Genomic DNA, 51,842 nt, shown 5'->3' on the forward strand with positions numbered 1-51,842 from the left:
CATGACCTGATTGTAGTAGTACGTGATGAGTGTGGTAACTTGAGTGTACCAACCCGGATTCCATTCACAGTTGAAGACTGCAAAGGTCCAGCCCCAATCTGTATCAACGGCTTGAGCACTGAACTGATGCCTGATGGCAACGGCGGTGGCATGATGGCGGTATGGGCTTCTGATTTCGTTGCTTCGAAGATTTACGATTGCAACGGTCAAGGACCAGAAACCAAGAATGGCTTGAAACTGGTGACCAAGTACTCACTGAACCGCGTAGGTGAGCCAGTAGTAGCTACTCAAACAGGTTTGAACCTGACTTGTGCCGACAAAGGCAAAGTAGTTCTGGTGGAATTGCACGCATGGGATGAAGCTGGTAACCACGACTTTTGCGTAACCTACATTGAGGTACAGGACAACAACACTGTTTGTCCAGCCCCAGCGGATAAGGTGAAGATCGCGGGTACCATCGCAACCGAAGGATCAGGCAATATGCAAGGGGTATCGGTGACTTTGAGTGGCAGTGGCACGCAGAATGACATGACGGGCACGGATGGGAACTACGAGTTTGTGAACATCACGAAAGGAGGTGACTTCACGGTGACACCACAACTGGACAAAAACCACCTGAACGGGGTATCGACCTTCGACCTGGTGTTGATCCAAAAACACATTTTGGGCGTACAGGCTTTGAACAGCCCCTACAAGCTGATTGCGGCGGATGCGAACAACTCCAAATCGATCTCGACCCTGGATCTGATTCAGATCCGGAAGTTGATTTTGAACATCGACACCCGTTTTGGAAACAACACTTCCTGGCGCTTTGTGGATGCCTCATACCGCTTCCCGAATGCCACGAACCCTTGGTCGACGAGCTTCCCCGAGGTAGTGAGTGTGAATGACCTGGTGGGGAACGTCAAAGCGAACTTTGTAGCGATCAAAATCGGGGATGTGAATGCGAGTGCGAGTGTGAATGGAGCGACGAGTGCAGAAATCCGCACGAGTGAGGACTTCAAATTGAAGACTCAGGAGCAAAACCTGAAGCCAGGCAATGAATACAAAGTGAGCTTCACAGCAGAAGACCTGCAACGCATCCAGGGTTACCAGTTTGCGCTGAACCTGGATCAAAGCGTGGTGGAGCTTGTGGACATCGAATACGGCGTAGCCAAGGCGGAGAACTTCGGGGTGTTCAAAAACGAAGGCATCATCACCACCTCGTGGAACAGCAAATACGAGCCAGGGGCATTGTTTACGCTGGTTCTCCGTGCAAAAGCAGACAGCAAGTTGAGCCAAAGTATGAGCCTCAACCGCATGGTATCTCCAGAGGCTTACAGCCAGAACAACGAGCACCTGGGTATCGCCTTGAACTTTGAGGGCATCCAGGCCACAGCAGCCTACGAACTGAAACAGAACATGCCCAACCCATTCAATGATGAAACGGTGATTGGGTTTACGCTGCCCAAGGCTACAAAAGGAACCTTGACGGTGAGAGATGTGAAGGGAGCTGTAGTGTACAAAGTAGAGGGCAATTATGCCAAGGGCAACAACCAAGTCACGCTCAAGAAGGAGCACTTGGGGGCAAGTGGGGTGTTGTACTATACTTTGGAAACAACCGACTTTACGGCTACGAAGAAGATGATTATTTTGGAGTAAATCAAATAATCAAATACAAAGGTCATAAAGGGCGATTTAGTCTTTTGTGACCTTTTTTTATTTACAGAAAGAGATAGTAGAATACCGCTATTTAAGTATTGTGCCGTACCGTTTTTTACATTTATTTTGTTAAATATTTATTAAACACCGATTTAAAATCAATTCCCATGCAAATTTTTATCCCAAGAACTGATTTAGTCAAATCTATGCTGTTTTCTTGTGTGTTATTTGTTGTGTTTTTCCAAGTTCCACGATGGACTTCAATAACACCAACGGAATCCTTTCCTCCCTCCGAACCCGAAATTGTGTTTCATTGTACCGATTGGGTCACAGATACTTTGCCTAGTTACGATTTGGATTTTGCCCTAAACAATCCCAAAACCATCGGCAATCCAGATATGTTGGCTTCACCCCAAGCTTCCTCACAATTTCCCCAAACCATTCCAAATGCCGATTGGAGCATTAAAGATGGAGCAGAACCTTGCAACTTGGAAATTAAAAATTTAACCACAGACAGCATTCGCAATTTGGGTTTTCTGTATGCTAGCGTGAAGGGGGGAGCAGACATTTGCCAAATGAGCCTAACCTGGCGGGATAGTGTAGTGTATTCTAGCTGCCAAGAAATGCAAAATGGAGAGATTTATGCGCGGATTTATCGAAGGTGGAGTGCGATTTGTCAGGGTATAAAAAAGGATACAGTTCAAGTGATCGCATTTGAACGACCTCATTTGCAGAATTTTCGTTTTAATGGAGATGGCCGTGATATTTTTGATCGAGTAGCGACTTATGAAGCATGTGCACCCGATAAAAGTTTGATCAAAAAAGAAGATGTCACTCCTTTTGTACCTAGTTTTCTTTACCCACGAAATATTTTTATTGAACAAATTGGAGGGAAATATGCAGTTCAAATAAAAGATAAGGAGTTCCCAATCTGTGGTGGTAAAGGCGTAAAAATTGCCAGGGAATTATACGTACTTGATTCTTGCAGCGGAGTCTATATCGACACTTTCCAAATATTAATTCAGGTCGGCGCTTTCAATGGTCCTTCGATTATCGTTTCTACAACGATTCCAGAACTTAACCTAGATTCGTTGAATTGTAGTGCTTCTTTTTTTGCTACCGTTGAAGGATTAAAAAGCACATTTGGAGTGGAAGTTACAGGCTGCCATTTAGGCAATGTTAGCTTATCCATCAAAACTAAAAAGGAGTCAGGGGATGAGTGGCCGACTGTAAACTACCCTGTCAAGAATAAACGCGTAACTGGATTACCTCCTGGACTTCATCGGGTATTTGTTAACGCATTTGATGGGTGTTTTGGCGCAAACCAGGATTCATTTGATTTTGTAGTCAAAGACAAAGCCGGCCCCAAACCCATCTGCGTCAACGGCTTACCCATTACCTTGCAACCTGATGGCCAAGGCTGGGGGAAATACACTCTCCAAGCAACTGATTTAATCGCTGCGGGCATCTACGATTGTTATGGTCAAGGTCCAGATACGAACTCGAATGGACAACAATTGATTACCCATTATTCCATCAATAGACTGGGGGAAAAGGTTGATTCCAGTCAAAAAAGCATAGAATTGAATTGTGATCAAGCAGGGAAGGTGGTCCTGGTGGAATTGCATGCCTGGGACATTAGAGGTAAGCAAGATTACTGTATTACCTATGCAGAGGTGATGAACAAAGACCCCAGGACATGTACAGTGATCACTGAACCACTAACTATTGGAGGAACAATAAGCACCGAAGGAAATTACAATATACAAGGTGTAATGGTCAGCATCAGCGGCAGTCTTTCTCAAACATTTACCACCAATACAAATGGTAGTTATTCTTTTATCATTTTCCAAAGTGGAGGCGAGTACACCATTACCCCCAAACTCGATAAAAACCCGCTGAATGGAGTTTCCACTTTTGACCTGCTATTGATTCAAAAGCACATTCTGGGGATTCAGGCCCTGAACAGCCCATATAAAATGATAGCTGCAGATGTCAACAACTCTAAATCCATCACAACCCTGGATTTGATTCAACTTAGAAAATTAATCCTGGGTCTGGACTTGCAATTTTTGAACAATACTTCCTGGCGCTTTGTGGATGCAGCCTATATTTTTCCCAATCCAACGAACCCTTGGGCTGGAAAATTTCCAGAGGAAGTTTACATCAATAAAACGACAAGTAGGAACGGCAATTTCGTAGCCATCAAAATCGGCGACATCAATGCCAGTGCCAAAGTCAATGCTTTAGAATATAAGGACTAACCCACCACGAAAAAGGGAGACACTGGTACACCAGCATCTCCCTTTTTTATCTTTCAAAAGAAAAATTTATTTCTTCTTTTTCGGAGCAATCATTACAATCATCCGGCGACCTTCCAATTTGGGCAGGGATTCCGGCGATCCAAACTCTTCCAGTTCTTTCAAAAACTTCAGCAGCAACAATTCCCCGCGATCCTTAAACACGATCGTACGACCCCGGAAGTTAACGTAAGCTTTCACTTTGGCGTTTTCTTCGAGGAAGGTTTTGGCGTGACGTACTTTAAATTCAAAGTCGTGATCATCCGTGTTCGGGCCAAAACGGATTTCTTTGATCACCGTTTTAGCTGCTTTGGCCTTGATTTCTTTCTCCTTCTTCTTCTTCTCGTACAGGAATTTGTTGTAGTCGATGATCCGAACTACTGGTGGGACTGCATTTGGAGAAATTTCAACCAGATCCAACTCTGATTTTTCTGCCCAAAGCAATGCGTCGCGGGTGTTGTACACTTCCCCTGATTTGATTTCTGTTCCAACCAATTCGCTGATTTGTTCCATGTTGTCACCAACCAAACGAATTTGTGGCACCCGAATTTGATCATTAAGTCGGAATTGACCCTTGTCATCTTCGCTGGGGTACCTGGAGTCTCTGCGATTGTTGCGGTTACCACCACCACCACCGAAGGGAGGTCTGCTTCCACCTCCGGGACGATTACCGCCAAATTGATTCTTTGCCAAATGAAATTTAATTTTGTTAAAAAATGAATGCCTAAATAGGCAAATTAGTTCCACAAACTTAAAAAAAATAGAGACGCATAGTAATACGTCTCTATGAATTGAAACAAAAATACGAATATTTTTTTATTCTTGAGAATCTGCGTTCAATTTTGGCACGTCTGGATTGGGCTCCTCCGTTCCTGTACCTATTTCAGCAGGGGTAGCCAGTACCACACGCAGATTGTCTTTTTCCTCGGTCAAAATGGCCTCAAGGAGGGCTCCTTCCTGTGGTTGGTCATTCAAAATGAACTCTGCAAGTGGGTCTTCCAGGTACTTTTGAATGGCACGATTCAGGGGGCGGGCACCAAATTGAGGGTCAAAACCTTTTTCAGCTACAAAATTCTTCGCCTCATCACTGATCACCAATTTGAAGTTCATGGTCGCCAAACGACGGTGCAAGTCCTTTAGGGTAATGTCGATGATTTTGAAGATTTCCTCTTTGCCCAGGCTATTGAACACCACCACGTCGTCGATCCGGTTGAGGAATTCAGGCGAGAAGGTCCGCTTCAACGCATTTTGAATCACCGCTTTGGTATTGTCTTCGGCAGCTTCCTGGCGCGACTTGGTCGCAAACCCAACGCCCTGGCCGAAGTCTTTCAACTGACGAACCCCAATATTGGAGGTCATGATGATCAGGGTATTTTTGAAGTCAACTTTGCGACCCAAACCATCGGTCAATTGGCCATCATCCAATACCTGGAGCAGGATGTTGTACACATCAGGGTGGGCTTTTTCAATTTCGTCAAGCAACACCACTGAATAAGGCTTGCGCCGAACTTTTTCAGTCAATTGGCCACCTTCTTCATAACCCACGTATCCTGGAGGCGCACCAATCAGGCGGCTCACCGAGAATTTTTCCATGTATTCACTCATGTCGATGCGGATCAAGGCATCCTCTGAGTCGAAGAGGTAACGCGCCAAGGCTTTAGCCAACTCCGTTTTACCCACCCCGGTTGGCCCGAGGAAAATGAAAGAGCCGATTGGTTTGGTGGGATCTTTCAAACCCACCCGGTTGCGCTGGATGGCTTTGGTGATCTTTTTGAGGGCTTCGTCCTGGCCAATGATGGATCCTTGCATGTCTTTTTCCATGCTCACCAATTTTTTGCTCTCACTTTGAGCTACCCGCATTACCGGGATATTGGTCATCATGGATACCACTTCAGCGATGTCTTCTTCGCCAACAGGATAGCGTTTGGTTTTGGAGTCCTCTTCCCACTGTACTTTTGCAAATTCTAACTGGCGGACCAGTTTGGACTCGCGGTCGCGCAAATCGGCAGCTCTTTCGTACTGCTGATTCTTAACGGCCTGGTTTTTGTGTTCCTTCAGCTCCTCGATTTGTTTTTCCAAATCTTCGATGTGCTTGGGAACATGAATGTTTTTGAGGTGAACACGAGCACCCACTTCATCCAGTACGTCGATGGCCTTGTCGGGCAGGAAGCGGTCGGTGATGTAACGATCGCTCAGGCGTACACAGGCTTTGATCGCATCATCGTCGTAAATGACGTTGTGGAATTCCTCGTATTTAGACTTGATGTTGTGCAGAATGTTGATGGCTTCTTCGGCAGAAGGTGGATCAACCATCACTTTTTGGAAGCGGCGATCCAATGCACCATCTTTTTCGATGTGTTGGCGGTATTCGTCCAGGGTAGAAGCACCAATACATTGAAGTTCACCACGCGCCAGGGCGGGTTTGAAGATATTGGAAGCATCCAGTGAACCCGTTGCGCCACCAGCGCCTACGATGGTGTGGATTTCGTCGATGAACAAGATGACATCGCGCGATTTTTCCAGCTCATTCATGATGGCTTTCATACGCTCTTCAAACTGACCACGGTACTTGGTACCGGCCACCAGAGCGGCAAGATCAAGCATCACGATGCGTTTGTTGAAGAGGGTACGGGATACTTTGCGCTGCATGATCCGCAGGGCCAAACCTTCCACAATCGCAGTTTTACCAACCCCTGGCTCCCCAATGAGGATGGGATTGTTCTTCTTGCGACGGCTCAGGATTTGTGAAACCCTTTCGATTTCATTTTCCCGACCAATGATTGGATCCAATTTGCCTTCTTCAGCCAATTTGGTTACATCACGGCCAAAGTTATCAAGCACCGGAGTGCGGGATTTGGCATTGCCTTTGCGTTGCTGGAAACCACCCTGACGGTCGTCGTCGTCATAAGGGTCGTCGCTATCTTGCGGTGCCTGATTATAAGGCGGCTCGATGCTGGAGAAATCTTGCTCCTGCTTGACGTACTCGAGCTCAGCTTTGTAAATTTCGTAATCCACGTCGAATTGGTTAAGAATTTTGGAAGCAGGATTCTCCTTGTGCTTTAGGATGGAGAGCACCAGGTGTTCTGGACTGATCTCTTCACTTTTGAGCATTTTGGCTTCCAAAAAGGTGACTTTGAGTACTTTTTCAGCCTGTTTGTTCAATGGTAAAGTACCTACACTCAAGCTGGTGTTGCTGGCAGGAATCTTTTGCACTGAATCTTCCAGGGTTTGTTTTAATTCAGCGAAATCAACATCCAAGGATTCAAGGACGCGAACTGCCAAACTGTCTTTTTCGGATACAATCCCCAAAAGGAGGTGCTCTGTACCGATAAAGTCATGTCCTAAGCGGAAAGCTTCTTCCCGACTCTTTTTGATGACTTCCTTTACCTTGGGTGAAAATCTTCGGTTATTCATAGTGTAGAGAAATTCTAAAGTGCTGTCAGAACTACCATTTTTGCTGCAAGAATCGAGCCATCTTTTGACGCTGTCTGCTGTAGAAAGTCATCGCTGATCGTTCGTTTAATCCATTTGAGCAATAATAAGCCTTCTGTTCAAAGTGTCCAAATCAAAAATTTGGCAAAATTTAACCCTATTTGAACTAAAAAACAAATTCTCTTTTGGACAAAATGTAAAATCCAAAAACATTAACATAGCAACAGCAAATCAGGTAATCTAGTTTAAACACTTGTACCCGGCAGGCGAAACTTTTATTTATGGCCCTGCTTTTGGATAAATTCCAAATAACGGCTGATGCTTTCAGAGGTAATGCTTATATTTGCCCGGAAAATAGATCAACTACCCTTAGCACATGAAATATTCAGTTGATAAACAAGACCGTTATACGGTTTTTCAGTTGGAGGAGGAGAACCTGAATTCAGTTGTTGCTCCTGATCTAAAGTCAGAAATTGTTATCCTGCACAATGAAGGTGTAAATAATTTAATTTTTGACCTCTCTAAAGTCAAGTATGTCGATTCTTCAGGTTTGAGTGCCATTCTGACAGCCGACCGACTGATGAAGACCAATGGCAGCTTCGTTTTGACAGGTATCGAACAGGCAGCAGTGAAAAAATTATTCGAAATTTCTCGCCTTGACTCTGTTTTGTCCATGGCACCTACTAAGGCAGAGGCGGTGGAATACGTTTTTATGGAAGAGTTGCAACGAGAACTCGAAGCAGAGGGCGATGATGGAGACGATGGAGATGAGGATGAGTAAAGTTGAGAAAGGTTGATTATCAAGCAATTGATGATTTTCTTTTTTTGAGTTACGATTTCCGAGTACATGGGTTTTGAGTTTTGGAGTGAGCTGCCGCAGCGATTTTGGCTCAGTCCTGGTCTAGTCGCTGCGGTAACTCACTCCAAAACTCAAAACTCATGTACTCGAAACTCGCCACTCAAAAAACCTTTACCCCAAACGCTCCAAATCCCGAATCAGGATACTTCTGCGATTGAAGTAAATGAGGTTGGACTTGCGCAATTCATTCAAAACGGAGGTAACTGTTTGTCGGGAGGTCCCAGTGTAGTTTGCTATGTCTTGTTGGGTCATGCTGTGTTTGATCAGAAATTCAAACCCAATTTTCTTTCCTTGTTGTTCGGCCGAATCTTTCAAAAAATCAATAATCCTTTCGCGGGCATCTTTGAACATCAGCGCTTCCAGGCGTGCTTCGGTACGCCGTAGTCGGCTGCCTAACCAGTCTACAATATCCATCGATAATGCGGTATGTTTACGGATCAATTTGCGGAAAGCCTCGTTAGGAATCCGCAGCAGCTGAACATCATCCTGCATCGTAAAAGCATTTTCCTGACGTTCCTTCTCACCTACTATCCCTAGATCGCCGAATAAGGTGACGGGCCCCAGCATTTCTTTAATAATTTCCCGACCATCGTCAGAAAAAGAGCAAATTTTAACCGAACCGCGCAACAACAAAAACAAATGGCTTGATACATCCCCTTTGTGGTAAATGGGGCTATTGCGTTGAACCTGCTCAGACTGGCAAAGCATCGCCAATTCAGTCAGGTCGGAATTAGGAAGTGTTCCCAAAAAGGGAATTTGCCTTAAAAAAGCCAGCGCTGATGTTTCCCGCGTCGTTGTCATTGGCTTGAATTGGTTTTATTGCTAGCTAAAATACTTAGGCCCTAAATGAACTGTAACTAACAATTAAATAATGCAAGCAAATAAATTGTTCGCTTCTCCAAAGCACTGAATGCCAGACTACGGAACTTCGACGTTATACGCCGTTTTTTTGATGCCAAATGTTGTTAGAATTCCACCCTATAGCTAAGTATCGGGATGATTCCTAACTGTTTTTTCTCCAAAATCTGTTTTTGAAGGTGATCATAATAGAAAAAGCCCGCATTTTCCTGATTGCTAGCATTCTGGATGTCCAGAGCAAAGGTGTTGTTTCGACCGGCTGTGTTCCATTTGAAATACAGACGAGTATCCAAACGGAAGTAAGTACTGCTCTTCAAAGAAAATGCAGCATCAATTCGCTCATTGCCATCCACAGTGAAGAAGATTGGAACGGTGATGCCTTCTTTTTGGGACAGGGTTGCATCAATTGGAGTTTGGCGCAAATTGCCCATAACGACTACCCGGCCATTCAATCCCCAAAGTTTGACCTTGCCAGCTTTGCGCTCCTTACGCCATTCTTTACCTGCAGTTGTGTTGAATACATATTTGCCGTTGAAATGGCTATCGCGCCAATCGTTGTTCCCAAATAATTGCGAATAGTTAATGCTATTGTTGCGGTATTCCGATTGATAAATGGAGCTATTGGCCAGTAGATAAAATCCTTTTTCCAGGTAGCGGCGCAGGTTGAGTTCCAAGCCGTAATTTCGGGCTTCTCCGTCCGCATTGAGGTATTCTTCTGAATTTAGATTACTAAGCAAAACAGGAACCCTTTCATTGCTGAAGTTGCTGGACAAAGTTTGGAAAGAGTTGGGGAGTACAGCTATATTTGTTTGTTTTTGGTAGTAGGCTTGTACTTCTACACTGGTTGATGGGCTGGTCTGGATTTGCAAGCCAATGCTGCTTTGTACACTTTTGACGAGGGAAATAGGTGACCCGCTACCATAAGGTGGAAGAATTGGTTTCTGGCTAAATGCCCCCAAGGCCAAAGTGAGTTTTTTATTGGCATCCAGGCGGTAGGCCAGATTCAGGCGAGGCTCCAGGTTGTTGATTGCACCCTCCTTGAGGCTGTTGGCATTGATCAATTTGATGTAATGTAAACCAAGCTCCCATTCCAGATTGCCAAAATCCAGTTTGGTGGAAGTATAGGGTTGGATCAATTCTCCGCCGTTGTAAATGACCCCGGCTTTGATGGTTTGGCGAGGATTGGGCTTGATGTACCAATAAGTGTTTAAACTACGCCGAGACTGGCTGATTTGGTCTCCCAAAGTAGGGCCCCCTCCCGTGAAATAAGTCGAAAGACGGGTACTTTTGTAGCTGGAATAAGCAAAGGAAGTATGCCACATGCCTTTTTTACCCGTAGGCAAGCGGAAAGTACCCCCCAAAACCTGGGTGGAAGATTCAAAATCAATATCCTGCCGATCTTTGTCAAACTCCCAGGTGGTAGAATCGCGGTCGCCGGTAAATACGTTGGAACTATTGCCCGCCATGCCGAATAAGGTGAACTTTCCTCCTTTGGCAAATGGAAAAACCAGATTGAGGGCCAAATCCTTAAAACCAATTACTTCCCCACCTACATCAACACCCAAATCACTCAACAAGCCAAGGGTAGAGTAGCGGGCATTGACCAGATAAGATGCGCCCCCAGCTTTGCCGATGGGGCCTTCTGCAGCAACGTCTAAGCCTAATAAGCTTGCCTGCAAGGTGTATTCTTGTTGCTCATTGTTTCCAGTGCGCAAACGCATGTCAAAAATCCCTCCCAGGGCATTGCCATAGCCAGCACCATAATCACCCGACAAAAATGCCGAATTACCCAACATCTGAGTACTCAACATATTGACTCCCCCGCCAGTAAAGGTGGGCAAATCACTTTGTGAGCCTGCGTTGGGGGTATGGTTGGGGTTCAGAATATCGACTCCTTCCAAACGCCAGAGGTTGGCATTGGGCGTATTGCCACGTACAGACAGAAAATTGGCCTGGTCATTGGTGTTGACTACTCCTGGAAAGGCACTTGCCGTACGGGCAGGATCGAAAAACACCCCGGGAAAACGCAGGGTTGTTTCATTGCTGATGCTGCGCACCGAGGGATTAAGGGATTCAATTTCCAGTGGTGCAGCGGTGATGTTGAGCTCGCTCAGCGTAGTGTAGGCAATACTGAGCGGCAATTGCAAAACTGTTTCACGTCCAGCCTCAAGGAGCACTTCAGGCACAACCAAGGTATCATAGCCAACATAGGAAATCCGCAAACGGTATCTTCCTACTGGTAGGTTTTCAAAACGGAACTTCCCCTGCTCATCTGTACTGGTGCCGTTTGTACTTCCTTCCAAAAGCACAGTTGCTCCCGAAAGGGCTTTTTGTGCCACCGCATCAAATACCTGACCCCGCAGGGTTTGTTGGGGGTTTTGAGCTTGAACAAAATTAAAACTTGATAAAAAACAGCTGAAAAAAAATAAGATTTTAAAGGTAGTATCGCTTCTCATGTAGCTTCTGATTTTGGCGGAGAACAACTCCGCGGGCCAAATATACAGGACTACAACGAAAAAAAAAGAAGATGCTGCAAGTGCCCTTCAAGAGACGGTAAAACTTATGAATAGATGCTCTAGGTGTGCATTTTATTTCAAAATTAACTTGTACGTACAAGTTAATTTTGTAGCTTTGCCTTGCGAACATTTGAATCGTATGGAAAGCAGTACACAATATCAACTTTTGTACCTTCGACTCAAAAAGGAAATCCTGGCGGATGTATACCCAATTGGGAGCATATTACCGTCTGAAAACGACCTTTGTGCTGCTGCAAGCTTGTCAAGATCAACAGTTAGGCAAGCATTAAGCCAGTTAGAAAAAGAAGGGTACATCACCAAACAAAAAGGCAAGGGCAGCATTGTTAAATCCAAAAGCAGATCTTTGAACTTGCTTTCCTTTCAGGGTTTTTCCGCAATGGTTGACAGAACCAAAATATCTACCTTGTCCGTACAAGTTCCAAGTTATTTCGCCTGGCCTGAAGATTTTCCCTTTGAGTTGAGTGAGCTTGAAAAAGCGGCTGCTTGTATTCACTTCGCCCGGGTACGCGCGCTTGAAGGCCGTCCGGTGATGTATGAACAAACCTTTGTGCCCAATCTTAATTTACCTCAATTTGTCCGCAGATTTAAACTCAATCAGTCTTTTTTCGAATTTTTAGCCAAAGAATACCAGCTCGAAATCTCAGGGATGGAACAAGAAATCTGGGCAGTAGCGGCTCCCAATTTTGTAGCCCAACACCTGCAAGTTGAACTCGATAGTCCAGTCCTTAAAATCAACCGAAAATACCACAGCAACCGCAGCCACCTCAATTTGTACAGCATTCTTTACTGCAATACAGAGAAGTATGCCTTAGGCAATTCAAGTGGTGTACTAAATCAGTCCATATGAGCAGCAAAACCAATCCTGTACCCCAAATTCGAGGGCATTACACCGCTGGGCATGAATGGATTCCGGCCGGGGAGCCTACCCTTGAAGTACATTCTCCACTGGATGGTTTCCATTTGGGAGGTGTGCCTATAGCTACCTCTTCAACCATTAATCAGGTGGTGGAAAATGCCAAAACTGCATTTGAAATTTGGTCAACGACGCCTTTAAAAGAAAGGGTTCAGGTACTTTTTCGTTTTAAAACCCTGCTTGAAAGACATCTTGTGGAATTGGCGGATTTGATCCAGGTTGAAAATGGCAAAACCTGGACAGAAGCCAAAGCCGAAATAGATAAGGGAATCGAAGTATTGGAGTTCGCCACGTCCTTGCCCCAAATCTGGAATCAAGGGCTCCTGGAAGTCAGCACCGGAGTGAGCTGCCAATACGAACGTTATCCCCTGGGAGTAGTTTTATCCATCGTACCCTTCAACTTCCCGGCCATGGTCCCCATGTGGACAATTCCCATTGCCATTGGCTGTGGCAACACCTTTATCCTCAAACCCTCCGAGTTGGTTCCGCTTACCGCAGTCCGTTTGGCCGAATTGTTTACTGAAGCGGGCCTGCCGCCGGGCGTTTTTAATGTGGTTCACGGCACCCGTGAAACTACCGAGTACCTCATTGATCACCCTGGGATCACTGCCCTGAGTTTTGTAGGTTCTACCAAAGTGGCTCGGATGGTGTATCAGCGTGCGGCCCATCTGGGCAAAAGAGCACTAGCTTTAGGTGGTGCCAAAAACCATCTCGTAGTTGTTCCCGACGCCGATCCCGAAATCACCGCTAAAAACGTGGTGGCTTCGGCCATGGGCTGCGCTGGTCAACGTTGTATGGCTGCTAGCGTACTCATCTTAGTAGGTGATACCGGAACCATCCTGAATCAAATTGTAGAAGAGGCTAAAAAAATTAGGGTAGGAGAGGACTTAGGGGCGGTGATTAGTGCTACCGCCAAAGAACGGATTGAAGGGTACATCAACCGTGCAGAAGCTGCCGGGTATAAAATATTGTTGGATGGCCGAGGCGCAATTGTAAAAGGAAAGGAAGCAGGAACCTACGTAGGCCCAACCCTAATCGAAGGGGTTCCTCCCGGTGCCGAGTGTGCCTGCGATGAAATTTTCGGCCCGGTTCTATCCATCATTCAAGTCCAAACCCTGGATGAAGCCATCGCCATTGAAAACAGCAATCCTTATGGCAATGCGGCCTCCATTTACACCAGTTCTGGCGCAGTAGCCCGCTATTTTAGCGAGAGGGCAAATGCGGGTATGGTTGGCATCAACATCGGAGTCCCGGTTCCCCGTGAACCCTTCTCCTTCGGTGGCTGGAACGATTCCAAATTTGGACATGGCGACATCACCGGCATGGACGGCGTCCGCTTTTGGACCAAACTCAAAAAAATCACCACCAAATGGACCGCCTCCGCCTCCCAAAACTGGATGAGCTAAATAGGGTGTGAGTGTGAATGTGTGAAAGTGTGAGTGTGATGTCGCCAGTGCGCAAAACTTTACTTAAGCTTAAACAATAAATCCTGCGTTACCGCCAACCCACGGATTTATCCGTGGGAGGCCACCCCACAAGCCCAACCCACGAATTTATTCGTGGGAAGTATCGGTGGGAAGTATCCGTGGGAAGTATCCCTTGGAGGGCATCAGTGGGAGGTATATCGTGGAAGAAAAACAAACCAGATGAAAGCAGCCACCTACCACGGCAAAGAAGACCTCCGCGTCGAAAACATCCTCGACCCGACCCTCGACGAAGGCGAAATCCTCCTCGCCATCGAGGCCTGCAGCGTCTGTGGCACCGACCTGCGCACCTACCGCAATGGGGATAAAAAAATCACCCCGCCTCGGGTGTTAGGCCACGAGTTTTGCGGCAAGGTCATTGAATCCCGCAACCCTGTTGCCAACGTCCAGGTCGGCGACCGGGTAGTCATGTACATCGTACTCTCCTGTGGCGAGTGCAAATATTGCCGCGCTGGGCGCGAAAACCTCTGCATCAGCCGCACCACCATGTCTTATCATTACGATGGAGCCTTTGCGCCTTATGTGAAGGTACCTGCAAGGGCAGTGCAGCGCGGCAGCCTTTTTAAGGTAACCACCGACCAAAGCTCCCAACAAATGAGCCTGGCCGAACCCTTGGGTTGTGTGACCAACGCCCACACCCACCTGGGCATTGGCCTACAAGATCGGGTAGCCGTTATTGGGGCAGGCCCGATTGGGGCCATGCACGCGGTGTTGGCCCGTCTTCAAGGGGCTCAATCGGTACACTTGTTCGACATCAATCAAAAGCGTTTGGACATGATGACCCGTTTTGACATTGATGGCACCGTCTTGAGCAATCAGGAAGGTGCTCATTTGGCCGAGGCTTTGGAACTTACCGCAGGGGAAGGTTTTGATGTAGTCATCGTTGCGGTGAGCAGCGCCTTGGCCCAGGCGGATGCACTAGAAATTGCTGGGAAAGGCGCCCGGGTAGAATTTTTTGGTGGCTTACCCAAATCGAACCCCACCGCACTATTGAACACCAATCATTTGCACTACAAAGAATTGATGGTCAGCGGTTCCTACTCTGAAAAAATCAGTGATTTCCGCACGGCTTATCACTTAATTCAAAGTGGTCGTTTTCCCGCAGATCGTTTCATTACCCACGAATTGCCATTGGAGCGCATCCACGAATCTTTTACCATGATGGAATCTGGCGAAGCCTTAAAAGTATGCATCAATCCTCAATTGTAAACCCATGAATCAAAGTACAATGGATACCCTAGTGGGCAAAGAATGGGGCCTATTTATCGATGGGCAGCTTGTGCCCTCCTCCAACGAAGAGCTGACCCCTGTTTATTCCCCGGCCAACAGCAAGCTGATTGCCGAAGTAGCCGTAGCTAGCCCTGGCGATGTAAATACAGCGGTACAAAGTGCCAAACAGGCTTTTAAGAGCTGGTCCGCACTGCCAGCCCAGGAGCGAGAAAAAATCATGCGCCAGGCCAGCGCTTACGTGCGCACCCAAGCGGATCGCATCGGCGCCTTGATGGCTTTGGAACAAGGCAAACCCTTTGCCCAAAGCCGCAGTGAGGTTACCTCTTCCTGCGATTTATTGGATTATTATGCTGCTGAGGCAGTACGTGTGGAAGGTTACGTCAACCCTACTGAAAAAAGCAACCTTTATTCTTGGGTAACCTACCAACCCATCGGGGTATGTGGCCTGATCACGCCCTGGAATTATCCGGTCAGTTTGTTGAGTTGGAAATTGGGGCCTGCCCTGGCAACGGGTTGTACGGTAGTCGTGAAACCTACCGAGGTAACTCCACTATCGCCCTGGGCATTTTGCCAGGCTTTGACCGAGGGTGGAATCCCAGCTGGCGTCATCAATGTCATGACGGGTGGGGCACAGGTGGGGGCTGTTTTGATAGAACACCCCGATGTGGCCAAAATTGCCATGACTGGCTCGACTGAAACCGGGAAAAAAATCCTGCAGGCCGCGGCCAGGCAACTCAAAAAAGTATCCCTGGAATTGGGCGGGCATTGTCCCGCGATTGTTTGTACTGATGCCGACTTGGATCTTGCTGCGGAGGTCATTGCCTACAAGGGCTTCCGCAACATGGGACAGTCTTGTAGCAGCGTCAATCGGGTTTATGCCCATCTATCCATTCACGACGAGTTATTGGGGAAAATTTGTGCTAAAGCCCGAAAACTCAGCATTGGTGATGGTGTGACCGAACCCAATTGTGATCTTGGGCCCATGACTACGGCGGCAACGCTCGAAAAAGTGGAACTGCATGTTGCAGATGCCCTGGCTAAGGGCGCAATATTGCACGAGGGTGGTAAAAAGCCTGAAGGAGAAAAATATCAAAATGGGTACTATTACACCCCCACGGTGTTGAGTAAGGTCAATCCATCCATGTTGATGATGCAAGAAGAAACTTTTGGCCCTGTGGTGCCCTTGGATACCTTTGATACCCTGGAGGAGGCCATTCAAAAAGCCAATGACAGTGCCTACGGCCTTTGCGCCTACCTGTTTACCCGCGACTTTGCAACCACGATGAAAGTGAGCCAAGCCCTTGAATCGGGTACCGTGTGCGTCAACAACGGGGCTGTCAATACCCCATATGCACCTTACGAAGGGTGGAAAGACAGTGGATTTGGCTCGGAGCTTTCCCGCAAAGCCGTTTTTGAGTACCTGAAAACCAAACACGTCAAAGTAGCTTCTTAAAAAAGGCTTTGAGCCAAAAAAACAAAACCATGCTCCTTTCACCCACCCAATCCCGCCAACTCCTCAAACACGCATTTGAGCACCAATACGCCATCCTGGCCATCAATGCCGATAGCCATGCTGCTGTGACCGACTGCCTGGAGGCTGCCCGTTTGGCGGACGCGCCAGTGATCATTGAAACCAGCCTTTGGCAAATCAAAGGGCACAGTTATGGTTTTGGCGATCCCATCCTGGGGGTAGCCCGCTATCTTGCCGATTTGATGGTGCTGGCCAATAGCGAAAGGTATCAACACATCCCGGTCATTTACCATACCGACCACATCAAAGGGCCGGAAACAATTGGTATCCTCCAGGCTGCCATTCAGGGCATCGAGGTGGGTCTACATGGTCAAAACTTGAAACTCTGTGCTTCTACCATTTCCCTGGATGCTTCAGACATGAGTGAAGAGCAGAACATAGGGCATATGTTGCAATTGTGCCAACTCGCCGAAGCAGCAGGAGTGGATGTGACCCTGGAGATGGAATCCGCAGTGGATGACCGCATTACTCCTGCGGATGAGACGGAGCGTTTGATTGGTGCCGTAGAAGCAAAATATCCTGGGAAAATTGCCCTTTGGGCACCGGGCGTAGGCACTCAACACGGTTTTACTTCAGAGGATGGGTATTCAGGTTTTCAAACCAAAACCATTGAGAATAATGTGCGTCTGTTACAACAATTGACCGGTCGGAACATAGGAATTGCGCTGCATGGCTCCACCGGGTTGTCTGCCGAAAAACTGAGCGCTGCAGCCAAATGTGGGGTGACCAAGGTGAATTGGTCCTCGGAGTCTTTGTACTTGCGTTCCATGGCCGCGAAGGAATACTACCTGGGAAATGTGGACAAACTGGAACGGAAACATCCCGATTGGAAAAATACGGTGATGGACAATGGGGTGAGCAGATTTGTTTCGGAGCGGTATGTGCCTAAGGTGGTTGAGCGGATGAAGTTGTTGGGAGGGGAGGGGATGGCCTCGAAATTTTAGGCAATTTTTATGTGGAAAAAACTCATTTTTTCCTGATTTTTCCCAGCCCATACCCCAGCAATCCCACCCCCAACGCCCCCAAAATCCCAAACGTCGAAGCCACCGCCGGGTTCCGCACCGTCCCTTGCAAATACGGACTAATCCCCCCAAAATAAGTCCCAAAATGCAACACAAAAGCCGTCAAAGCCGCCATGACCACCACCCAGCGGGGAACATCCTTCAAAAATATCCCAAACAGTACCGGAATAAAGGCTGTAGAAAAAAAACCATATACACCCAACTGTGCAAAAATGCCCACACTCAGATTGGGATGTTGTAGTTGTTGCCAGGAAACCGTAATCGCCACAGCTGCCAGGCCTACAATAACCAAGCGGTTCAAGAAGATATAGGCCCGATCGTTAGGGATAAACTGGCCAAACAGCGGTTTGATGATATCCGAAGTTACCGTTGTCGACAAAGCCTGAATCAAGGCCTCCAAAGTGGATAACCCTGCACTCAATAAACCCAAAATCACGATCAGCCCCGCCCAAACCGGAAATTCCCGCACCACATAAGCCGACATGATGGCGTCCATTTTGATGGGCAGCCCATCTACTTGCAAATCGGGGAACATCATACGAGCATAAAACCCGGCAAAAACCACCAGGAAAAAGGTCATTTGTGCCAAAGACCCTACCCACAAGTAACGATTCACATCCTTGTCGTCGCGTAGCATGAGCGACTTGGTGATGAGGTGGGGTTGACAAACGATGGCTACTCCAATCACAAAATTACATATGACAATCTCAAAAAAATCGCGGTAAAGCGGGCTGCTCGCATTGGGAAACTGTGCCAAGGCAGGCGAAATGGCTCCTAACTGCTCCCAAAAAAAATTGACTCCTTTGGACAGGTGTTCATAACCCGAAAACAGCAACATCACCGCCACCAACAACTTGATCAAAGCCTGCACCGTATTGGTGTACACCATCGAATTGGCGCCACCAAACATCATGTAACTGAACACAAAAACCACCATACCCACCAGTACCTGAAATTCACCCATCCCCAGGGCCTGAGCCAATACTTTGGTGAGCCCCACACAAATGAGGACGATGAAGCTGAGCAGCAACAAAGATAAAAAGGCAAAAAACAGTGCAAATCCTTTGCTTTCATACCGTTGGCCGATCCATTGCGCCATGGTTAAAGCCTTCACCGTTTTTCCATAACGGCGAAAACTCTTGGTCAAAATGATTTGGGACAAAAACAAACCTGCTGGCATACACAAGCCAAAAGCCACAAAAGCACTCCAGCCGTACAAGGAGATGAACCCCGGATTGATGATGAAAGTAGCTGCACTGGTCGTGGCAGTTGCCAAGGATAATCCCACTGCATAAGGTGAAAAACCTTGCCCTACGGCATAATCGGCCATGGATTTGGTGCGCATGGCTCCACGAATCACAAAGAACAAAATGATCGCGGTATAAGCGAGCAAGAGGCCAAGGGTGGCCACAAACCAGGAACTATTATGCATGATGGCAATTTTTTTAAGTAAATCGGCTTGAGTCTTATATTTTATTGGGCTGATTTCCAATTTTTCCAAATCAAAGAAAGGTAGGCGAGAAGGGATCCAATAGCCTAGTTAAAAAATCATTGCCCTTGACTTAAACTTTTATCAAAAAAAATAATTGCTTAAAGTTTTGATTGTTAGTTTTTTGTGTAGATATTTTTGAACCAGGACTTAAGTTTTTGAAAATTAGGAATAACATTTGGCTTCAAACAATTGGTGAATAACTTTTACCTTTAATCAAACACTCCTAAAACCTGCGTCATGTTCATCATTGAAACCTATCCAATTGCAGTGTTTTTCTGCATCATCACCATGTTGTGCTGGGGGTCCTGGGCCAATACCCAAAAATTAGCAGCAGCCAACTGGCGTTTTGAGCTTTTTTATTGGGATTATGTTCTGGGCATTTTGCTTCTGTCCTTGTTGTTTGCCTTCACCTTAGGCAGTATGGGGAGTGAGGGCCGTTCCTTCGTAGCGGATGCACAACAGGCTGATCCGGCTAATATTCGTTCAGCCATTTGGGGCGGAATCCTGTTCAATGCAGCCAATATTCTGCTCGTGGCAGCCATTGCCATTGCAGGTATGTCGGTTGCTTTCCCGGTAGGCATCGGTTTGGCCCTGGTCGTGGGAGTCATTGTCAATTACCTGGACGCGCCAGTAGGTAATGCCTTGATGTTGTTTGGGGGAGTGGGGCTGGTTGCGCTTGCCATTTTACTCAATGCCAATGCTTACCGCAAATTATCAAGTACGACTGGAGGGGTTTCCACCAAGGGCTTATTGTTGTCGGTAATCGCTGGAGCCTTGATGGGCTTGTTTTACAAATACGTGGCCAATTCCATGTTTCCTGATTTTACCCAGCCCCTTCCTGGCAAGTTGGGTCCTTATACGGCAGTAGTCTTTTTTTCAATCGGGATATTACTCAGTAATGTAGTCTTCAACAGCCTGTTGATGTGGCGCCCTTTTGTAGGCACTCCGGTGACTTACACTGATTACTTTCGGGGCAATCTCAAAAATCACCTTACCGGGGTGCTCGGTGGGGTGATTTGGTGCATTGGCATGTCTTTCAGCATCATTGCCTCCGACAAGGCAGGGCCAGCCATTTCCTATGGGTTGGGACAGGGGGCTACGATTGTGGCGGCTTTATGGGGCATTTACATCTGGAAAGAGTTCAAGGGGGCTCCTGCGGGTACCAATACTCTGCTGAATAGTATGTTGTTGTGTTACCTCATTGGACTGGGGCTCATTATTGCGGCTCGTTAAAAACAAGAATCACATGCCCAGAATACTCGTTATTGGCAGTTCGAACACCGACATGGTGGTCAAAACCAGTCGTTTTCCCCAACCTGGAGAAACCATTATCGGCGGGGAGTTTTTCCTTTTTCCGGGCGGCAAAGGGGCCAATCAGGCAGTAGCTGCTGCACGGATGGGTGGTCAGGTGGACCTTATCGCCAAAGTTGGCCAGGATATTTTTGGCCAGCAAGCCATTGAAGGATTTGCCCACGAAGGCATCAATGTGGCTTATGTGATGAGCGATCCTAAGCTGGCTTCCGGTGTGGCACTCATTACTGTGGATGTTTCTGGTGAGAACGAAATTGTGGTAGCTCCCGGGGCCAATGCCGCACTTATGCCAAGTGATCTAGAGAGGGACGATGCAGCATTTGCAGAAGCTGATTTGGTCTTGATGCAATTGGAAACACCGCTTGAAACGCTGCTGCATGCAGCTCAAAAAGCGCATGCGCTACAAAAGAAATTTGTGCTCAACCCGGCTCCTGCTCAGGATTTACCTGCCGAATTGTATCCCTTGCTCTTTTTAATTACACCCAATGAAACCGAAGCTAGCCTGCTGACTGGGATTGAGTTGGATAACGAAGCTGCATTGCCAAAAATCGCAGAAGCTTTGCTGAAAAAAGGAGTTGCCAATGTCATTATTACCCTGGGTGCCAAAGGAGCTTATTTCCACAATGCCAGCCAACAGTTTAGAATACCTGCACCAAAGGTACAAGCGGTGGATACTACTGCCGCTGGTGATGTATTTAACGGTGCCCTTGCAGTTGCTCTGGCGGAAGGCATGGACTGGCCCCAGGCAATTGACATGGCCTGTCGGGCAGGAGCAATCGCAGTGACGCGGATGGGGGCGCAGGCTTCGGCACCTTTCCGGGAGGAGCTTTGATCATTTCTTTTCACCACCTAAGGGGCGATAAAAAAATAAATGTTCATTTTGCCAGAGGATTAGATAAGTAAACGGTTCAATTTAAGTGTCTTATCTAATCCTCTGGCTCAGGAAAAATGAACATTTATTTTTGCCCCACTACTAAGAAACCGAAGACACTTAAGAAACACCTTAGTTATGGCATTACCACAACTCTAATATTTCAATACTGCGTCCCTGAAAAAGGATTTTGTCGCCAACTTTTTTTCCCAAAAGAACCTGTCCAAGTGGAGCTGAGGCAGACAAAACGTAGACCGCTTTGCCCTCATGTATGATTTTGCCCAAACTTACCGCCAGGTAGTAGTAGCCTTCATTGCTGCGCAATAGAGAACCCACCTGTATGGCCGGATAAGTGCTCAAGGGATTCAATTGTTCCAGTTGCAAACGTAGCTCTTGGGATTGGGCCAATTGTTGTGCGAATTTGTCTTTTTCCAGTTGCATCATGGCCCGCCCGGTTTCGTATTTATCGCCTACACTACTTTTGGTTTCCTGGTTAGCGGAGTTTTGGGCGTCTTCCATAGCCTGCGTGGCGGCAGCAATACTTTGATCGATGCGCGCCAGGCAGGCTTGATGAAGGTTGACTTTGAAGATGGACATTGAGAGAGGGCAATTACATCTTTAATCCCCGGCGTTTGATTTCGTCTGCTACCAAGCGGTACTCCCGGCTCATGTCACCCGTTACTGAGCTGTTTTCCTGAGCCCGGCGGATCAGGTAGGGAACTACCTCACGAACTGAACCATATACCACGTATTTGGCAGCATTAAATCCGGCTGCAGCGAGGTTAAAGGTCAGGTTGTCGCTCATGCCGTACAACTGGCAGAAATACAAATTAGGGTGATTGCGCGGAATACTACGTTCTACGATCAATTGAGCCTGCAAAAGAGCACTTTCGGCATTGTGAGAGGCATTGCAGGATGCAATCCGCTCATACTGTTCAATGCAAAAACGCAAGGCGGTATTGTAGGCCTCGTCGGTGGCTTCTTTGGTGGGATGAATAGGGGAAGCATAGCCCATTTCTTCTGCGCGTTCCCGCTCTTTTTCCATATAGGCTCCTCTGACCAGTTTAACGCCCAGAAAGTAACCTTCCTTCAGCGCCCGTTCGGCCAGGTCGTACAAATATTGCAAACGATCGTGGCGGTACATTTGGCAAGTGGTGTAAACAACGACTCGTTCCCCGTTGTATCGTTTCATCATCATTTCCGCCATATGATCAATGGTTTCCTGAATCCAGGATTCTTCTGCATCAATAAAAACCGCCATACCTTTACTGGAAGCAGAGTGGCAAATGGCGTCCAAACGGCGGAGGATACTTTTGTACTCAGCCTTGGTTTCATCGGTAAAAGCAACTCCAGCCTGGAGGCTCTCCAGTAGTTCAAAACGCGCTAGTCCACTCACTTTGACGCTGATGATGGGCACGGCATCCTGGGTAGCAGAAAATTCGATGCTGCGCAAGTTTTCGTTCATGGTATGGTTCAGTTCGGATTCCTCCTCCTTGGCTTCAGCACCATAGTCTAGGATAGATTTGATATTGGAACGCTTGAGGCGGTCGATGGTTTTTTGGGCTTCGAGCAGGGTAGTGCCACCGCAAAATTGCTCAAAAATGGTGTTTTTGATGGCACCAGTCACAAATGGAAGATGGAGCTTAATGGCCGCCAACCCAATTTTGGAGCCAATTCCCACCAGCCATTGTTTGTTCATCAGGCCAAACAACCAGGCGGTTTTATTCAATTCTTTGTCGGTACGGTCGGCAAAAGCAATTTCGGTGTTGGAAAAATCCAACTGTAAGTCTTTGGTTAGGTTGAGCATATCTTTGATGAAATTTGGCATTTGGTCTAATGATTTGCGGACGGGGCCGCTGGAGTGTTCCATATTTCCCACGCTTTTTCGGCCTGACCGTACAGCATTTCCAGGCCATTTTTGACCGGAAGCCCTTGGGCCAGTCCTCGTTGCATAAATTCAGTTGATTCAGGATTATACACCAAGTCATACAGCAGGTGTCCCTGCTTCAATTGATGGTAGGGCAAATCCGGGCAACTTTCCACTTTTGGGGCCATCCCTAGTGGAGTTGTATTAATGATGAGCGGATAACGCTCAATGTTTGCATGTACTTCTTCATAACTCATCTGGCCATCTAGTGGTTGGCGGGAAGCGATGGAATAAGGTATTTTTAACTTTTGCAGTACAAAAACAACGGCTTTGGCTGCACCACCTGTCCCCAGGATCAATGCATGCCCAGGCGTTGCACAATTTTCCTGCAAAAAAGACAACAGGGAAGATTCAAAACCAAAAACATCCGAGTTGTAACCAATGAGTTGAGTACCTGAAAACTTAATAACGTTTACAGCCCCCACTGCCGCTGCGCTCTCATCCAAAGAATCTAAAAAAGGTATGATTTGTTGTTTGTAGGGGATGGTTACATTCAGCCCATGCAGGTTAGGAAACGCTGCCAACAACTCCGGGAATCGTTCGATGTTTTCGATGGGAAACAACTCATATTGGGAGTCAGGAATGCCCTCCCGGGCAAATTTTTCAGAAAAATACTTGCGGGAAAAAGAATGACTCAAAGGATAACCAATTAAGCCATACAGCTTAGGAATGCTGCGGAGGTTTGGATCAGGTTGCCAGTGCATATTTGTTTGGAATACGCGCCAAAGGTAGTGTTTATTTGGAAATTTTGCGAATTGGTGTCAACATTACCTTGCGGAACTCTACTTCAGCGCCTTCTGCCTGAAGCGCAATTTGCCCTTTGGTGGTAGTAGAATTAAAGCCGTGATTGACCAAATCACCATTTAGCCATACTTTGACTTCTGCATTGAGGCATTCGATGGTCATGCTGTTCCACTCACCCAAGGGTTTTTCGGATCCATCGGTAAGGTTTACGATCCGTCGTTCCTTACCTTCAGTAATGCCCCATTTTTCCTTGGGCCCGCGCCTTTTTTCCATTTCGGGCACACTGATGTCTTCCACAATGCACCAGAAGTCACCGGCATTTTGGTGCATCATTTGAACTTCGATGGATTTGGGAAACATGCTGTACAACGCACGTGGAGTAGATGCGTGGACGAGTGCGCCGCAGTTGCCTGGTTTTCCTGCAAAACGGTATTCTATCTCTAGTCGGTAATTTTGGTGAATGGCATCGGTAATGAGGTGTCCACCCGGAGTGCCCAGGCTGACCAATAAGCCATTGCGCACCAGAAAGGGGCTTTTGAGCTGGGGATTTTTATCCATATCAGGCACATCGGTGTGCCAGCCACTGAGGTCTTTACCGTTGAACAGGCTTTGCGCCTTTGAATGGGAAGAGTTTGCTGATTTGCAACAAAACAAGCCTAAGGCTAAAGCGATGATGATGTAATGTTTCATAGTGGGTTGTGCAAAGGATTGAGTAGGCTATTTTCAGGTGAAAAGTAGCACTTTACTTGCCAATGAACAAATCTCCAAAAGTAATACTGATGGTTACGTTGGGGTAATATTCTTTGTTGGGTTTAAAGGTGATTTTTTTGATACCTGTATCCTTCATGTCCAGGAGTTTGAATTTCAACTCATTGGGGTAGTCTACCCGCCCATTTTGTACGCTGAGGTTGTACGAGAAGGCACCAGGCTGAAGTGTATGGATGAACACGTTTGATTTGTCAGCTTTGAGGTTGAAATCGCGGAGCTGTTCAGTTGCAAAAAAATTGAGGATACCGTATTGGGCATTGATGTCGTAACGGCCGCGCATGTGTTTGAGGGTGATGTCGGAACGGCGAGAAACGATTTTGGTGTTTCCGTCCAGGTTATCCGCAAAAAGATCCCCAAAACTAGTATTGATGTCGATATCTCCAATGATGTTTTCCAGACCAATGCGGCTGAAACGAGTATTCAACTTCAAACTGCTCATCAGGTCTTTGGCATCAATCAACCCGTAGTTGTTTTTGATGTAGAGAGGGCATTCTCCCGGCATCGTGATGACGTAGGTGGCAACCAGTTGGGATTGGGGTTCGGGGCTACCTTCGGGAACTTCGAGGTAATTGCGCAGGTAAATTTTATTTTTCTCCTTGTTGGTAATGTAGCGCATCTTTTCCAAATCCTTCTCCGCTTGTTCCTTTTTGCTGTGTTTGGCGGTGAATACTATTTGGATTTTGATTTCCGGCTTACTCCAGGTTTCAACGCGTACTTCTGCCCGTTCGCCCTCTATGTTCAGGGAGTACCCATCCCTGTAGCTGAACGTTTTGTCAATGCGTTTGGTAACCACCTGCATTGTCCCATTTTGGGCAAATCCCCAATGTAGGATGCTCCAGAAGCAAAAGCAAAGAAAAATACGGAATTTCATGAACTGCATATTTTTTCTCAATGGTTTAGGAGGTTTGAATTTTTTCAACCATGGCTTTTACGACCCGACTGCGGTCTTGCTCCACTTGGCTGAGTTCACGGATCAAATCTGGATCTTCTCCGTAACGGGCCATCACGTCCTTGAGTTCAGCTTTGGCGGCGTTCAGTTCTTTTAGCTCGTTTTCCAGGGCACAATCTTCTTCATTTTGGGCCTGGTACTTGCAAAAATTGGCAAAAAGCATTTGAACCTCTTGTACGTCTGCTTCGGCATCATCCCAGTCCCTTGGAGAATTGGTTGGGGTAACTTTTTCTTCACTGTAGGCGTAACTGACCTGGCCCTGGGTTTGATTCCATTGATAAAGCCCCAATGCAGCGGTGACTACAATGGCCACTCCTGCTGCTACACTCCAGCCCCAGGTGGCCAAACGACGAATTTTGCCACCTTTTGCCAATTCTGCTTCAATGCGCCCCCAAATGGCATCCGGAGCGGTGTATATGGGCAGCTCCGCAATGGCCTGATGAAGGTACCCTTCACGCTCGAGGTGTTGCTCGATGTGGTCCCAGATAAATTCTGGTGCCTGATGTTGGGGCAATTGCCGCAAAGCGTCTTTCAGGTTTTTTTCATTCAATGACTCCATCGTTATTCGGGTTTGCCCAGGGTTTCCCGCAGGCGTTTTTTGGCATAAAACAATTGAGACTTGGAGGTGCCAACAGTGATGCCCAATAAATCGGCAACCTCCTGGTGGCCATAACCTTCAACTTCGATGAGGACAAACACCGTGCGATAACCAGTAGGCAAAGCCAAAATGGCTTTCTCAAGGTATTCCGCATCCAGGCGATGGCTCCAACTTATACTTGTGTCGGGTGGAATTTGATCCAGTGAGGCTGTGTACTGTTCCTTTTTGATCTTACTCAAAGCGGTCCGCACCACAATGGTTTTGATCCAGGCCCCCAGGGTTGACTCTTGCCGGAACCCACTGAGGTGCCGAAACACCTTTATGAAGGCGTCCTGAAGAACATCTTCGGCGAGATCGTAATCACCCGTTACCCGATAGGCTACAGTGTACATCGCATTTTTATAACGCTCGTACAATGTTTTCTGAGCCAGGCGATTCTGCTCCAGGCATCCTTGAATGAGGTCGGCTTCCGTCATACTGATTGTGTAGGGCATCGGCTCGGTTTCCTTTTATTTTGTGGTTAAAGAGTCGATCGATGGAAAGATGGTTGTATCTAGGGGCTAAAAATAGTGAGTTTTTACTCCCCTTGGATACTGATACCTGAATCTAAACGTTCATTTGCCATCTTCCTTCCCAAATTTCCTTTTGCCTCCCAGCAATAAATTTTGTATTAGCTGTTTAAATAACTACCTTTACTGTACAAATTTCAATACACTGCGTTAGGAACCTGCACACAAGTCATGATGGAAAACTTTGAATAAAAGTCTACAGGGTTTACTTAATTTTATCGCTATGCAACGCAAGGTTTTGACAGCATGTTTCAGCGCACTGGCGTTGATGATGACGACGACCACACTATTCGCTCAAGAGCGCTTGAACAATGCCCCCATGAGTGCCCGTTGGGCAACAATCACTACGGAAAAACTACCACGCTTTTCACTGAACAAAACGCTGAAAGAAGATCGCCTCAAGCCAGGCAATCGCTTTGCGGCACCTTTATCCGTTGATTTGGGTTTGGAAAATGCGGGCAGTTGGGAAAACAACCCGGACGGTGCCAGCGTTTGGCGCATGAAGGTACAGTCCAAAGCTGCACTCGGTTTGATGTTGCTTTTTGACGATTTTTTTATCCCGCCTGGTGCAATGCTCCGTGTCTACCATGCTGATGGACAATTGATGCAGACTTACAATGGGCTGGACAATCAGGCCAATGGTAAATTCCTGATCGGCCTGGTGCGGGGTGAGTCGGCACAATTGGAGTACACCGAGCCATCTGAATTCAAAGGCCAGGGGCGTTTACATTTGTTTAGGGTAGATCATGCCTACCATCAAGAAAATCTGAAAGCGGCTGATTTTGATGTTTCAGGGAAATTAAACACTGAATTGGGGTTTGGAGCCTCAGCACCCTGCAACGTAAACGTCAATTGTGATGAAGGAGCTGATTATGCCAGCGAAAAACGGGGCGTTTGCCGTATCGTAGTGATTGTGAAGGAAGGAACGGGGGTCTGCACTGGCAACCTGATGAACAACACCAAACAGGACGGACGCCCCTTATTACTAACGGCTTTCCATTGCCAGGACGGCTATACTCCACTTTATGACCTGTGGCGTTTTGATTTCAATTATGAAAGCAAAACCTGCGATAACCCCAACAAGGAGCCGCAATGGCAAACATTACTGGGTGCTAAATTACTGGCTGGGCATCAAATGAGTGATTTCCTTTTGCTGGAACTTTCGAATAGTATTCCACAATCTTTCAAAGCTTATTTTTTGGGCTGGGATCGCCAAAAGGAAGCACCGGGCTCCGCTGCTTTTATTCATCATCCACAAGGGGACATCAAAAAAATCTCGATTGATAAGGATCCTCTTGTCGTAAACCCAAATTCCATCAAATGGAACAATGATGTAACTACTCCGGCCAATTTCCATTTGCGCATGGACATTGATAAAGGTGCCTTTAAAGTCGGTTCATCCGGTGGTGCTTTACTGAACGAGAAAAAAAGGGTAGTAGGCCAATTACACGGAGGAAAAGACACCTGTGATCAACCCATTGGTTATTTTGGGCGCCTGTTCATTTCCTGGGACGGATCGGATCAGGCCAGCACCCGCTTAAAAGATTGGCTTGATCCCTCAAACCTGGCTCCCGAAACTCTGGATGGCATTGAGAACCCAGTTAAAGGAGGTGGTACCATCAGCGGCTCTGTCAAAACCGAAAGGGGGATTGCCATTGCCAACGCCAGGGTTCAAGTTTTGGGCTCCAGTGGTGTGACGATTACCACCCTGACCGACGACCAGGGAAATTTTTCGATCGACAACATCCCTATGGGCGAGACATATGAAGTGGGTGCAGGCAAGGCGGATTTGTACGACAACGGATTGTCTACTTTGGATATGATCAGGGTACAAAAACACATTTTGAACCTGGAACCCCTGTCTTCTCCGTACCAAATGATTGCTGCTGATGTCAACAATTCAGGGACTATCAGCACACTGGATTTGATTCAAATGCGCAGGGTGATTTTGAGCCTGGATACTAAATTTCCAACACCCACCTGGTTATTTGTTCCAGCAGTTAAAAACTTTGTGGATGCAAAAGACCCCTTCAAAGGTCTTGCTGCCGGTATTTACACCATTCCCGCATTAGCCAATAAAAATACCACTTTTGATATTATTGGCATCAAGTTTGGTGATGTTAATGGAAATGTGGATGGAACCTATTGAGTGAAAAGCGAATGGCGAATAATGGGTGCACTGGAAGTTTTTCAACTGCCTTCCATTTTTTGATGTTTAAAAAATCTGGAAAAATGGTGATGCCCCTAAAATTTCGCTTTTCGCTCTACACTTACCTTTTAGTATACCATTCGACTCCTCCGGGATCAGGTACTGCCAATTGCCGTTTGTGTTGGTACAGCAATTCCAATGCCAGCTTGGCTGCAACCTCCGCCTCCGTTTTCTGTTGGGCCATAATCCCTTCGGATGAATAATGATTTTTTACAAAGCCAGTATCAAATTTACCACTGGTAAAAGCCTCGTGCTGGCAAACAAAACGCCCAAAGGGTAGGGTAGTAGCTACTCCTTCAATCTGATACAAAGCAATAGCTTCCAACATCCGCTGAATAGCAGCATCGCGATTGATTCCCCAAACCACCAGTTTGGCCAGCAAGGGATCGTAATAAATGGGTACCTCCAATCCTTCTTCAATGCCGTCATCCACCCTGATGTGTTCACCCACAGGGCGGCGGTAACGATGCAAGGTTCCAACACTGGGTAAAAAATTATTGAGGGGATCTTCGGCGCAAACCCGCAATTCGATGGCGTGACCATGAATGCTCAGGTCTTCCTGCGTAAAGGAGAGTTTCTCCCCCCTGGCGATCCGAATTTGTTGCTCAACCAAGTCTAAGCCGGTGATGTATTCAGTCACCGGATGTTCTACCTGTAAACGGGTATTCATTTCAAGGAAATAAAAATTCAAACCAGCGTCGACCAAAAACTCAACAGTCCCCGCACCCAGGTATTGGCAGGAACGGGCCACATTTACGGCTGCTTCCCCCATGGCTTTACGGATTTCAGGGGTCAATACCGCCGAAGGGGCCTCTTCTACTACTTTTTGATGCCGTCGTTGCACACTACATTCGCGTTCGAAAAGGTACACTACATTTCCGTGGGCATCGGCCAGCACCTGGATTTCGATATGCCGGGGTTCAGTGACGTATTTTTCAATGAATACCGAACCATCGCCAAATGCGGAAGTCGCTTCACTGATGGCCCGGGTCATTTGTTCTGCCAGTTCGGCTTCGTTTTCTACCACGCGCATTCCTTTGCCTCCCCCCCCCGCCGAAGCTTTGATCAGGATTGGGTAACCTACCGTTTGGGCAATGGCCTTAGCTTCATCTACGTCGCTTATTGAGTGGTCCACCCCTGGTACCATGGGGATATTGTATGCTTTTACGGTTTCTTTTGCCGCCAGCTTACTACCCATTACATCAATGGCATGAGGAGTGGGGCCGATAAAGGTCAGGCCAGCATCAGTTACTGCTTGGGCAAAACTTGCATTTTCACTCAAAAAGCCATAGCCAGGGTGAATACCATCAACGTTTAGCTTTTTAGCAATTTCAATTATTTTATCCCCTTTGAGGTAGGATTGATTAGAGGGGGCAGGGCCTAAAAGCACAGCTTCATCTGCAAAACGAACGTGGGGGGCATTGCGATCAGCTTCAGAATATACGGCTACAGTTTGGATGCCCATCTTTTTGGCACTACGCATCACCCGTAGCGCGATTTCGCCACGGTTGGCGATGAGTATTTTTTTCATGGTTGGTGCTTCGTTTGATCGGGTGTAAACTAAGTAAATTCTCTTTTTTTGCCAAATGACACTTGTCATAAGTAGCGATGAGAGAAGTTCTTAAGATTTTTTGAAAAAAAATAAATGAGAAAAAAGTGATAAAAATTTGATTTTCAATTGATTTTAACCTTCTATTGGCAAAAGCAATACTTTCAAAGTGTAAATAATACACAAACTTTTGATTTTCCTATTGACATTCTAAATTCCTTATCCTATTTTTGTGCTACAGTATTTTACAGTGTTCTATTGGGGGCTGTCCATTTGAGGGCAGCTTTTTCTTTTTGTGGCATTTTCATTTGCATCAATTTGCTGTATTCCTCCACTACTCAAATTAACTTCAACATCTTCACTGCATTGTCTTTTAAAATAAGGGGTTTTACTTCTTCCTTAAATCCAGCGACTTCAAAATCTTTCAACCAACGCTCTGGGGTAATCAGTGGAAAATCGGTACCAAACAACATTTTGTTTTTGAGTTGGGTATTTGCATATTGGATCAACTGTGGGGGAAAGTATTTTGGTGACCAACCTGACAGGTCAATGTACACATTTGGCTTGTGCAGGCACACGGATAAAGCCTCATCTTGCCAGGGCCAGGAAGGATGGGCAATGATAATAGGGGCATCTGGGAAATCAATGGCTACATCATCGAGATGGATGGGATTGGAGTACTCCAGGCGCAGCTTTCCACCTGCTCTTACTCCTGTGCCAAATCCTGAGTGCCCACTGTGGAACAACATCGGTAACCCCGCTCCGGCAATTTCTTCATAAAGATGATAGGCCATGCGGTCGTTGGGATGAAAACCCTGGACAGTAGGATGGAATTTGAATCCCTTTACCCCAAATTCTTCAATCAAACGCCGGGCTTCACGGGCACCCATGCGCCCCTTGTGGGGGTCGATGCTGGCGAATGGAATCAGCACATCTGCATTCTCTTTGGCAGCTTCCGCGATTTCTTCATTAGGGATGCGTCGACGTCCCAATTCATATTCAGCATCAATGGTAAACATCACGAAAGCCATATTGATGGAGCGGTAGTAGTTCGCCGTTTCCTGAATCGTTGGCCGATGACTGGATTTGAAATACTTGGCAAATGCCTCGTCAAATTCCGGGCGGTAGTCGTCGTGGGGCTGACGACAGGATACTTCGGCATGGGTATGTACGTCGATGGCGATGATTTCGGATAGATTGATGGACATGTGTTTGTTTTTTACCACCTAAGAAACTTAAGGCACTCAAGGAATCACCTCAGGAGTAGGCGCAAACTGTGTAAAGTTTTTGTCAATGCAAATCTGCATAAATTTGCTCAACCAAGTCCGGGTGGTTGGCCAAAACCTGGCGTTGATTGATCGAGCCTTTATCCGTAATTTCTCCCTTGTCCATCGACAATTGGAAATCGGCAAAAACAGCCCTTTTGATCAACGTCGAACTGCCCGTACTCTGTTTCGCAAAACGCTCCAACAAATCATCCAATGCCGCTAAAACCACTGGATTGCTGACGATTTGCTCTAAACTTGTACCCACCTTCAAACCCGCTAAACGTCGACAATAATTCAACTCTGGAAATACAATTGCGCCCACAAAAGGCCGATCATGCCCGGTAATGACTACATCTTGAATCAAACCTTGAGCCTCGGTAATGAATTTGGCGCGAAGTACCCCCACGCTCACCCAGGTGCCTGTATCCAGTTTAAAGTCTTCCGAAATCCGGCCATCAAAGATGAATCCAGCATTGGGATTGTTTTTATCCACAAACTTCAAAGCGTCGCCAGTACAATAAAAACCTTCTTCATCAAAAGCTTTGGCCGTAGCCTCGGGATTGCGCCAATAGCCGGGCGTAAGATTGGGGCCACGGAAACGCACCTCGGTTTTCCCTTTCAGGTTACCGAGCGTAGTCGAGGTGGGGACCAACTTCATTTCCAAACCAGGAACTGGTGTCCCCAACATTCCCGAAAAACTTCCGTAATGAATGTTGAACATACAGGAAGGGCTGGCTTCGGTCATCCCCAGGCCAGTAGAGATCAACAAACGTTTTCCAGTTGTGTCGTAAGCCAACTGCTCCAGCGCGTCCCAAACGTGCTGGGGCATCCCTGCCCCAGCGTAAAACAGCAATTGTAAACGGCTGAAAAAGAAACGACAAAGTTCTGAATCAGCCTTTAAGTAATGCACCAGCTCTTCAAAGCCTTTTGGTACATTGAAATATACGGTAGGTGCTATTTCTCGTAGGTTTTGGAGGGTGAGTTGCAGCCCGGCAGGTGTGGGGTTTCCGGCATCAATGTACAAGGTGCCCCCATTGTACAGGGTTAAACCAAAATTGTGATTGCCCCCAAAAGTATGGTTCCAGGGCAGCCAGTCGATCAGGATCAGCCCGCCATTTTTGAAAAAAGGAAAAGTTTGGGTGATTTGCCGCCAATTGCTGCTGATGTTGCCGTGGGTGTTGATGACGCCCTTGGGTACCGAAGTGGAGCCTGAAGTAAACAAAATTTTGGCGATGGTTTCGGGTTTGATTTGATCGTAAGCATCCTCAATCGAAGGGCTGACCGGAGTGCGCGAAATCTCAGAAAAAAGGAGATTTCCCGGCTCTGGGTCATTAACCGCTACAACTTTTACAAGGGGGCAAACAGCCGCAATGGCCGAAGCAAAGGCACGTCCATTTTGTCCAAAAATCAAACCAGGCGTCAAGGTTTCAATCACATGCCTGAACTTGGCATAATCCGTAGAGCGCAAAGCGTAGGCCGCAGTAACGACGGAATAGGGCATTCCGATGTGCAAGGCAGCCAGGGCCATCAAGCCGTGTTCAATGCTGTTTTCGGATAAAATAGCCAATGGCCGTTCAAGTGAAACATCGGTTTGTTGTAAAAAAGAAGCCAGCCTGCATACCTGATTGTAGGTGTCTCGATAGTTCAGCTGATCCCATTCCCCCTGGTGGTTTCTTTGGGCAATAAAGGTGCGTTCGGGCGAATGTTCTGCCCAGTATTTTAGGCGTTCAGTGAGGCGATACGGCCCTGCTTCCAGTTCAACGCGTGAACGAAGGCGGATGCTACCATCTGCAGCCTCTTCACGTTGGATGTCCACCTTAACCAGTGGAATCTCCAAAAAAGGTGTTGCTTTCAGGTTCATTCGCCTACTTTTTTAGCCCGGCCTTCCAAGAAGTCAGTCAGCCGCTGTTTGGCTTCCGGGGAGTCCTGAGCGATAGAAGCCATTAAGGCCTCCATCATCAAACCATTGTCGTGACCAGCTTCAACGATGCGGGGCAAAACCTGGACCAGCGCAAAATTGGTCATGCCCACATTGCTGCATATTTTCTGAGCCAAATCCATTGCATAGTCTAAGCTCGTTCCTTCCTCAACGAAGTACTGCGACAATCCAATCCGGAAGCCATCCTCGGCCTGATAAACCCGCCCGGTCAGCATCATGTCCATCATTCGAGCCATGCCAATCAATTTGGGCACCCGCACAGCAGCACCTCCTCCTACAAAAATCCCTCTTTGGCCTTCTGGCAAGGCATAAATGGTAGAGGCATCAGCCACCCTGATATGACAGGCGCTGGCCAATTCCAGCCCACCACCCACACAAGCTCCGTGGATTGCGGCAATCACCGGGACTGGTCCAAATTGCACCTTGTCCATCACCCGATGCCACATGCGGGAATGGTAAACGCCTTGGGCCGCATTGCGTTCTTTGATGGAGGATAAGTCCAGGCCAGCACTAAAATGTTTGCCTTCCCCATAAATGATGGCGCATTTGATGTCGGGGGGCATTTGGTCAAAAACTTGTTCGAGCGCTAAGATGGCTTCGTCGTTCAGCGCATTGCGTTTTTCAGGCCGGTTGAGGCCAATAATCAGGATCTGGCCCTGGAGCTCAATTTTTAAAGTATCGCTGTACATTCGATTTATTTTGCAGCCATTCGAATGGCTCCGTCCAGACGGATAACGGTGCCATTCAGCATTTGGTTTTCAATGATGTGTTGTACGAGTGCGGCAAATTCCGAAGCTTGCCCTAGCCGGGAAGGAAAAGGTACTTGTTGGCCCAAGGAAACCCGGGCTTCTTCCGGTAAATTGGCCAAAAGAGGGGTTTCAAAAATCCCCGGGGCGATGGTCATTACCCGAATGCCCACTCGGGCGAATTCACGAGCCAGGGGCAGGGTCATGGCTACGATCCCTCCCTTGGATGCAGCATAGGCAGCTTGCCCGATTTGTCCTTCAAAAGCAGCCACCGAGGCGGTATTGATGATGACTCCTCGTTCGCCACTTGTTCCGGGAGGGTTGCTCTGCATGTGTTCAACCAAGAGCCGAATCACATTAAAAGCCCCCAGCAAATTGATCTGGATGACTCTAGAAAAAGAAGCCAAAGAATGTATCCCATTGCGGCCCAAAACCCGTTCAGCAGGGCCAATGCCAGCACAATTGACCACTCCATCGAAGCGACCAAAGTATTCCAAGCCTTCTGCTAAAGCATTTTTTACACTGGCTTCATCGCTGACATCGGTGGCTACAAATTTTGCTTTAGGGCCTAGCTGTTTTTCGGCCTGGGTGCCCGCTTCCGCGTTAATGTCTGCCAATAAGACCTGCCCGCCTTGTTCGATGACCATTTCGGCAGTGGCCAAGCCGAGGCCGGATGCTGCGCCCGTGATGAAAAAAGTATGGTTTGATATGGTCATGTTGTCGTAATTTATGGTCTATGCTGCTGCTCTTGCGGCTAAAATCCGCTGATAAGGTTTTAAGCCCAGCCAAAAACAGAGGATTGTAGCTATCCCGCCAATCAGATAGAGTGCGACCAGGGAATACCGAATCATACTTTCATCCCCAAAAACGGAGTCGGTAAAAAAGGCCACCACGTATGGGCCGCCACCCATGCCCACCATGTTGATGAAAAACAGGAAGATGGAGGATGCCAGCGCCCTGACCCGATTGGGCATCAATTCCTGCACTGCCGCTGCCGCTGCGCCCAAAGGGAATGCCATAAAAAAAGCTGGAATGGCCAGACTCAGTAAAATCAAGTCGGGATTACCCAGCAAAAAATTACCCGCTGAAACCAGGATGCCTACCCCGGAAATGATCCCTACATACACGCGTCCAGCTTTGGCGCCGTTACGAACATATCGGTCTGCCAACCAACCGCCTACCAATACGCCCAAGCCAGAAAAAATGGTCACAATCAAACCAAATTTCAAACCAATTACGGGCATCGCCCAGTCAAAAGTGCGGTTAAAATAGGTTGGCACCCAGGCGGAAGTGCCGTAGTTGGCAAAAGCGGTAAAAGAAGTACCCAATACAATGGCGGAGTAGGCACTGCGGTTTTGCCAAATGATTTTTAGTGCTTCACTTAGACTTGGTTTGGCTATTTTTTGCTGTTCCAGGCTTTCTTTGCGGTCCGGTTCTTTGATGCTCAGCACCAACAGGGCGATCAATAATCCAGGCAGGCCAATATAAAAAAACATCAACTGCCAGGGGTAAATGGACCCAAAAATTGGAATGTGCACCATACCTTCCGTAGGCAAGGCACTGATCAACCCCGCACCAACCAATATCGCCAAACCCATGCCCAAAAACACGCCCATAGAATAGGTGCTCAAGGCCCGAGACAACTTATTGGGTGGAAAATAATCTGAAATGAGTGAATAAGCAGAGGGAGATAAAGTCGCCTCGCCTACACCCACGCCCATGCGTGCAAAGAAGAACTGGGTATAGTTTTTGATGCCACCACAAAGCGCTGTCATCAAACTCCACATCGCCACCCCGGCAATGATGATGTTTCGGCGATTGAATTTATCGGCAAAATGCCCGATAAAGATGCCAAAAAGGGTATAAAATAAGGCAAAGCTAAACCCCATGAGCAAACTCATTTCGGTATCGGATAAATGCAAATCCCGTTTGATCGGCCCAACCAGCAGTGCTAAAATCTGGCGGTCGATAAAGGAGGAAACATTGGCCAGCATGAGTACGATAACAACGTACCAGGCATAGCGGAGCTTTGCAGGTTGAGGGTCAGACATGGTGTAGGCGATTGGTGATGTAGCTTATTGACAAATATAAGGAAACCTGATTCTCGCACCTAGCTTTAGGCCGCTTTTTTATGTAGAGTGGCTAAAATTTTCACAAGGGAAAAACCGACAAGGTGTTAAACCAAAGTTAAACCTGGGAAAAAAATTGCAGGACACTGGATTGTTCCAGGAAATAATTGTAGGTTTGACAATTATAAAATAAATGTACATTTTACAATTGTACATTTCCCAAATGGAATTTAAGATTGGTTTTATACATTATTAGTGTTTAATGTGGAGCCGGTAAAGTGCCGGCTCCTTTTTTTACTCAAAACTGAGGTAATCGTTGAAGAAGGGCAATAGGTCATTGAGTACCCGCCCATCTTTGCTCCAGATTTTATTGCCGTGATCGCCAATGTACTCTTCTGCGTAGTGGGTGATGCCCAGGTTTTCCAGTCGTTGGCTCAGCATTCCGATTTGAATGGGGAAGCGTGGGGCGTCGTTGCGCCCCCAGTCCATTTTGATGGCCGTCAATTTACGCAGGTTGTCGGCGTATTTGTCAACCATATAAACGGGCATGTTTTGCTCCCATTTTTCCAATACTGCCTGATTGACTACCATTTTGTCCCCTTCATAGGTAAAAGGGAAATCACAATAAAATGGTGCTTTGGCAGGATTGGGTGACCAGGCTCGGGCTACGGCCACCAAAACTTTTGGATAATAAGTTCTTTTCAAATCTTCCTGGGTTTTGATGTTCTGCAACTCTCGAAAAGAGCTGCTATTTGGTCCAAACTCCTTGACAAAAGCCAATAAACCCGGGCTGAGCGCATAAACACTGCTGAATACTTCGGGGTGCAACATCCCAATTTTAAAGGCTCCATAACCGCCCATGGAATGCCCGCCAATACCCCTGCTTTCGCGTTTGGCAAGAGTGCGGAAATTTTCATCCATGTGGCTCACCAGCTCCTGGGCGGTAAAATCCACCCAATTACCAGTCAGTCTGGAATTGCTGTAAAAGCTACCTTCGTATAGGGTGTACTGGCTGGCAATGACCAGGATAAATGGCCGGATTTTTCGGGCGCTGATGCCCTGATCCAAAATCATTTTCATGTTGGGGCTGATGCTGTCAGTGCCCATAAAACCATGCAAATAATAGATGACCGGATACCGCTGGTTGTTTTGCTCGTACTGAGGAGGAAGGTACACGGAGATGCGGCGATTGGGGTTTTCGCCGCCAGGGTTTTGCAGGGCTTTGGATTGGATGATTTGGGTGACGATTTTGCCGCTGTTGTTTTGGGAAAAAGAGGGGTAGGCAAGACAAAAAATGTAGAGGATGGCCAGGATTATTCTCATCTCAAGAGGTTTATCAAATTAGGTAGTCTGATTGATAATCAATGCTACATCATAAAAGCGACATTTCTTTGTCACAAAGAAATGTCGCTTTTATGATGTTTTAAGAAATTTGGGATGATTCAAGTTCCCCCAACTTACTCCATCAACAACTTTTTCGCGTACTCTACACATTTCGCCACTTCCTTCACGGCATTGGAACCCTCAGGAACAGTGTATTCCAACTCTACAGATGCCGGGAATTTGTATTTTTTATCACGCATCATCGTCAGTATTTCCTTCAGCGGTGTGTCTCCTTTACCCCATTGCAGGTTGCCCGCACCATTGGCTGGCGTTTGGCGGTCTTTGACGTGAATACTGGTAATGCGGTCGTGTTTGGCCTCGATGAAAGCCAGGAGCGATTCTTTGGTGTTTTTTCCACCAGCGGCGATGTAATGGCCTACGTCCAGATTGATGCTATTGTAAGGAGATTGGCTTAAGGCTTCATTCCACAACACATCGGTAGCCTGGGTGTGGTTGTGGTAGCCAACGTAAATTTTGTGCTTGGCGCCCAGGTCTCCCAAGCGTTGAGATTGTTTGGGGTCTGTAGGCAATTCCAAGGTTACAGATTTTGCCCCAAGTGCCTTGGCGGCCCGCATGCCGTATTCTACTTCCGCGTCGCTGTTGTTTGGCCCAAAAGCATTAGGTTTGAAGGCATAAATGCTAATCCCTGCTTTTTTGAATTTATTGCGAATTTCCACAAATTTATCCATTGAAACCGTAGCTCGCCATTCGGCTACTTTTTTATTGTATTCGGCAATTTGGGCCCTTTGCTCATCGGTCATTTGGGGACGTTGGCCGCCTGCGGGGGGAGGGCCCATACGCACAGGGGAAGCAGGTTTGCCTGCATAAGTTTCGGCAGGGTCGCCCATCAATTCGATGGCACTTACGTTGGCTTCTGTCAAAAACTGGATCAATTGGTCCACATCGTGGGGCATACTCCTAAAGGAATAAGTAATCGTTCCCACTTGTACGCCAGCAAATTTGGACTTGGGTTTCGAGGCCAGCGCATCCCAGTAATTGCTGCTCATTATTCCCGCACCAAGCAGTAGCGCAATGCTTAAAAAACTGCGTCTCATGATGTAGTTCATTTGTTTCATAATGAATTTTTTATGTTGAAGAAACCTTAATGATTGGTTTAAAGCACCCGGAAAAAGCGGATGATCACACTATTGGCATTCCGCATACCCGTAGCCACAAAAACGGACTTGGCCAACCAGGAATATTTTTCGCCAGTCACCTCAAAAATTGCATAAGTACGCATGTAGTATTCGGAAGGGTCAACTTTTTCGCCCTTTCCTAAACGCGCCAAGACCTCTGGTTTTCCAGTGCGAATCCCCTTGTTGTTGATGTAAATCAGCGCCCCATCGTCGGTTTTTAGCGTGTAACGCGCTTCTAGATCTGCAGTGCCGTCGGCCCGAACGGTTTGCCAATCAGCACCACCTGGGAGGATGCTGCCCTTGATGTTGGGACCAGCAAAAGTGCCGCCCGTGATGGGAATGATGCGCCGTTTGCCGTAAGCAGTTATACCTAATTCCTGGGGTGGATCTAGCGTAATGGTTGCTTCAAAAGCAAATTCCAATTGAGGATCGGCAAGGTTTTGCTGGGCCATACTGCGTTGGGTAAAAAAGATGAATGTGAAAAGGATAAAAACAGGAATACTTATTCTCATGTCGGTCACATTTTGGCGTTCAAAGATTTGATGTCAAAACCCGCAATTTGTTTGTAATGCTCCATTATTCCGGCCAGTTCTTCATGGGGAATTTGTTCAGGAGTAAAGCCCTGCGGGAAACGCTCTTCCATCAAATCCATGATGAAATCCGGGCCTTTTTGGCGGTTTTGTAATACCACTTTGGCAGTGGCAGGTACCCGTTCAGCATCGTAACGCTCCAGGGCACTTTGCCAGCCAGGTTCTTCAATCAAAGCTGCGGTGAGTGCATCCGCATCCAGAATGGCCTGCGAAGCACCGTTGGAACCAATCGGGTACATGGGATGCGCGGCGTCACCCAAAAGGGTCACCCGCCCAAAGGTCCAGCGCGGCAGGGGATCGCGGTCGGACATCGGGAATTCGTAAATGCTTTCCGCCCCGGCAAGCATAGCAGGCACGTCCAGCCAATCAAATTTCCAGTTTTCGTAAACGCGCAACAACCTTTCTTGGTCGGCTTGCCGATTCCAGTCGCGTACCTTGAGCTGGTAATCCGCTCCTTCGCGTAGGTTGCCTACCCAATTGACCAGTTGTAAACCTTCACTGTTGAGTTGTGATTGGATGGGATAAACCACCATTTTTTGCCCCATGTGCCCTATCATGACCATAGAGGCACCATTCAGAAATGGTTTCATCAGGGTAGTACCACGGTACAGAACATTGCCAGAGTATTTTACTTCACCTTCCCTTGGGTACAAAAGCTGGCGCAGCACGGAGTTGATGCCATCGGCACCAATCAGCAGATCTCCAGTAATCTGAGCTTGTAGTTCACCTGTGTCCCGATTGATAAAAGTAGCGGTGACCCCATCGGGTGTTGCATCAAAAGCCGACAAATGGTGTTGGGTTTTGATGCAACCTGTGCCTAATCTCCTTTCTACTTCCTCCAAAAGCAACATTTGTAAGGTACCGCGATGGACAGAAAACTGTGGCCATTTGTAGCCAGCAAACCGACCCCGGGGTTCTTCCCAAAAGATTTGTCCATGTTTGTTGGCGTATACCAAATCGCTGGTTTCCACGGCAGATTCAGCAATTTTGTCATCCAAGCCCAGATTGGTCAATATCCGCACCGAGTGGGGGAGGAGGTTGATGCCCACACCGAGGGGTCTGACACTTTTGACCGATTCAAATACTTCAACTTCGAAACCTGCTTCGTGGAGGCAAAGGGCTGCGGTCAGGCCGCCAATACCCGCTCCGGCGATGATGATTTTCATAGGAATCAGATTAGAAACTCGCTTTCTTCATCAAATAGGGTCAGGTGGATATCCTCTTGCAAACGGCTGAACAATCCTTGCAGACGAGGCAATTCATAGTGGAAATAAAAGCGCAGGGTTTCAATTTTGGACTGGTAAAAAGTCCGCTCTTCACCCTGGATTCCTTCTTTTTTAAGGGCTTCTACCGCTGCTATTCCCTGAAGCAGCCATTGCCAGGCCACATTCAAAATGCCAAATGATTCCATGTACAAATTGGCATCAGCCAACAACACTTCCATATCGCCTTCGGTAGCCAGTTTGAATTGATGGGCCGTGACTTTTTGGAACTGGCGCAGGGAAGTCATCAATGCATCCCAGTAAGGACTCAAGGTGGAATCGTGCTCGGCAGGGTGGATGGTTTTTCCTACTTCATTGTACCAAAGAACCAAAGTTTTTCCCTGATTGCCGATTACCTGTCGCCCCAAGAGTGCCTGAGACTGGATGCCCGTTGTCCCTTCATACAGGCTCATGATGCGCACATCGCGAGCCAATTGCTCCAATGGGAAATCCTCGGTATAGCCGTAACCGCCCAAGACCTGTAAACCTTGGTTGACCGCCACAAAGCCCATTTCTGCGCCATATGTTTTGGCTACAGGAGTGAGCAATTCCAGCAGTTGGTTGTAGTGCTTTTTGTGTTCGGGCTCCTCAGCGTGTACTTTTTCCAAATCCAGATAGAGGTAACATTGGAGGACCAGACAAAGGCCACCTTCCATGATGGCTTTTTGCAAAAACAACATCCGCCGGACATCCGGGTGCTGAATGATGGATACGGGTTCGACCACGGCTTCTTTTTTGTTCAAACGCCGCCCCTGAGGACGTTCCTGGGCGTATTGAAGAGAGGCATAATAGGCGGCCGAAGCGATGTGGATGCCGCCCATTCCTACCCCAAGCCGGGCCCCATTCATCATCAAAAACATGTGGGGCAAACCCCGGTTCATTTCGCCCAAAAGGTACCCTACACAATCTCCTTTCGCCCCGAATTCCAGGTGCATGGCAGGGGTGGCTTTCTGCCCCATCTTGTGGTAAATTCCGATGGATGTGACATCGTTATCCTCAAGAATTCCAGCATCAGCCAGGCGTTTTTTGGGCACAACAAACAGTGAAATTCCTTTGGTGCCCTTAGGCGCACCGTCAACCCGGGCCAATACCAGGTGTACAATATTATCGGTCACATCCTGATCACCAGCGGAAATGAAGATTTTTTGCCCTTTGATCAAATAAGTCCCATTGGGCTGCGGACTGGCAGCCGTGGCTACATCCGAGAGTGAACTACCCGCCTGTGGCTCGGTCAGGCACATGGTGCCCATCCATTCACCGGACAACATTTTGGGCAAAAACAGGGCTTTTTGTGCTTCATTGCCAAAGGTGTAAATCAGGTTTGCTGCTCCTTTGCATAAGTCACTGTACATCACCAAACTATTGTGGGCGCTGCCCATGATGAATTCGGCGGCGGCGGCAATGGTTTTAGGCAATTGCATCCCTCCCCAGGTTTCGGAGAAGGGCGCGGCCATCAGGCCCGCTTCGCTAAAGGCCTTGATGAAGCTGTGCACAGAGGCATGAACCTTGACCTGCCCATCGATCAATTCTGGCTGTTGTCGGTCAGATTCCTGGTAGGCGGGCTGCATGATTTGTTTGGCGAGGTCGCTGGCGATGTCCAGCGTAAATCCGTATGTTTCCCGGTCGTGAGCCTTGAAATAATCGAATTGTTGGAGTTTTTCCACCTGTAAGGTTTCAAACAGGATGAAATCCAGATTGCGGCGCGAGAAGGTTTTTTCGGCCATGCTTTTTTAGCGATTGATGGTGATGTAGAAAATTGTAAGTATAAGTTTAAGGTAGCCTTACAAAATTAACAAATTTAAAAATGCTTTCCGTACTTTGTTTCGACTGTGGTCTATTTTTCTATTTTTGTGACTTATGTGTTTTTGGAATAGCACTTAACCCAATAGATATGCCCGCTAGAACCATCTATTTAATCAAACGCCTGGAAACGGAAGTAACCGCCAACATGATCAAAATTTTAGGCGCGTACGACATCACTCCCTCCCAGTTTATCATCCTCAACTTTGTGGGAGACAATGAAACCGATTTGTCCTCCGCTCAATTGTCGCGGCGTTTTTTGATGACCCCTCAGTCGATGAACGAGGTGGTGACGACCTTGCAACGCAAAGAATTGTTGGAACGAAATACCGATCCCAATCATAAACGTATCCTGCGCATCACCCTCACTGAGAAAGGAAAAGAGGTGTTGGAAATCTGCAACGCGGCAATGGATGTGTTTGAAGAAAAATTGTTGAAAAAGCTCAAAATCAAAGAAAAAGAGGTTTTTCGTGGGTCAATTGGGAAAATTTTGGAGAACCTCAAGGAAGAGGGCGAAGAAAAGCCAAAAGTTGTAAAATGATGTAGGGCATCGCCGAAGGCGAGGTGCAACATTATCCACAAAACAATCATACGATGACCCGATACCACCTGCTGTTTATAATTTCCCTGGGCATTAATTCCCTGCTGATGGCGCAATCTCGCGAAATCAACGCTGAAAAAACGGCCATTCAATCTTCCCGCTACTGGTTGGATATTGACTATGTAGGTGATGGTCACATTGGCCACCGCCTGGATGTACACTTGCCCAGCAAAGGAAAAAAACCTTTCCCGGTGATCCTCTGTGTATATGGTAGTGCCTGGTTTTCGAACAACTCCAAAGGGACTGTTTTTAGTACGGGTTTGGGCCAGGCCTTGCTCAATGCGGGTTTTGCAGTAGTGAATGTCAATCACCGTTCCAGTGCCGATGGGCGTTTCCCGACCCAAATTCAGGATGTAAGAGCGGCAATTCGTTTTATCCGGGGCAATAGTGAAAAATTTGGGCTGGATAACAATTTTGTGGGCATCACCGGTTGGTCTTCGGGCGGGCATTTGTCGGCTTTTACGGGGACAAGTAGTGGAATCAAAGACTTTGAAATTGAAGGCAATAAAATTGATTTGGAAGGTAAGCTGGGCAAACACACCGAGGAAAGTAGTGCAGTGGATGCAGTGGTCGACTGGTTTGGTCCTACCGATTTTTTGATCATGGACGAATGTGGAAGTTCTTTTTCCCACAACGAGGCCAAATCGCCAGAATCTTCACTGGTGGGTGGCCCGATTCAGGAAAACAAGGTGAAATGTGCTTTGGCGAATCCGATGACTTATGTTTCGGCGAAAACGCCATCGTTTTTGATTTTTCATGGGGACAAAGACAATCTGGTGCCCCATTGCCAGAGTGAAAAATTGTACGAAACCTTGCAAAAGGCGGGAGTGCAAAGTGAATTGGTGATTGTGCCAGGTGGGCAGCATGGGCCGGGGGTAATGGAAGCGGGGTATTATGCGCGGATGGTGGACTTTTTTAAGAAGGAGTTGAAGAAGAAGTAGGGGCACCACCCTTGATTTTGAAAAACCAAAGCGACACACTTTTTTCTTTGTGATTAAATCATGTCGCTTTGGTGGCGTGGCATACGGAATTATTCCAAAAATCTCGCCTGCGCCTTCTTTCCCGTCTTCACCCAAGCCCGTAAGGCATCAAAAGCCACCCCGGTCTGCTGTGGTGTAAACTGGCAATGCGCCTGCCCATTGGTATACAATACGGTCAAAAACTGACTTTTCCCCCGTCCCTGTAGCATGTTTTCGTAATTGGTCACTGCATAATTGGGTGGGATCAGTTGGTCGTACAAGGTATGCATGAGTACGATTGGTTTGTCCACATTCCCGGTGCGGTCATAGGCTACAAACAACTTGTCGGCACCAGGTGTAGCGGCGAGTCGCTCAGCTTTTAGATTCACTTCTTTGTCGTTCGGAAAGCCGCTGTATACCGTATTGGTATTGTCGAAAGGATTGCCTTTGGCTTTTTGCGCCACGTCGCGCAAGACATTTTCGCTAAACATCAAGGTGAAGGCCAAGTCATCAAATTTGAGGTCAAAACGTTTGGCTACAGCCAGACCCAAAAGCGAATCTTTGGACACAATGGCTTTGCGAATCGCTGCAACTCTGGGCATCATTTCTCTAAAGGACATGGCTGCCACCGGTTTGTTTAAATCAAAAATGTCGGAGAGTTTTGAAGCGATCCCCGGAAACAAGCCATTAAACGTTGCGTACAAGTCAAACTCCTTGCGTACCTGCAAATAAGGTCTGCTCGAAAGTGGGCACAAGGGCAATCCACCCAGGTAACTTTGGCCATAATTTTCCATGATCCCCAGGGTGATGCCACCGCCCATGGAATGCCCCACCATGAAGGTTGAGTCGGGCTTTCCGTAGGTTTTGACGAAGTAATTGCGCAATGCTTCCGTGTCTTCAATTCCCTCGGGCATAGCATACCCTTGTTTGGAATAATCGGAAGCGGCCACGGCAAAGCCCCGTTCAAGAAAAGGTTTCATACTGGAGATAAAACCTGGATTTTGGCTTTGCCGGGGACTCGCGCCCATGAACTCATAGCCATGCGCGTACATGACCAGTTTTCCTTTCCAGTTGTCAGGAAAGAGGATGCGGTATTTGGCACCTTTGATGCTGCCTGTGTCGATTTTGGCGATGCCGTTTTGGGCAAAAAGACCGACCGAACCGAGTAGCAAGAAAAAGCAGAATAGATTTTTCATGTTCAGGACATTTTAGGTGGCTATAAAAATAATTCCACCGAAGGTGGGATGCTAAAAAATTGCTGTGGTTTATGGGTTCCCCCAAACTTTAATCGCCGTATTCACCACCAATTCCAACTTGCGCCACTGGTCGTCGTGGGTCATTTGATTGCCGTGGTGAGTGGACGAAAAACCACATTGAGGACTCACACACAAGTTTTCCAGCGGAGCATACTGAGCAGCTTCATCGATGCGCTTGCACAAGTCATCCATGTTTTCCAATTCGGCAACTTTAGAGGAAACAATCCCCAAAACCACCATTTTATTTTTCGGCACAAAACGCAGCGGCGCAAAATCGCCAGAACGCTCATCGTCGTATTCCAGGAAGTAGCCGTCTACATTGATTTCGTTGAACAAGACCTCCGCTACAGGCTCGTAACCACCCTCCGCAAACCAGGTACTGCGGTAGTTGCCCCGACAAAGGTGGATGCCTACGCGCAGGTCTGCAGGCCGATTGTCAATCACAGCATTGATCAAAGCCGCGTAGGTTTTGGGCAATTCATTCGGGTCTTCACCCCGTTCAGCAGCAGCGGCGCGCATTTTGGGGTCACAAAGATAGGCCAGGTTGGTATCGTCGAGTTGCAAATAGCGCAAACCAACTGCGTAAAGATGGTCGATTTCCTCCCGATAAGCTGCAGCCAGGTCATGGAAAAACAAATCCATATCGGGGTAAGAATTAATGTCGATAGATTGGCGGCCTCCCCGGAAATGCACCATGGTCGGAGAGGGAATGGTCACCTTGGGGGTGCGGGTAACGATGGATTTCAGGTAGTTAAAGTCGGCCACCTGGATGTCGTGTTGGTGTTTGAGTTTGCCAGTTACGCTCACTACAGGTGGCTTAAAACCATCTTCAGCTGCTTTGGCATTGGGATTGCTTTCGATGCCTCCGGTGACTGTTACACCATCCAGTTCTTTGAGGAAGTCGAGGTGGAAATAATCGCGACGGAATTCTCCATCGGTAATGGATTGAATACCCGTGGCTTCCAATCTTGTGACCGTTTCGGCGATGGCCGCGTCTTCAATAGCGCGCAATTCAGCAGCAGAGATTTCTCCTTTTTTCCAGCGTAGGCGGTTCTCTTTGACGGCACTGGTTCTCAATAAACTTCCCACGTGATCCGCACGGAATGGAGGCGTTGACATGATGAGCGATTTTGTAGGTGATGCGATTTTGAGTGTCCTGATGCGTATTTTAATATCAGGTTGCCTGCTAAGTTACGGAGATTTTTTTTTACTGTCCAATTAATTTGCAAATGTTACATTACTTTTATGGAAACAAACTTGAATTTCCAGCAAAATCCTTAATTCACTTCAACATGAACATCAATACTCCACTTTTTTATCTGCTTTTTGCCTCCATGGTTTTACTCTATTCTTGCCAAGAAGACGAAAGCGTTGAAGAGGATTTTGGCGTGGCATTTGGTATTCGCCAGGATAAAAATCTAGCGGATTATGAAGCGGTTGCCGCCGCGAACAACCCTGCATTGCCCAATTTTAAGGCGGTGATTGCATTTAGTTACAGTTTGGATGGTAGCGCCAAAGCGGAGTACATTGCCTCAGGTACTTTGATCGCGCCACAATGGATACTCACTGCGGCACACAATTTTTATGACGCCAGCGAACAAAAAAAGCCAGCCCTGGTAAAAGGCATCACCATAAAAACGGGGGATGATCCCAATGATCCAACGCAGACTTACACTGTATCCCAGATCGTGATTCACCCAACCTGGCTGCACGGCAATCAGGATTTTCAGCATGCCAATGACTTGTGCCTGGTCAAAGTCTCCAGTCCAATCAACTCAATTACTCCGGTAAAACTCCATACAACTAGTACCGAGCCGATTGGTGGAACCATCTGGTTCTGTGGATTTGGTGATTATTCAGGTGCACCAGGGCAAAATCCCAATCTTGAATCCAAAAAACACGCCATAGAAAACATCCTGGATAGAAAGGTGGAAGGCTTAAAAACCACTCATGAAACCACGGTCTATTCAGGAGGCTTGCTGGCTTTTGATTTTGATGACCCTCTTGGTGCCATCAATGCCTTAGGGGATAACCTTGTCAATGCCGATGAAGGTATTTTGGGTGCAGGAACCAGTAGTGCTGGAGCGCTGAATTTGGAGGGGGCTACGGTGGAAGGCGATAGCGGTGGACCTTTGTTTGTGAAAAACGGAAGTGTGTGGGAATTGGCGGGAGTACTATCCGGTGGGGCAACAGATCCTGTACCTGGGCACAAAAAAAGTGATTATGGTGACATCAGTGTTTTCACCCGGGTTTCTACCTCCTACAGTTGGATTCAATCGGTTATCAAATGATGGGACACCATCACACTACACACCCCCACCCATTCTTATTCTCCATTCCTTAGGAAAATAATTATTTACCCGGCCTTTGATGTTTTTGACCCAGCCGAGGTTGATGCCCTCGTAATTGACCAGACTCCAACCATCGGAAGAATCTGGGAGTTCGATCACTTCTTTGCGCAGGTATTTTAAAGCAGTGGGAAGATCGAGTGATGTGTTGGGCAAGTTGGGATGAACCACAGTGCTCAAAGCCAAAGCAGGAGCAGGGATGAAATCCTGGTGTTTTAAAGCCCCTAGTTCAAGGACAGGGTCCCAGCGCCGCAAATAAGGGCTGAGCTCCTGGAAAAAATCAGCACATGCTTGGGGAACAGCCGCCAGTTCACCATGTGGACTTTCCAGCACCAACAACTCAGCGCTGGATTTGACCCATTTTTTTAAAAAGTCTACATTTTTGCGGGGCGCATTTTTCCAAAATCCTTTCGTTGGAGCCGATTTGAGCACGGTGTAATGCTTTTCCTGACGCATGGCCGCGATAAAAAAACCCTCTCCCTGTACGTGATGAGGATAACACTGGTAGCCAAAATCGCGGGCCTGCACGCCCCATTCCGCTGGAAAAGACAGGGGGATCGGGCTCAGCTCAAGGTTGTCTTGGGACCAGGCTACGTTCAAGGCGTTTTCGAACTCATTGTAGGTGCAGGTGCAATAAATCAGAATGCCGCCGGGCTTGAGCAAGGGACTGGCTTCGGCCAGGATGCGCCGTTGGCGAGCGGAGCAGTGTTGTACGTGTTCAGGCGACCATTCGTTGACCGCATTGGGGTCTTTGCGGAACAAACCTTCGCCGGAGCAGGGCGCATCCAATAATACAAGGTCAAACTGGCCTTGTAGGGGGGCAAATTCCCGGCTGTCCTGGTTGGCACACAACACATTGGGATAGCCCCATTTACAGAGGTTTTCCCGCAGGATTTGGTAGCGGGACTTGATGACTTCATTGCTGATCAACAAACTGTCTTCAGATATGGCCGCAGCCAAAAGTGTACTTTTTCCGCCCGGCGCAGCAGCCAAATCCAATACTTTTAAAGGCTGATTCAAATCGATGACCTGGGGCAATACCGCCGACAACAACATTGAAGAAGCTTCCTGCACATAATAGGCTCCACCGTGTAAACGAGGATCGAAGGTGAAAACAGGACGCTCTGCAAGGTAAATTCCTTCTTTGTTCCATTTTACTCCGTCTGAATTTTCCGACCAATTTTTTAACTTAAAAGGATTTCGACGGATGCTGACGGGGGTGGGGGAGGAAAGCGCTTGCAAGAATGCCTCGTAATCGGTATTACCCAATTGCTGCAACATTTGGTTTGAAAAAGCGCTGGGTAGAACCGGGCTGGGCATTTTTAGCGGTTTGGTTGGGCAAATAATTCCTTCTCTACGATTTCACAAACAATATGTCCGATCAGCATATGGCATTCCTGGATCCGGGGGGTATCCTTGGACGGAATGTTGATGAGGATGTCGCACAAATTGGCCATTTTTCCACCTTCCATTCCGGTCATCCCGATGACGGTCATGGATTGTTCTCGGGCCGCTTCGATGGCCTTGAGCACGTTGGGGGAGTTTCCAGAGGTGGACATGGCCACCAGAATATCTCCTTTGTTGCCCATGGCGCGCAACATCCGAGCGTAAACCTCTTCGTACCCGTAGTCGTTGGCTACCGCAGTCAGATAGGAAGTATTGACGTGCAGGGCTTCGGCATATAAGGGTGGCCGGTCGAAGTAATACCGCCCGGATAGCTCCGCAGCCAGGTGTTGAGCATCTGCAGCACTGCCGCCATTGCCACAAAACAGCACTTTATGCCCGGTTTTAAAAGCCTCTAAGAAAGTGTTTGCCATTTGATGGGCACGCTCCAGCAAGTCCTCTTGCTCGTGCAGCATGGTGACGGTGTACAAGTGAGAAGCAATGCGGGTCTGGATCAGCGGGTGGATGTTCATTTATGCATGCATTATTACTTTAGCGTAATTTTCCCAACTCAATTCCTTGGTTTTCTCCCGTATGTTTTCCCTTGGGATAGGTTCGTCCAGAAAGCGCAACATTTGAGCCGCCATGGAATCTACATCACCCGCTTCGGCGAGGTAACCACTAAAACCTTCCTGAATGGTTTCCGGAAAATGACCTACTTTGGTGGCAACCAGGGGCAGCGCAAAGTTATAACTCAAAGATTCTATGCCCGATGGGGTTGCATACTCATAAAACAGCACCACACAATCGGCCACCTGGAAGTATTTGTGGACGTCTTCGTTGGGAATAAAGGTGTTGAACACCGCCACCCGGTCCCTCAGGTTCAACTCGTCGATCAAGGCCAGTGGGTTGTATTGGCGTTCATCGTCGCTTTGACGCAAAACGATTTTTTTGGCCAAACCAAATAAGGCATTTTTGATTTTGGTGCTCCACTTGGTATTGTCTAGGGTTTGCCAAAAGGATTCCCCACAAATGAGCAGAGATACATCGTCGCGTTGGGCGGCCACTTTTTGGAAAGCTGGAATTACGTGGTGCAGTCCTTTGTATTTGCGGATGAAGCCAAAAAAGAGAAACACGTGTTTGCGCAAACCATGCTCTTTTTTGAAGCCCTCTACATCAAAGTCCGCTTTCGGTTGAAACAAATCGTAAATGGGGTGGTATAGTTTGAGTACGGTTTGGACCATTTTATCGGTGCTGCGCTGGCCTTCATAACTCAAGTCAAACTGCCGATTGGGGTAAAGGGTTTTGAGCTCGTTGAAGGTTTTGAGGGCGTGTACGATGTAGGTTTTGGCTTTACCAATCCCCATTTTGGTGAAAAATTTGTCGATGCTGCTGTTCTCTTTTTGGATCACAAAGTGCAAGTCGAGGATGACTTCGATCTCGGGATGTTGCCGCAACCAACCTACGATCCGACCGATGGGTAGTCCTTGAATGGCGATAGCCCACTGAAATACCACCTTGTCTGGTTTTAAACTCAGAATATAGCGGTAGGTTTCGTACCAACTGACGGGGTTGTTGTAGTTGGTGATGTATTTGACTTTGATGTTGCTGCCTTCGAGCAAATCCATATGGCTAGACTTGTCTACAAACTCGCGGGGGATGATGGCGGGGTATTGCTGAGTCCAAGACACAATATGGACCTCGGTACCTGGGATTTTATCCAAAGCACGAGCCAGGGAGGTGTTGTAATTGGAAATACCTCCTTTGAATTTTGGACCAGGACCGAAACAGACTATTTTCATATTATAATTTCTTTATCGCCTCATCGTATACCCGCCGCAAACCTTCCTCCAAGCTGATTTTGGCTTCCCAGCCCAGGGTTTCTTTGACAAAATCCATGTTGCAATAACGGGAATGCACCCCAACCGGTTTATCCAAAAGCGGCTTGATGGTCGGCTTATACCCGGCGAAACTGCAAAAAACTTCAATGATTTCGCGGAAACTGCTTAGCCGACCCATTCCGATGTTGATGGCCGTTCCGTTGTGGATTTTATCCATTGCCACTTCCACACAATCCAAGACGTCGTCGATGTGTACAAAGTCGCGACCTTGATTGCCACTGCCCCAAACCTCGAAAGGATCTTCTTTACGGGCTGCACGAGCGGCGATGGCAGGAATGGGGTAGGAGAGGTCCTGATCTTCGCCATAACCACTGAAAGGGCGGATGCAGGTCACTTTTACTCCATAATATTGAGCCGTAATTTGTGCCAGGTATTCACCAGTCAGTTTACTCCAACCATAGGTCATA

At 47.4% G+C, this 51,842-nt stretch carries 43 protein-coding genes; 14 read left to right on the plus strand and 29 right to left on the minus strand.

Annotated elements, in window-relative coordinates:
* Together SFV55_RS12495 and SFV55_RS12500 are read left to right on the plus strand one after the other, a co-directional pair.
* The coding region (locus SFV55_RS12495) for a T9SS type A sorting domain-containing protein (RefSeq protein WP_320029839.1) at positions 1 to 1,641 on the plus strand (1,641 nt) is incomplete at its 5' end.
* Positions 1,642 to 1,808: 167 nt separating this feature from the next.
* On the plus strand, positions 1,809 to 3,905 hold the full coding sequence (locus SFV55_RS12500) for a dockerin type I domain-containing protein (protein ID WP_320029840.1): 2,097 nt from the start codon (positions 1,809 to 1,811) through the stop codon (positions 3,903 to 3,905).
* A 66-nt stretch (positions 3,906 to 3,971) separates the two neighbouring features.
* Here SFV55_RS12500 and infC read toward each other — a convergent pair whose 3' ends face one another.
* Complete coding sequence (infC, locus tag SFV55_RS12505) at positions 3,972 to 4,634, minus strand: translation initiation factor IF-3 (RefSeq protein WP_320029841.1); 663 nt, start codon at positions 4,632 to 4,634, stop codon at positions 3,972 to 3,974.
* Positions 4,635 to 4,757: 123 nt separating this feature from the next.
* Positions 4,758 to 7,355, minus strand: coding sequence for an ATP-dependent Clp protease ATP-binding subunit (locus SFV55_RS12510; protein ID WP_320029842.1), 2,598 nt, complete (start codon positions 7,353 to 7,355; stop codon positions 4,758 to 4,760).
* A 394-nt stretch (positions 7,356 to 7,749) separates the two neighbouring features.
* Here SFV55_RS12510 and SFV55_RS12515 point away from each other — a divergent pair, with 394 nt between their 5' ends.
* Positions 7,750 to 8,154, plus strand: a complete 405-nt coding sequence (locus tag SFV55_RS12515; protein ID WP_320029843.1) for an STAS domain-containing protein — start codon at positions 7,750 to 7,752, stop codon at positions 8,152 to 8,154.
* 189 nt (positions 8,155 to 8,343) lie between these two features.
* Here the strand turns inward: SFV55_RS12515 and SFV55_RS12520 are convergent, their stop codons facing one another.
* Together SFV55_RS12520 and SFV55_RS12525 are read right to left on the minus strand one after the other, a co-directional pair.
* Positions 8,344 to 9,033 carry a Crp/Fnr family transcriptional regulator gene (locus SFV55_RS12520; RefSeq protein WP_320029844.1) on the minus strand — a complete coding sequence of 230 codons (690 nt, stop codon included), beginning with the start codon at positions 9,031 to 9,033 and terminating at the stop codon, positions 8,344 to 8,346.
* A gap of 164 nt (positions 9,034 to 9,197) precedes the next feature.
* Positions 9,198 to 11,546 carry a TonB-dependent receptor gene (locus tag SFV55_RS12525; RefSeq protein ID WP_320029845.1) on the minus strand — a complete coding sequence of 783 codons (2,349 nt, stop codon included), beginning with the start codon at positions 11,544 to 11,546 and terminating at the stop codon, positions 9,198 to 9,200.
* A gap of 199 nt (positions 11,547 to 11,745) precedes the next feature.
* Between SFV55_RS12525 and SFV55_RS12530 the strand changes: the two genes are divergently transcribed.
* The 5 genes from SFV55_RS12530 (at position 11,746) to SFV55_RS12550 (ending at position 17,729) form a co-directional block, all read left to right on the plus strand.
* Positions 11,746 to 12,474: a GntR family transcriptional regulator gene (locus SFV55_RS12530; RefSeq protein ID WP_320029846.1), complete on the plus strand. Its 729-nt coding sequence runs from the start codon at positions 11,746 to 11,748 to the stop codon at positions 12,472 to 12,474.
* Positions 12,471 to 13,946 (plus strand): CoA-acylating methylmalonate-semialdehyde dehydrogenase, encoded by a 1,476-nt coding sequence (locus SFV55_RS12535; protein WP_320029847.1) that lies wholly within the window; start codon positions 12,471 to 12,473, stop codon positions 13,944 to 13,946. Before SFV55_RS12530 ends, SFV55_RS12535 begins: the two co-directional genes overlap by 4 nt.
* Positions 13,947 to 14,186: 240 nt before the next feature.
* A complete protein-coding gene (locus SFV55_RS12540) occupies positions 14,187 to 15,233 on the plus strand; it encodes an alcohol dehydrogenase catalytic domain-containing protein (RefSeq protein ID WP_320029848.1) in 1,047 nt (348 codons plus the stop codon).
* A gap of 4 nt (positions 15,234 to 15,237) precedes the next feature.
* On the plus strand, positions 15,238 to 16,707 hold the full coding sequence (locus SFV55_RS12545; protein ID WP_320029849.1) for an NAD-dependent succinate-semialdehyde dehydrogenase: 1,470 nt from the start codon (positions 15,238 to 15,240) through the stop codon (positions 16,705 to 16,707).
* A gap of 29 nt (positions 16,708 to 16,736) precedes the next feature.
* Entirely contained in the window at positions 16,737 to 17,729 is a 993-nt protein-coding gene (locus SFV55_RS12550; RefSeq protein WP_320029850.1) for a class II fructose-bisphosphate aldolase, read from the plus strand.
* A 22-nt stretch (positions 17,730 to 17,751) separates the two neighbouring features.
* Here SFV55_RS12550 and SFV55_RS12555 read toward each other — a convergent pair whose 3' ends face one another.
* A complete protein-coding gene (locus tag SFV55_RS12555) occupies positions 17,752 to 19,239 on the minus strand; it encodes a sodium:solute symporter family transporter (protein ID WP_320029851.1) in 1,488 nt (495 codons plus the stop codon).
* A gap of 297 nt (positions 19,240 to 19,536) precedes the next feature.
* On the opposite strand from SFV55_RS12555, the gene SFV55_RS12560 reads away from it, so the two are divergent.
* Together SFV55_RS12560 and rbsK are read left to right on the plus strand one after the other, a co-directional pair.
* Positions 19,537 to 20,532, plus strand: coding sequence for a GRP family sugar transporter (locus tag SFV55_RS12560; protein WP_320029852.1), 996 nt, complete (start codon positions 19,537 to 19,539; stop codon positions 20,530 to 20,532).
* Positions 20,533 to 20,545: 13 nt separating this feature from the next.
* Positions 20,546 to 21,442 (plus strand): ribokinase, encoded by an 897-nt coding sequence (gene rbsK, locus SFV55_RS12565; RefSeq protein ID WP_320029853.1) that lies wholly within the window; start codon positions 20,546 to 20,548, stop codon positions 21,440 to 21,442.
* A 183-nt stretch (positions 21,443 to 21,625) separates the two neighbouring features.
* Here rbsK and SFV55_RS12570 read toward each other — a convergent pair whose 3' ends face one another.
* Genes SFV55_RS12570 through SFV55_RS12600 form a run of 7 tightly spaced genes read right to left on the minus strand, consistent with a single transcriptional unit; the run spans position 21,626 to position 26,961 of the window.
* Complete coding sequence (locus SFV55_RS12570; protein ID WP_320029854.1) at positions 21,626 to 22,078, minus strand: hypothetical protein; 453 nt, start codon at positions 22,076 to 22,078, stop codon at positions 21,626 to 21,628.
* 13 nt (positions 22,079 to 22,091) lie between these two features.
* On the minus strand, positions 22,092 to 23,309 hold the full coding sequence (locus SFV55_RS12575) for a proline dehydrogenase family protein (RefSeq protein WP_320029855.1): 1,218 nt from the start codon (positions 23,307 to 23,309) through the stop codon (positions 22,092 to 22,094).
* A 5-nt stretch (positions 23,310 to 23,314) separates the two neighbouring features.
* Positions 23,315 to 24,112: a shikimate dehydrogenase gene (locus SFV55_RS12580; protein WP_320029856.1), complete on the minus strand. Its 798-nt coding sequence runs from the start codon at positions 24,110 to 24,112 to the stop codon at positions 23,315 to 23,317.
* A gap of 31 nt (positions 24,113 to 24,143) precedes the next feature.
* Positions 24,144 to 24,842: a DUF1080 domain-containing protein gene (locus SFV55_RS12585; RefSeq protein WP_320029857.1), complete on the minus strand. Its 699-nt coding sequence runs from the start codon at positions 24,840 to 24,842 to the stop codon at positions 24,144 to 24,146.
* A gap of 52 nt (positions 24,843 to 24,894) precedes the next feature.
* Positions 24,895 to 25,791, minus strand: a complete 897-nt coding sequence (locus tag SFV55_RS12590) for a DUF4097 family beta strand repeat-containing protein (protein WP_320029858.1) — start codon at positions 25,789 to 25,791, stop codon at positions 24,895 to 24,897.
* A 25-nt stretch (positions 25,792 to 25,816) separates the two neighbouring features.
* The gene (locus tag SFV55_RS12595) at positions 25,817 to 26,428 is read right to left on the minus strand and encodes a hypothetical protein (RefSeq protein ID WP_320029859.1); all 612 of its coding nucleotides are present in this window, start codon (positions 26,426 to 26,428) and stop codon (positions 25,817 to 25,819) included.
* Between the two features lie 2 nt (positions 26,429 to 26,430).
* A complete protein-coding gene (locus SFV55_RS12600) occupies positions 26,431 to 26,961 on the minus strand; it encodes an RNA polymerase sigma factor (protein WP_320029860.1) in 531 nt (176 codons plus the stop codon).
* Between the two features lie 298 nt (positions 26,962 to 27,259).
* Here SFV55_RS12600 and SFV55_RS12605 point away from each other — a divergent pair, with 298 nt between their 5' ends.
* Complete coding sequence (locus SFV55_RS12605) at positions 27,260 to 29,185, plus strand: carboxypeptidase regulatory-like domain-containing protein (RefSeq protein ID WP_320029861.1); 1,926 nt, start codon at positions 27,260 to 27,262, stop codon at positions 29,183 to 29,185.
* A gap of 121 nt (positions 29,186 to 29,306) precedes the next feature.
* On the opposite strand, the gene SFV55_RS12610 is transcribed toward SFV55_RS12605, so the two are convergent.
* From SFV55_RS12610 to SFV55_RS12660, 11 genes are all read right to left on the minus strand, one after another.
* Positions 29,307 to 30,776, minus strand: a complete 1,470-nt coding sequence (locus tag SFV55_RS12610; RefSeq protein WP_320029862.1) for an acetyl-CoA carboxylase biotin carboxylase subunit — start codon at positions 30,774 to 30,776, stop codon at positions 29,307 to 29,309.
* Between the two features lie 356 nt (positions 30,777 to 31,132).
* Positions 31,133 to 32,002: an amidohydrolase family protein gene (locus tag SFV55_RS12615; RefSeq protein WP_320029863.1), complete on the minus strand. Its 870-nt coding sequence runs from the start codon at positions 32,000 to 32,002 to the stop codon at positions 31,133 to 31,135.
* Between the two features lie 82 nt (positions 32,003 to 32,084).
* Positions 32,085 to 33,923, minus strand: a complete 1,839-nt coding sequence (locus SFV55_RS12620; protein ID WP_320029864.1) for a feruloyl-CoA synthase — start codon at positions 33,921 to 33,923, stop codon at positions 32,085 to 32,087.
* Complete coding sequence (locus SFV55_RS12625) at positions 33,920 to 34,690, minus strand: crotonase/enoyl-CoA hydratase family protein (protein ID WP_320029865.1); 771 nt, start codon at positions 34,688 to 34,690, stop codon at positions 33,920 to 33,922. The genes SFV55_RS12620 and SFV55_RS12625 overlap by 4 nt, the downstream gene beginning before the upstream one ends.
* A 5-nt stretch (positions 34,691 to 34,695) precedes the next feature.
* Positions 34,696 to 35,463: a 3-hydroxyacyl-CoA dehydrogenase gene (locus tag SFV55_RS12630; protein WP_320029866.1), complete on the minus strand. Its 768-nt coding sequence runs from the start codon at positions 35,461 to 35,463 to the stop codon at positions 34,696 to 34,698.
* 18 nt (positions 35,464 to 35,481) lie between these two features.
* Complete coding sequence (locus SFV55_RS12635; RefSeq protein WP_320029867.1) at positions 35,482 to 36,798, minus strand: MFS transporter; 1,317 nt, start codon at positions 36,796 to 36,798, stop codon at positions 35,482 to 35,484.
* A 312-nt stretch (positions 36,799 to 37,110) separates the two neighbouring features.
* Positions 37,111 to 38,139, minus strand: a complete 1,029-nt coding sequence (locus tag SFV55_RS12640; protein ID WP_320029868.1) for an alpha/beta hydrolase — start codon at positions 38,137 to 38,139, stop codon at positions 37,111 to 37,113.
* A 134-nt stretch (positions 38,140 to 38,273) separates the two neighbouring features.
* The gene (locus SFV55_RS12645; protein WP_320029869.1) at positions 38,274 to 39,275 is read right to left on the minus strand and encodes a sugar phosphate isomerase/epimerase; all 1,002 of its coding nucleotides are present in this window, start codon (positions 39,273 to 39,275) and stop codon (positions 38,274 to 38,276) included.
* A 38-nt stretch (positions 39,276 to 39,313) separates the two neighbouring features.
* Complete coding sequence (locus SFV55_RS12650) at positions 39,314 to 39,847, minus strand: DUF3237 domain-containing protein (protein ID WP_320029870.1); 534 nt, start codon at positions 39,845 to 39,847, stop codon at positions 39,314 to 39,316.
* A 5-nt stretch (positions 39,848 to 39,852) separates the two neighbouring features.
* The gene (locus tag SFV55_RS12655; protein ID WP_320029871.1) at positions 39,853 to 41,091 is read right to left on the minus strand and encodes a flavin-dependent oxidoreductase; all 1,239 of its coding nucleotides are present in this window, start codon (positions 41,089 to 41,091) and stop codon (positions 39,853 to 39,855) included.
* Between the two features lie 5 nt (positions 41,092 to 41,096).
* On the minus strand, positions 41,097 to 42,911 hold the full coding sequence (locus SFV55_RS12660) for an acyl-CoA dehydrogenase (protein WP_320029872.1): 1,815 nt from the start codon (positions 42,909 to 42,911) through the stop codon (positions 41,097 to 41,099).
* Between the two features lie 167 nt (positions 42,912 to 43,078).
* Between SFV55_RS12660 and SFV55_RS12665 the strand changes: the two genes are divergently transcribed.
* On the plus strand, positions 43,079 to 43,528 hold the full coding sequence (locus SFV55_RS12665) for a MarR family winged helix-turn-helix transcriptional regulator (RefSeq protein ID WP_320029873.1): 450 nt from the start codon (positions 43,079 to 43,081) through the stop codon (positions 43,526 to 43,528).
* A 53-nt stretch (positions 43,529 to 43,581) separates the two neighbouring features.
* A complete protein-coding gene (locus tag SFV55_RS12670) occupies positions 43,582 to 44,529 on the plus strand; it encodes an alpha/beta hydrolase (protein ID WP_320029874.1) in 948 nt (315 codons plus the stop codon).
* 89 nt (positions 44,530 to 44,618) lie between these two features.
* On the opposite strand, the gene SFV55_RS12675 is transcribed toward SFV55_RS12670, so the two are convergent.
* Both SFV55_RS12675 and SFV55_RS12680 read right to left on the minus strand, forming a co-directional pair.
* On the minus strand, positions 44,619 to 45,743 hold the full coding sequence (locus tag SFV55_RS12675) for an alpha/beta hydrolase (RefSeq protein WP_320029875.1): 1,125 nt from the start codon (positions 45,741 to 45,743) through the stop codon (positions 44,619 to 44,621).
* A gap of 69 nt (positions 45,744 to 45,812) precedes the next feature.
* Positions 45,813 to 46,922 carry a 5-methyltetrahydropteroyltriglutamate--homocysteine S-methyltransferase gene (locus tag SFV55_RS12680; protein WP_320029876.1) on the minus strand — a complete coding sequence of 370 codons (1,110 nt, stop codon included), beginning with the start codon at positions 46,920 to 46,922 and terminating at the stop codon, positions 45,813 to 45,815.
* A gap of 173 nt (positions 46,923 to 47,095) precedes the next feature.
* Between SFV55_RS12680 and SFV55_RS12685 the strand changes: the two genes are divergently transcribed.
* On the plus strand, positions 47,096 to 48,094 hold the full coding sequence (locus SFV55_RS12685) for a S1 family peptidase (RefSeq protein ID WP_320029877.1): 999 nt from the start codon (positions 47,096 to 47,098) through the stop codon (positions 48,092 to 48,094).
* Positions 48,095 to 48,109: 15 nt separating this feature from the next.
* Here the strand turns inward: SFV55_RS12685 and SFV55_RS12690 are convergent, their stop codons facing one another.
* The 4 genes from SFV55_RS12690 to SFV55_RS12705 form a co-directional block, all read right to left on the minus strand.
* Positions 48,110 to 49,471 (minus strand): methyltransferase RsmF C-terminal domain-like protein, encoded by a 1,362-nt coding sequence (locus tag SFV55_RS12690; RefSeq protein WP_320029878.1) that lies wholly within the window; start codon positions 49,469 to 49,471, stop codon positions 48,110 to 48,112.
* A gap of 2 nt (positions 49,472 to 49,473) precedes the next feature.
* Positions 49,474 to 50,067, minus strand: a complete 594-nt coding sequence (locus SFV55_RS12695; protein ID WP_320029879.1) for a D-sedoheptulose 7-phosphate isomerase — start codon at positions 50,065 to 50,067, stop codon at positions 49,474 to 49,476.
* Positions 50,068 to 51,336 carry a glycosyltransferase gene (locus SFV55_RS12700; RefSeq protein WP_320029880.1) on the minus strand — a complete coding sequence of 423 codons (1,269 nt, stop codon included), beginning with the start codon at positions 51,334 to 51,336 and terminating at the stop codon, positions 50,068 to 50,070.
* A 1-nt stretch (position 51,337) separates the two neighbouring features.
* A partial coding sequence (locus SFV55_RS12705) for an NAD-dependent epimerase/dehydratase family protein (protein WP_320029881.1) occupies positions 51,338 to 51,842 on the minus strand: 505 nt, incomplete at its 5' end.

The organism is Haliscomenobacter sp., assembly GCF_033763495.1.
GTDB lineage: Bacteria > Bacteroidota > Bacteroidia > Chitinophagales > Saprospiraceae > Haliscomenobacter.

Bases quoted from the DNA above. Each gene is read 5' to 3' on its own strand.
- SFV55_RS12530 (WP_320029846.1), top strand. From the start codon at position 11,746: ATGGAAAGCAGTACACAATATCAACTTTTGTACCTTCGACTCAAAAAG.
- SFV55_RS12600 (WP_320029860.1), bottom strand. From the start codon at position 26,961: ATGCCCTACACAATCAGTATGACGGAAGCCGACCTCATTCAAGGATGC.
- SFV55_RS12515 (WP_320029843.1), top strand. From the start codon at position 7,750: ATGAAATATTCAGTTGATAAACAAGACCGTTATACGGTTTTTCAGTTG.
- SFV55_RS12675 (WP_320029875.1), bottom strand. From the start codon at position 45,743: ATGAAAAATCTATTCTGCTTTTTCTTGCTACTCGGTTCGGTCGGTCTT.
- SFV55_RS12510 (WP_320029842.1), bottom strand. From the start codon at position 7,355: ATGAATAACCGAAGATTTTCACCCAAGGTAAAGGAAGTCATCAAAAAG.
- SFV55_RS12670 (WP_320029874.1), top strand. From the start codon at position 43,582: ATGACCCGATACCACCTGCTGTTTATAATTTCCCTGGGCATTAATTCC.
- SFV55_RS12605 (WP_320029861.1), top strand. From the start codon at position 27,260: ATGCAACGCAAGGTTTTGACAGCATGTTTCAGCGCACTGGCGTTGATG.
- SFV55_RS12640 (WP_320029868.1), bottom strand. From the start codon at position 38,139: ATGAGAATAATCCTGGCCATCCTCTACATTTTTTGTCTTGCCTACCCC.
- SFV55_RS12540 (WP_320029848.1), top strand. From the start codon at position 14,187: ATGAAAGCAGCCACCTACCACGGCAAAGAAGACCTCCGCGTCGAAAAC.
- SFV55_RS12560 (WP_320029852.1), top strand. From the start codon at position 19,537: ATGTTCATCATTGAAACCTATCCAATTGCAGTGTTTTTCTGCATCATC.
- SFV55_RS12535 (WP_320029847.1), top strand. From the start codon at position 12,471: ATGAGCAGCAAAACCAATCCTGTACCCCAAATTCGAGGGCATTACACC.
- SFV55_RS12550 (WP_320029850.1), top strand. From the start codon at position 16,737: ATGCTCCTTTCACCCACCCAATCCCGCCAACTCCTCAAACACGCATTT.
- SFV55_RS12655 (WP_320029871.1), bottom strand. From the start codon at position 41,091: ATGAAAATCATCATCGCCGGAGCGGGTATTGGCGGCCTGACCGCAGCC.
- SFV55_RS12570 (WP_320029854.1), bottom strand. From the start codon at position 22,078: ATGTCCATCTTCAAAGTCAACCTTCATCAAGCCTGCCTGGCGCGCATC.
- SFV55_RS12580 (WP_320029856.1), bottom strand. From the start codon at position 24,112: ATGCACTGGCAACCTGATCCAAACCTCCGCAGCATTCCTAAGCTGTAT.
- SFV55_RS12660 (WP_320029872.1), bottom strand. From the start codon at position 42,911: ATGGCCGAAAAAACCTTCTCGCGCCGCAATCTGGATTTCATCCTGTTT.
- SFV55_RS12525 (WP_320029845.1), bottom strand. From the start codon at position 11,546: ATGAGAAGCGATACTACCTTTAAAATCTTATTTTTTTTCAGCTGTTTT.
- SFV55_RS12590 (WP_320029858.1), bottom strand. From the start codon at position 25,791: ATGAAATTCCGTATTTTTCTTTGCTTTTGCTTCTGGAGCATCCTACAT.
- SFV55_RS12585 (WP_320029857.1), bottom strand. From the start codon at position 24,842: ATGAAACATTACATCATCATCGCTTTAGCCTTAGGCTTGTTTTGTTGC.
- SFV55_RS12595 (WP_320029859.1), bottom strand. From the start codon at position 26,428: ATGGAGTCATTGAATGAAAAAAACCTGAAAGACGCTTTGCGGCAATTG.
- SFV55_RS12685 (WP_320029877.1), top strand. From the start codon at position 47,096: ATGAACATCAATACTCCACTTTTTTATCTGCTTTTTGCCTCCATGGTT.
- SFV55_RS12665 (WP_320029873.1), top strand. From the start codon at position 43,079: ATGCCCGCTAGAACCATCTATTTAATCAAACGCCTGGAAACGGAAGTA.
- SFV55_RS12700 (WP_320029880.1), bottom strand. From the start codon at position 51,336: ATGAAAATAGTCTGTTTCGGTCCTGGTCCAAAATTCAAAGGAGGTATT.
- SFV55_RS12690 (WP_320029878.1), bottom strand. From the start codon at position 49,471: ATGCCCAGCCCGGTTCTACCCAGCGCTTTTTCAAACCAAATGTTGCAG.
- SFV55_RS12500 (WP_320029840.1), top strand. From the start codon at position 1,809: ATGCAAATTTTTATCCCAAGAACTGATTTAGTCAAATCTATGCTGTTT.
- SFV55_RS12680 (WP_320029876.1), bottom strand. From the start codon at position 46,922: ATGTCAACGCCTCCATTCCGTGCGGATCACGTGGGAAGTTTATTGAGA.
- SFV55_RS12645 (WP_320029869.1), bottom strand. From the start codon at position 39,275: ATGAAACAAATGAACTACATCATGAGACGCAGTTTTTTAAGCATTGCG.
- SFV55_RS12625 (WP_320029865.1), bottom strand. From the start codon at position 34,690: ATGTACAGCGATACTTTAAAAATTGAGCTCCAGGGCCAGATCCTGATT.
- SFV55_RS12635 (WP_320029867.1), bottom strand. From the start codon at position 36,798: ATGTCTGACCCTCAACCTGCAAAGCTCCGCTATGCCTGGTACGTTGTT.
- rbsK (WP_320029853.1), top strand. From the start codon at position 20,546: ATGCCCAGAATACTCGTTATTGGCAGTTCGAACACCGACATGGTGGTC.
- SFV55_RS12650 (WP_320029870.1), bottom strand. From the start codon at position 39,847: ATGAGAATAAGTATTCCTGTTTTTATCCTTTTCACATTCATCTTTTTT.
- SFV55_RS12620 (WP_320029864.1), bottom strand. From the start codon at position 33,923: ATGAACCTGAAAGCAACACCTTTTTTGGAGATTCCACTGGTTAAGGTG.
- SFV55_RS12520 (WP_320029844.1), bottom strand. From the start codon at position 9,033: ATGACAACGACGCGGGAAACATCAGCGCTGGCTTTTTTAAGGCAAATT.
- SFV55_RS12695 (WP_320029879.1), bottom strand. From the start codon at position 50,067: ATGAACATCCACCCGCTGATCCAGACCCGCATTGCTTCTCACTTGTAC.
- SFV55_RS12575 (WP_320029855.1), bottom strand. From the start codon at position 23,309: ATGCCAAATTTCATCAAAGATATGCTCAACCTAACCAAAGACTTACAG.
- SFV55_RS12615 (WP_320029863.1), bottom strand. From the start codon at position 32,002: ATGTCCATCAATCTATCCGAAATCATCGCCATCGACGTACATACCCAT.
- SFV55_RS12610 (WP_320029862.1), bottom strand. From the start codon at position 30,776: ATGAAAAAAATACTCATCGCCAACCGTGGCGAAATCGCGCTACGGGTG.
- SFV55_RS12555 (WP_320029851.1), bottom strand. From the start codon at position 19,239: ATGCATAATAGTTCCTGGTTTGTGGCCACCCTTGGCCTCTTGCTCGCT.
- SFV55_RS12630 (WP_320029866.1), bottom strand. From the start codon at position 35,463: ATGACCATATCAAACCATACTTTTTTCATCACGGGCGCAGCATCCGGC.
- SFV55_RS12545 (WP_320029849.1), top strand. From the start codon at position 15,238: ATGAATCAAAGTACAATGGATACCCTAGTGGGCAAAGAATGGGGCCTA.